This is a genomic window from Cupriavidus sp. FW305-26 (genome assembly GCF_058787975.1).
In genome coordinates this window covers 1-56,057 of record NZ_JBYTAH010000039.1, presented here as the reverse complement: position 1 = coordinate 56,057, position 56,057 = coordinate 1, and the positions used below count along the sequence as shown (strand labels likewise).

At 62.9% G+C, this 56,057-nt stretch carries 53 protein-coding genes and 7 pseudogenes (1 of these 60 running past the window's edge); 30 read left to right on the top strand and 30 right to left on the bottom strand.

The features are described from left to right. Window positions 1-273 carry the end of a tripartite tricarboxylate transporter substrate binding protein gene (locus tag AC3WQZ_RS20770; RefSeq protein ID WP_454750236.1) on the top strand. It extends 741 nt beyond the left edge of the window, so the window shows 273 of its 1,014 coding nt (coding positions 742-1,014); its start codon lies off the left edge, out of view; its stop codon occupies window positions 271-273. Window positions 274-936: 663 nt separating this feature from the next. After that, window positions 937-1,887 carry a Bug family tripartite tricarboxylate transporter substrate binding protein gene (locus tag AC3WQZ_RS20765; protein WP_454750240.1) on the top strand — a complete coding sequence of 317 codons (951 nt, stop codon included), beginning with the start codon at window positions 937-939 and terminating at the stop codon, window positions 1,885-1,887. A gap of 375 nt (window positions 1,888-2,262) precedes the next feature. On the opposite strand, the gene AC3WQZ_RS20760 is transcribed toward AC3WQZ_RS20765, so the two are convergent. Beyond that, entirely contained in the window at window positions 2,263-3,189 is a 927-nt protein-coding gene (locus AC3WQZ_RS20760; protein ID WP_153957004.1) for a LysR family transcriptional regulator, read from the bottom strand. A 124-nt stretch (window positions 3,190-3,313) separates the two neighbouring features. Here AC3WQZ_RS20760 and AC3WQZ_RS20755 point away from each other — a divergent pair, with 124 nt between their 5' ends. The 9 genes from AC3WQZ_RS20755 to AC3WQZ_RS20715 all read left to right on the top strand — a co-directional run bounded on the left by AC3WQZ_RS20755 (window position 3,314) and on the right by AC3WQZ_RS20715 (window position 12,746). Continuing rightward, the gene (locus tag AC3WQZ_RS20755; protein ID WP_454750235.1) at window positions 3,314-4,267 is read left to right on the top strand and encodes a Bug family tripartite tricarboxylate transporter substrate binding protein; all 954 of its coding nucleotides are present in this window, start codon (window positions 3,314-3,316) and stop codon (window positions 4,265-4,267) included. Between the two features lie 28 nt (window positions 4,268-4,295). Further along, a complete protein-coding gene (locus AC3WQZ_RS20750; protein WP_454750239.1) occupies window positions 4,296-5,831 on the top strand; it encodes an AMP-binding protein in 1,536 nt (511 codons plus the stop codon). A gap of 69 nt (window positions 5,832-5,900) precedes the next feature. Continuing rightward, window positions 5,901-7,508 carry an AMP-binding protein gene (locus tag AC3WQZ_RS20745; RefSeq protein ID WP_492301172.1) on the top strand — a complete coding sequence of 536 codons (1,608 nt, stop codon included), beginning with the start codon at window positions 5,901-5,903 and terminating at the stop codon, window positions 7,506-7,508. 20 nt (window positions 7,509-7,528) lie between these two features. After that, on the top strand, window positions 7,529-7,990 hold the full coding sequence (locus AC3WQZ_RS20740) for a MaoC family dehydratase (protein WP_454749199.1): 462 nt from the start codon (window positions 7,529-7,531) through the stop codon (window positions 7,988-7,990). 130 nt (window positions 7,991-8,120) lie between these two features. Then, window positions 8,121-9,098: a Bug family tripartite tricarboxylate transporter substrate binding protein gene (locus AC3WQZ_RS20735; protein WP_454749198.1), complete on the top strand. Its 978-nt coding sequence runs from the start codon at window positions 8,121-8,123 to the stop codon at window positions 9,096-9,098. A 33-nt stretch (window positions 9,099-9,131) separates the two neighbouring features. Further along, window positions 9,132-10,109, top strand: a complete 978-nt coding sequence (locus tag AC3WQZ_RS20730) for an NAD(P)H-dependent flavin oxidoreductase (protein WP_492301171.1) — start codon at window positions 9,132-9,134, stop codon at window positions 10,107-10,109. A gap of 142 nt (window positions 10,110-10,251) precedes the next feature. Continuing rightward, window positions 10,252-11,370: a muconate/chloromuconate family cycloisomerase gene (locus AC3WQZ_RS20725; protein ID WP_492301169.1), complete on the top strand. Its 1,119-nt coding sequence runs from the start codon at window positions 10,252-10,254 to the stop codon at window positions 11,368-11,370. Between the two features lie 115 nt (window positions 11,371-11,485). Beyond that, window positions 11,486-11,683 (top strand): muconolactone Delta-isomerase family protein, encoded by a 198-nt coding sequence (locus AC3WQZ_RS20720; protein ID WP_454750518.1) that lies wholly within the window; start codon window positions 11,486-11,488, stop codon window positions 11,681-11,683. Between the two features lie 55 nt (window positions 11,684-11,738). Next, window positions 11,739-12,746 (top strand): tripartite tricarboxylate transporter substrate binding protein, encoded by a 1,008-nt coding sequence (locus AC3WQZ_RS20715; protein WP_454750502.1) that lies wholly within the window; start codon window positions 11,739-11,741, stop codon window positions 12,744-12,746. A gap of 352 nt (window positions 12,747-13,098) precedes the next feature. Here AC3WQZ_RS20715 and AC3WQZ_RS20710 read toward each other — a convergent pair whose 3' ends face one another. Beyond that, on the bottom strand, window positions 13,099-13,455 hold the full coding sequence (locus AC3WQZ_RS20710) for a hypothetical protein (RefSeq protein ID WP_454750503.1): 357 nt from the start codon (window positions 13,453-13,455) through the stop codon (window positions 13,099-13,101). Between AC3WQZ_RS20710 and AC3WQZ_RS20705 the strand changes: the two genes are divergently transcribed. The 7 genes from AC3WQZ_RS20705 (at window position 13,454) to catC (ending at window position 19,127) form a co-directional block, all read left to right on the top strand. Beyond that, complete coding sequence (locus tag AC3WQZ_RS20705) at window positions 13,454-14,344, top strand: MBL fold metallo-hydrolase (RefSeq protein ID WP_454750504.1); 891 nt, start codon at window positions 13,454-13,456, stop codon at window positions 14,342-14,344. The genes AC3WQZ_RS20710 and AC3WQZ_RS20705 overlap by 2 nt on opposite strands. A gap of 95 nt (window positions 14,345-14,439) precedes the next feature. Beyond that, entirely contained in the window at window positions 14,440-15,354 is a 915-nt protein-coding gene (locus tag AC3WQZ_RS20700) for a LysR family transcriptional regulator (RefSeq protein WP_454750505.1), read from the top strand. Between the two features lie 253 nt (window positions 15,355-15,607). Continuing rightward, window positions 15,608-16,306, top strand: coding sequence for a 3-oxoacid CoA-transferase subunit A (locus AC3WQZ_RS20695; protein ID WP_454750506.1), 699 nt, complete (start codon window positions 15,608-15,610; stop codon window positions 16,304-16,306). A gap of 5 nt (window positions 16,307-16,311) precedes the next feature. After that, entirely contained in the window at window positions 16,312-16,974 is a 663-nt protein-coding gene (locus AC3WQZ_RS20690) for a 3-oxoacid CoA-transferase subunit B (protein WP_153956373.1), read from the top strand. An 88-nt stretch (window positions 16,975-17,062) separates the two neighbouring features. Continuing rightward, the gene (locus AC3WQZ_RS20685; protein WP_454750507.1) at window positions 17,063-18,346 is read left to right on the top strand and encodes an MFS transporter; all 1,284 of its coding nucleotides are present in this window, start codon (window positions 17,063-17,065) and stop codon (window positions 18,344-18,346) included. Window positions 18,347-18,416: 70 nt separating this feature from the next. Further along, on the top strand, window positions 18,417-18,758 hold the full coding sequence (gene mmlI, locus AC3WQZ_RS20680; RefSeq protein WP_153956375.1) for a 4-carboxymethyl-4-methylbutenolide mutase MmlI: 342 nt from the start codon (window positions 18,417-18,419) through the stop codon (window positions 18,756-18,758). 93 nt (window positions 18,759-18,851) lie between these two features. Beyond that, on the top strand, window positions 18,852-19,127 hold the full coding sequence (catC, locus tag AC3WQZ_RS20675) for a muconolactone Delta-isomerase (RefSeq protein WP_153956376.1): 276 nt from the start codon (window positions 18,852-18,854) through the stop codon (window positions 19,125-19,127). A 288-nt stretch (window positions 19,128-19,415) separates the two neighbouring features. Here catC and AC3WQZ_RS20670 read toward each other — a convergent pair. The 4 genes and pseudogenes from AC3WQZ_RS20670 to AC3WQZ_RS20655 form a co-directional block, all read right to left on the bottom strand. Further along, a pseudogene (locus AC3WQZ_RS20670) lies at window positions 19,416-19,697 on the bottom strand (sigma 54-interacting transcriptional regulator); the annotation flags it as partial. Between the two features lie 11 nt (window positions 19,698-19,708). Continuing rightward, entirely contained in the window at window positions 19,709-20,935 is a 1,227-nt protein-coding gene (locus AC3WQZ_RS20665; protein WP_454750508.1) for an ISL3 family transposase, read from the bottom strand. Beyond that, window positions 20,899-21,165 (bottom strand): sigma 54-interacting transcriptional regulator, encoded by a 267-nt coding sequence (locus AC3WQZ_RS20660; RefSeq protein ID WP_454750509.1) that lies wholly within the window; start codon window positions 21,163-21,165, stop codon window positions 20,899-20,901. Before AC3WQZ_RS20660 ends, AC3WQZ_RS20665 begins: the two co-directional genes overlap by 37 nt. A gap of 292 nt (window positions 21,166-21,457) precedes the next feature. Then, window positions 21,458-21,916 (bottom strand): annotated as a pseudogene (locus AC3WQZ_RS20655) (XylR N-terminal domain-containing protein); the annotation flags it as partial. A gap of 508 nt (window positions 21,917-22,424) precedes the next feature. Here AC3WQZ_RS20655 and AC3WQZ_RS20650 point away from each other — a divergent pair. Both AC3WQZ_RS20650 and AC3WQZ_RS20645 read left to right on the top strand, forming a co-directional pair. Continuing rightward, window positions 22,425-22,583 (top strand): NAD(P)-binding protein, encoded by a 159-nt coding sequence (locus tag AC3WQZ_RS20650; protein WP_454750510.1) that lies wholly within the window; start codon window positions 22,425-22,427, stop codon window positions 22,581-22,583. Then, a pseudogene (locus AC3WQZ_RS20645) lies at window positions 22,573-23,067 on the top strand (flavin-containing monooxygenase); the annotation flags it as partial. The gene AC3WQZ_RS20650 and the pseudogene AC3WQZ_RS20645, both read left to right, overlap by 11 nt. A 313-nt stretch (window positions 23,068-23,380) precedes the next feature. On the opposite strand, the gene AC3WQZ_RS20640 reads toward AC3WQZ_RS20645, so the two are convergent. The 4 genes from AC3WQZ_RS20640 to AC3WQZ_RS20625 all read right to left on the bottom strand — a co-directional run bounded on the left by AC3WQZ_RS20640 (window position 23,381) and on the right by AC3WQZ_RS20625 (window position 27,373). After that, window positions 23,381-23,851, bottom strand: a complete 471-nt coding sequence (locus AC3WQZ_RS20640) for a plasmid fertility inhibition factor family protein (RefSeq protein WP_454750519.1) — start codon at window positions 23,849-23,851, stop codon at window positions 23,381-23,383. A gap of 459 nt (window positions 23,852-24,310) precedes the next feature. Further along, entirely contained in the window at window positions 24,311-25,273 is a 963-nt protein-coding gene (locus tag AC3WQZ_RS20635; protein ID WP_454750511.1) for an IS5 family transposase, read from the bottom strand. Window positions 25,274-25,420: 147 nt separating this feature from the next. Next, window positions 25,421-26,488: a porin gene (locus tag AC3WQZ_RS20630; RefSeq protein ID WP_454750512.1), complete on the bottom strand. Its 1,068-nt coding sequence runs from the start codon at window positions 26,486-26,488 to the stop codon at window positions 25,421-25,423. A gap of 396 nt (window positions 26,489-26,884) precedes the next feature. Next, complete coding sequence (locus tag AC3WQZ_RS20625) at window positions 26,885-27,373, bottom strand: hypothetical protein (protein WP_454750513.1); 489 nt, start codon at window positions 27,371-27,373, stop codon at window positions 26,885-26,887. Between AC3WQZ_RS20625 and AC3WQZ_RS20620 the strand changes: the two genes are divergently transcribed. The 6 genes and pseudogenes from AC3WQZ_RS20620 to AC3WQZ_RS20595 all read left to right on the top strand — a co-directional run. After that, a complete protein-coding gene (locus tag AC3WQZ_RS20620) occupies window positions 27,367-28,092 on the top strand; it encodes a hypothetical protein (protein WP_454750514.1) in 726 nt (241 codons plus the stop codon). The genes AC3WQZ_RS20625 and AC3WQZ_RS20620 overlap by 7 nt on opposite strands. Next, the gene (locus tag AC3WQZ_RS20615) at window positions 28,017-28,487 is read left to right on the top strand and encodes an acetate--CoA ligase family protein (protein ID WP_454750515.1); all 471 of its coding nucleotides are present in this window, start codon (window positions 28,017-28,019) and stop codon (window positions 28,485-28,487) included. Before AC3WQZ_RS20620 ends, AC3WQZ_RS20615 begins: the two co-directional genes overlap by 76 nt. A 181-nt stretch (window positions 28,488-28,668) precedes the next feature. Then, a pseudogene (locus tag AC3WQZ_RS20610) lies at window positions 28,669-28,797 on the top strand (hydantoinase/oxoprolinase family protein); the annotation flags it as partial. Continuing rightward, window positions 28,748-28,912: a hypothetical protein gene (locus AC3WQZ_RS20605; RefSeq protein WP_454750516.1), complete on the top strand. Its 165-nt coding sequence runs from the start codon at window positions 28,748-28,750 to the stop codon at window positions 28,910-28,912. The pseudogene AC3WQZ_RS20610 and the gene AC3WQZ_RS20605, both read left to right, overlap by 50 nt. A gap of 333 nt (window positions 28,913-29,245) precedes the next feature. Then, a complete protein-coding gene (locus AC3WQZ_RS20600; protein WP_454750517.1) occupies window positions 29,246-31,486 on the top strand; it encodes a putative bifunctional diguanylate cyclase/phosphodiesterase in 2,241 nt (746 codons plus the stop codon). Window positions 31,487-32,237: 751 nt separating this feature from the next. Next, window positions 32,238-33,084 (top strand): annotated as a pseudogene (locus AC3WQZ_RS20595) (DUF2242 domain-containing protein); the annotation flags it as partial. On the opposite strand, the gene AC3WQZ_RS20590 reads toward AC3WQZ_RS20595, so the two are convergent. The 17 genes from AC3WQZ_RS20590 to AC3WQZ_RS20510 all read right to left on the bottom strand — a co-directional run bounded on the left by AC3WQZ_RS20590 (window position 33,081) and on the right by AC3WQZ_RS20510 (window position 48,176). After that, window positions 33,081-34,127, bottom strand: coding sequence for a formylglycine-generating enzyme family protein (locus AC3WQZ_RS20590; protein ID WP_454750450.1), 1,047 nt, complete (start codon window positions 34,125-34,127; stop codon window positions 33,081-33,083). The pseudogene AC3WQZ_RS20595 and the gene AC3WQZ_RS20590 overlap by 4 nt on opposite strands. A gap of 19 nt (window positions 34,128-34,146) precedes the next feature. Beyond that, complete coding sequence (locus AC3WQZ_RS20585) at window positions 34,147-35,862, bottom strand: arylsulfatase (protein ID WP_454750451.1); 1,716 nt, start codon at window positions 35,860-35,862, stop codon at window positions 34,147-34,149. Between the two features lie 120 nt (window positions 35,863-35,982). Next, complete coding sequence (locus tag AC3WQZ_RS20580) at window positions 35,983-36,804, bottom strand: alpha/beta fold hydrolase (RefSeq protein WP_454750452.1); 822 nt, start codon at window positions 36,802-36,804, stop codon at window positions 35,983-35,985. 37 nt (window positions 36,805-36,841) lie between these two features. Continuing rightward, on the bottom strand, window positions 36,842-37,033 hold the full coding sequence (gene thmT, locus AC3WQZ_RS20575) for a 2-hydroxymuconate tautomerase (RefSeq protein WP_042877611.1): 192 nt from the start codon (window positions 37,031-37,033) through the stop codon (window positions 36,842-36,844). Window positions 37,034-37,046: 13 nt separating this feature from the next. Next, window positions 37,047-37,835, bottom strand: a complete 789-nt coding sequence (gene dmpH, locus AC3WQZ_RS20570) for a 2-oxo-3-hexenedioate decarboxylase (protein ID WP_454750453.1) — start codon at window positions 37,833-37,835, stop codon at window positions 37,047-37,049. Then, window positions 37,832-38,881, bottom strand: coding sequence for a 4-hydroxy-2-oxovalerate aldolase (gene dmpG, locus AC3WQZ_RS20565; RefSeq protein WP_454750454.1), 1,050 nt, complete (start codon window positions 38,879-38,881; stop codon window positions 37,832-37,834). Before dmpG ends, dmpH begins: the two co-directional genes overlap by 4 nt. A gap of 47 nt (window positions 38,882-38,928) precedes the next feature. After that, window positions 38,929-39,852: an acetaldehyde dehydrogenase (acetylating) gene (locus AC3WQZ_RS20560; protein WP_454750455.1), complete on the bottom strand. Its 924-nt coding sequence runs from the start codon at window positions 39,850-39,852 to the stop codon at window positions 38,929-38,931. A gap of 46 nt (window positions 39,853-39,898) precedes the next feature. Beyond that, the gene (dmpE, locus tag AC3WQZ_RS20555) at window positions 39,899-40,681 is read right to left on the bottom strand and encodes a 2-oxopent-4-enoate hydratase (protein WP_454750456.1); all 783 of its coding nucleotides are present in this window, start codon (window positions 40,679-40,681) and stop codon (window positions 39,899-39,901) included. A 22-nt stretch (window positions 40,682-40,703) separates the two neighbouring features. Further along, window positions 40,704-42,215, bottom strand: coding sequence for a 2-hydroxymuconic semialdehyde dehydrogenase (locus AC3WQZ_RS20550; protein ID WP_454750457.1), 1,512 nt, complete (start codon window positions 42,213-42,215; stop codon window positions 40,704-40,706). 41 nt (window positions 42,216-42,256) lie between these two features. Next, the gene (locus AC3WQZ_RS20545; RefSeq protein ID WP_454750458.1) at window positions 42,257-43,201 is read right to left on the bottom strand and encodes a catechol 2,3-dioxygenase; all 945 of its coding nucleotides are present in this window, start codon (window positions 43,199-43,201) and stop codon (window positions 42,257-42,259) included. A gap of 33 nt (window positions 43,202-43,234) precedes the next feature. Next, window positions 43,235-43,570 (bottom strand): 2Fe-2S iron-sulfur cluster-binding protein, encoded by a 336-nt coding sequence (locus tag AC3WQZ_RS20540; protein WP_454750459.1) that lies wholly within the window; start codon window positions 43,568-43,570, stop codon window positions 43,235-43,237. Between the two features lies 1 nt (window position 43,571). Then, on the bottom strand, window positions 43,572-44,630 hold the full coding sequence (locus tag AC3WQZ_RS20535) for an NADH:ubiquinone reductase (Na(+)-transporting) subunit F (RefSeq protein ID WP_454750460.1): 1,059 nt from the start codon (window positions 44,628-44,630) through the stop codon (window positions 43,572-43,574). A gap of 38 nt (window positions 44,631-44,668) precedes the next feature. Then, entirely contained in the window at window positions 44,669-45,025 is a 357-nt protein-coding gene (locus tag AC3WQZ_RS20530) for a phenol hydroxylase subunit P4 (RefSeq protein ID WP_454750461.1), read from the bottom strand. Window positions 45,026-45,041: 16 nt separating this feature from the next. Then, the gene (locus tag AC3WQZ_RS20525) at window positions 45,042-46,589 is read right to left on the bottom strand and encodes an aromatic/alkene/methane monooxygenase hydroxylase/oxygenase subunit alpha (protein WP_454750462.1); all 1,548 of its coding nucleotides are present in this window, start codon (window positions 46,587-46,589) and stop codon (window positions 45,042-45,044) included. Between the two features lie 47 nt (window positions 46,590-46,636). Further along, entirely contained in the window at window positions 46,637-46,906 is a 270-nt protein-coding gene (locus AC3WQZ_RS20520; protein WP_042877601.1) for an MmoB/DmpM family protein, read from the bottom strand. 32 nt (window positions 46,907-46,938) lie between these two features. Then, on the bottom strand, window positions 46,939-47,934 hold the full coding sequence (locus AC3WQZ_RS20515) for an aromatic/alkene monooxygenase hydroxylase subunit beta (RefSeq protein WP_454750463.1): 996 nt from the start codon (window positions 47,932-47,934) through the stop codon (window positions 46,939-46,941). Next, complete coding sequence (locus AC3WQZ_RS20510; RefSeq protein WP_454750464.1) at window positions 47,931-48,176, bottom strand: phenol hydroxylase subunit; 246 nt, start codon at window positions 48,174-48,176, stop codon at window positions 47,931-47,933. Before AC3WQZ_RS20510 ends, AC3WQZ_RS20515 begins: the two co-directional genes overlap by 4 nt. A 332-nt stretch (window positions 48,177-48,508) precedes the next feature. Here AC3WQZ_RS20510 and AC3WQZ_RS20505 point away from each other — a divergent pair. From AC3WQZ_RS20505 to AC3WQZ_RS20490, 4 genes and pseudogenes are all read left to right on the top strand, one after another. Further along, a pseudogene (locus AC3WQZ_RS20505) lies at window positions 48,509-50,199 on the top strand (sigma 54-interacting transcriptional regulator). A 4-nt stretch (window positions 50,200-50,203) separates the two neighbouring features. Next, window positions 50,204-50,935 (top strand): GntR family transcriptional regulator, encoded by a 732-nt coding sequence (locus tag AC3WQZ_RS20500; protein WP_454750465.1) that lies wholly within the window; start codon window positions 50,204-50,206, stop codon window positions 50,933-50,935. Window positions 50,936-51,289: 354 nt separating this feature from the next. After that, complete coding sequence (locus AC3WQZ_RS20495; RefSeq protein WP_454750466.1) at window positions 51,290-52,528, top strand: adenylate/guanylate cyclase domain-containing protein; 1,239 nt, start codon at window positions 51,290-51,292, stop codon at window positions 52,526-52,528. Between the two features lie 109 nt (window positions 52,529-52,637). After that, window positions 52,638-52,829, top strand: a pseudogene (locus AC3WQZ_RS20490) (tyrosine-type recombinase/integrase); the annotation flags it as partial. Between the two features lie 346 nt (window positions 52,830-53,175). On the opposite strand, the gene AC3WQZ_RS20485 reads toward AC3WQZ_RS20490, so the two are convergent. The 3 genes from AC3WQZ_RS20485 to AC3WQZ_RS20475 all read right to left on the bottom strand — a co-directional run bounded on the left by AC3WQZ_RS20485 (window position 53,176) and on the right by AC3WQZ_RS20475 (window position 55,979). After that, window positions 53,176-53,637, bottom strand: coding sequence for a hypothetical protein (locus tag AC3WQZ_RS20485; RefSeq protein WP_492301162.1), 462 nt, complete (start codon window positions 53,635-53,637; stop codon window positions 53,176-53,178). Between the two features lie 807 nt (window positions 53,638-54,444). Next, window positions 54,445-55,506, bottom strand: coding sequence for an AAA family ATPase (locus AC3WQZ_RS20480; RefSeq protein ID WP_454750467.1), 1,062 nt, complete (start codon window positions 55,504-55,506; stop codon window positions 54,445-54,447). A 98-nt stretch (window positions 55,507-55,604) separates the two neighbouring features. After that, complete coding sequence (locus AC3WQZ_RS20475) at window positions 55,605-55,979, bottom strand: hypothetical protein (RefSeq protein ID WP_454750468.1); 375 nt, start codon at window positions 55,977-55,979, stop codon at window positions 55,605-55,607. Window positions 55,980-56,057: the final 78 nt, after the last annotated feature.

The window sequence follows — 56,057 nt, the reverse complement described above, 5'->3', positions numbered from 1 at the left end:
AATGTGCCTACCGTAGCCGAGTCCGGGTTGGCTGGCTATGAGCTATCGCCGTGGTTCGCCGCCTTTGTTCCGGCACGCACGCCTTCCGCCGCCATTGAGAAGCTGAACCAAGCCATGCTCGATGCGCTACGCAATCCTGCCGTGCAGAAACGGCTGGCGGCGATTGGCGCGGAGCCGATTGGCAGTACCCCGGCAGCACTACGCGACCACCTGGCGCGTGAGACCGCCAAGTGGGGCGAGCTGATCCGGGCGCGCGGGATCCGCGCCGATTGATCTCCAGTGCAGTCTGAGCCTAGTGCGATGATGCTCGGTAATGCGACCACGCAACGCTTCGCGCAATTTGGCAATGCCTCTGTCGGGCGTTGCCGAGGGCCAGGGCGGCAAGTCGCTCGGGGAAAACCATATCCATCGTCAGGAGCGCGACGGACGGGACACCGCCGTTCTGCTGAGGCGGGTCAGGTCGCACCCAACCGCTCTCGCATGCGACTGGGCACGTCGCGGGCCTCTCGATCGGGAGGCGCAGATTGTCGGTCTGCACGGCCTCCTCCGTAGCAGCCGGTGCGCTCGAAGATGCGACAAGGCGCACTTCATGAACTCAGCAATTGTTTTCCCGTTTTCAGCGATCGGTGCTGAGATCATCCATGCAAGTCTGCCTGGACGCCAGTATTGGGCTGACCTCGCTCGGGTCGGAACGGAAATGGGGCCGGCAGGTTCTTTGCTGTCGGGATCATGCGTTTCGTCAAGTCGAAGGCCTCGTTTGTGAATTGTGAATTCCAATGTCACCGCTGTCGCCCTACTGTATTTGGCACGCCTATGGTGCAAATCTAATAAAAGGCGGCGCACGCTTTGGCGTGATCAACTAGGGAGACGACGATGAAGCAAGGCCTTGAAATGCTGCGGGTGGCAATCGCCAGGCTGGTATTGGCGACAGCCGGGATGACGTGGGCTGTTGGTGTGGTGGCATTGGCCGAGCCCGGCGCTGCGCTGGCGGCATACCCTGACAAGCCGATCCGGCTGATCGTGCCTGCGGCAGCGGGTGGTACCACGGATATCGCGTCGCGTCTGGTTGGCAAACGCATGGCCGAACTCCTGGGCCAGCCGGTAGTGGTAGAAAACCGTGCCGGCGGCGCCGGCATCATTGGCGTGCAGGCGCTCAAGCAATCTGCTCCCGACGGCTACACCCTGATGATGGGCAATATCGGACCCAATGCGATCAACTATAGCTTGTACCGGCAACTGCCTTATCGTGCGGAGGACTTTGCGCCGGTCACCATGGTGGTGTCGGTCCCCAACGTTCTTGTGGTAAATGCGAATGTGCCGGCGCGTACGGTGGCCCAGCTGGTAGCGCTGGCCAAGGCCCAGCCCGGCAAGCTCTCCTTCGCCTCGTCGGGCACTGGCCAGTCGGTCCATTTGTCTGGCGAGCTGTTCCGCAAGCGCACCGGTATTGATATTATCCATGTGCCCTACAAGGGCGCGGCACCGGCCGTGGCCGACTTGGTTGCCGGCCAGGTAACCATGATGGTGGATAATCTCCCCAGCTCCCTGCCTCATATCCAGTCGGGCAAATTGCGGGCACTGGCCGTGACCAGCGCGAACCGCGTCCCCGAGCTGCCAGACGTGCCTACCATGAAGGAGGCCGGTTTGGAGGACTTCCAGGTGACTGCGTGGTTTGGCCTGATGGCTCCGGCAGGCACGCCGCCGGCCGTGATCGACAGGCTGCAGAGGACCGTGGCTATCATCCTCGCCGAGCCCGAGGTCAAATCACGCCTGGCTGATTTGGGCGGCGTGCCCGGCGGCGATACGCCCACGCATTTCGGAAATTTCATCAAGAGCGAGCGCGAGCGTTGGGCACGCGTGGTCAAGGACACCGGCATTCCGCTGGAATAAGCCTGCAATCGACTGCTGAGCCTCTTTTGAGAGAGAGACATAAGCGACAAAACTGCATACCTGGCTCACCGTGAGATCCGCAACAAGCCGGCAGCTTGCAACGCGAAGCTCGAACGTGACCAACGTCGAGTCGAAGCTGGCCGCCCCTTCAGCTGGCTAAACCTTTGCTCCAGTGATCGGGGGCTTAGCTCCTCCCGCTTGCTTTTGGGCTCGCGAGGCCCATTTGGGCAGCGTCTCGCCGCATCGGCACCTCCAACGCAGCTACAAACTCGCCGCGATGAACGAGCATGCTTCGCGCTGTTCAGGCTTCAGCTGCCCCTTTTTGCCCAGACTCGAAGCATAGCAGCTGCCAGCTGGGCCTTGCACTCGCGGGGGCTATGCGCCTGTTCGCATCAAGTCTTTCTCCCAAGGCAAGCCCTGCTCGAATCTGGATTTCAGAAAGTCAATAAATGCTCGCAATTGCGGCGGCGTGTAGCGGTTAGGGAGCGTGATCGCGTACAGTGTGCTGCCAGGCGAACGGGTTAGCCTGTATTCGTTTAGGACGGTTTCCAGCCTGCCGCTTTGCAGATGTTCTACTGCGACATACGAAGGCAGCAAGCCAATGCCGAGCTTTGCCGCAGCCATTTCGCCAAGGAAACCATAGTCCGAGCACTCCAAATGCGGTTGGATGGAAACCCGGTGCACGAGGTCACTGCCTTCTCGCACATATTCCAGCCCCACACGTGTGCGCACGCCAAGGCAGGTATGAGACGCCAAGTCCTCCGGCGTGACCGGTCGACCATGCCGCTCCAAATACGCGGGATTCGCGCATAGCATCCATTCGATCGGCCCGAGGGCACGCGCCACACAATGTTCGCCGGGGTCATTGGTGACCCGCAATGCCAGGTCGAGATCATTTTCCATCAGGTCCACGGCACCGCCCTTAAAGCTCACCGACAGCGATACCTTGGGATACAGATTGCAGAACTCGGCAAACATGGCGGTCAAGTACAGCCGACCGACCGCCGGTGGACAGCTCACACGCAATGGACCGCGGATGGAAGTGCCGAAGGTGTGCAGTAGTTCGTCCGCGCGCTCTACCTCGGCGCGGATGACGGCGCATTGCGCGTAAAACGCCTCGCCTATTTCCGTCAGACTCATGCGGCGCGTGCTCCGCCGTACTAGCTGCGCCTCCACATCGCGCTCCAGCTTACGGATACGTCGGCTGACATTGGAGCGGTCAATGCCAAGCTTGAGCGAAGCATTCATGAAGCTGCCAGATTCCACGACCGTGGCGAAAAACAAGTAAGCGTCGAGTTCCATGGTTTGAGCGGCAATTGGTGCGCTGCGCGCAACGCACCTGTGCGCAAGCGCAGGCTTACGTGCCTGAAATGTGGATGCAATACTCTCCCAAAGCCCAGTTTGCTGGTTAAAAGGCGGAGGAGACATGAAGCGGATCATACCCGCGCTACTGCTTTGTAGTGCGACAATCGCAACGAATGCGCAGGCCGAGTATCCCGTCAGACCCATCACGCTAGTGGTGCCGTTTCCCGCCGGCGCGACGACGGATACAGTGGCCCGCGTGGTCGGCCAGGCGGCATCAGCCCAGCTTGGCCAGCCCATCGTGATCGACAACAAGCCAGGCGCGGAAGGGCAAGTGGCCGCGCAGGAGGTAGCCCGGGCGACACCGGACGGCTACCGTTTGCTGCTCGCCACGTCGGGCAACCTGTCGTTGGTGCCGGCGCTGCGCAAGAAGCCGCCCTACGACGTGCTGACCGATTTCACGCCCATTACCGATGTCGGTCGCTTCGGCTTTTTCCTGTATGTGAACCCTGCCGTCCCGGCCAGCAACCTCAAAGAGTTCCTTGCCTACGCCAAGGCCAATCCCGGCAAGCTAAGTTACGGCACCGGCAACAACACTGGCGTGGTCGCGTTCTCGCACTTCAAGACACTCACTGGCATCGAGTTGACCCAGGTTCCCTACAAGGGCGAGCCGCCGGCCATGCTGGATCTGATCGCCGGCCGCACCCAGGCCATGATCGGTACGACCATCGGCGCGTCCTATCTGCGCGAGGGCAAACTGCGCGCACTGGTGTCCATCAATGCCCAGCGAAACAGCCTGCTTCCCGATGTGCCGACGCTGCGCGAGGCCGGCATGCAGGATTTGGAGATCATGCCGTGGGCGGGTCTGGTCGGGCCGGCGGGCATGCCCAAGGACGTCGTGGCTCGTCTGAACCAGGCATTCGTTGCCGCGATGAACGATCCGAAGGTACGCGAACAGATGGACCGGCTGGGCTTTCCTTTGACGCCCTCTTCACCTGAAGCGTTCGGTCGTCTGATCAAAAACCAACTGGCGGTCCATGGCCGCCTGGTGAAGGATGCCGGACTGCAGCCCGAATAACTGCACGTACCGCAAAAGGAGAGAGTTGATGGTTGCCTCACTGCAATATGGCGAAACCCGGTTCGACGGCGCCGAGATCGAACGCCGCGCCGCGCAGGTTGCCGGCGGCCTGGCAGCCCTGGGCGTGGGAGAGGACGATGTCGTGGCCATCGTGCTTCGCAACGCGCCCGCGCTGTTCGAGATCACGCTGGCATGCAACCGCGTCGGCGCATATCACTGTCCGGTGGACTGGCGGTTCACCGTGGATGAGCTGGGCTATATCCTGCAGGACAGCGGTGCCTGTGTGCTGTTCATCGAGGCGGACTTGTTAGCAACATTGCGTGCCGCGATCCCGGAAGGGGTGCGCGTACTGGCGGTCACGCCAGAACCGTTGGCCTTGCAGGCTTATCCCTCTTCGCGCGTTACCGGCGAAGTGCCGGCAGACATCCTTCGCTATGAAGCATGGCGCAGCGCACAGGTGGCGTACAGCGGTCCGTCGTGCCGGCCGCGCGGGCGCTTCGCCTATACCTCGGGTACTACTGGACGTCCCAAAGGCGTGCGGCGCCTCGAGCAGGGCCTGCATCCAGAGCAGCCGCGCCTGCTGCGCGATACCGTCAAGGCCGTGTTCGATTTTTCCGCAGAGGCACGCGTGTACCTGTCCGCGCCGCTCTATCACGGCGCGCCCAATCTTTACGGTGTGCAGGCCATGCTGGCAACCGGACTGGTCGTGCTGGATCCCCGCTTCGATGCCGAAGCCACCCTGAGCGCCATCGAGCGCCATCGCATCACGCACCTGTACCTGGTACCCACCATGTGCGTGCGGCTGCTGGCGTTGCCGGAACATGTGCGCAACCGTTACGACCTGTCGTCCGTGCGCTTCGTCGCCTGTACAGGCGCGCCCTTTGCCGTTGCCATCAAGCAGGCCATGATCGATTGGTGGGGGCCAGTCATCAATGAATCGTATGCGTCCAGCGAAATGGGTATGGTTACCGTGATTTCGTCCGCGGAGGCCATCCGCAAGCCCGGATCGGTCGGCCGGCCTGTGAGCGAGGCCGAGGTGCGCATCTACAGCGACGCGGGCTGCCGCCTCGGCACAGGAGAAGTTGGCAACATCCATGTGCGCCAGCCTGCCTATTCGGACTTTACCTACCACAATCGGCCTGAGGCGCGCGCCGCGATAGATTGCGAAGGACTGGCATGCGTGGGCGACATGGGCTACGTCGATACCGACGGCTTCCTGTTCATCTGCGATCGCAAGAGCGACATGGTGATCTCCGGCGGTGTGAACATTTACCCGGCTGAAATCGAAAACGCACTGTCCGGCATGCCGGGTGTGGCGGACTGCGCGGTGTTTGGCGTGCCCCATGAGGAGTTTGGCGAAATGGTCGTGGCAGTGGTACAGCCTGCCGACGGCGTGCAACTGGATCTGGAGGGAATGCGTGTGTGGCTGAAAGACCGGCTCGCCGCTTACAAGGTGCCGAAGGTGATCGAACTACGCACCGAACTGCCGCGCCAGGAAAGCGGAAAGATCCACAAGCGCAAGCTGCGCGATGGCTACTGGCAGTATGCCGGGCGCCGGATCTGAACAAGCGGCGGCAAGTGTAGCGATGAACAACAATCAACACGCTGCGAATGCAGCAATATGGGAGGCCGCATGAAGATGAATCTATGGAGCCTGATTGACGCGCACCTGGCAGAGCACCCGGATGCGGTCGCATTCATAGAGGGTGAGCGTGCCATCACCCATGCAGAATTCGATCTGCTGTGCCGTCGCACAGTCGCTTGGTTGGAGGCCCAAGGTATCGGCAAGGGAGACCGGGTCGGTGTGTGGCTCGTCAATCGCATCGAATGGCTGGCGCTGTTCTTTGCGCTGGCGCGCGTCGGCGCGACGCTGGTGTCGGTCAACACGCGCTATCGTAGTGAAGAGGTGAGCTACCTCATCGAAAAGAGCGGCGCCCGCCTGCTGGTGCTGCAACCGGGCTTCCGAAAGATCGACTTCGCCGGGATTCTCGATGCCATGGATCCCGCCTCGCTGCCCACGCTGCAAGCCATCGCGTTGGTGGATGCTGATCCGGCAACGCCCGCCCGTCTGGTGGGCCGCCCCGTGGTGCCTTTCGATTTGCATATGCGCGAGCCGGTGCAAGGGCTGGATGAATCCGATCCCAATGCCTGCGCCATTTTGTTCACGACCTCGGGTACCACCAAAGGCCCCAAACTGGTGATGCACCCCCAACGCACGCTCGTCGATCATGCCAGGCGTTGTGCACACGCTTATGGCATGGATGCGGATGGTGCGGTCATGCTGGCCATGCTGCCGTTCTGCGGCGTATTCGGGCTGAATGGCGTGCTGGCGGCGTTCGCGGGGGGCGCGCCCGTGGTACTGCTCGAGACGTTTGAGGGGCCTCAGGCCGCCAGGCTGCTCGCCGACCAGCGTGTCACGCACACGTTCGGCAGCGATGAGATGTATCGCCGCATCCTGGACGCGGCACCGGCGGACCGGCCATTTCCGGCCGCGCGGCTATTCGGCTTCGGTGCATTCACTTCGAGCTTCTCCGAATATGCCAGCGAGGCTTGCGCACGGGGCATTCCACTCGCAGGGCTGTATGGATCGAGCGAAGTCCTGGCATTGTTTTCCTGCCAGCCGATGACGCTGCCGGTGCAGGCGCGTCTCGAAGGAGGCGGCCTCCCGGTAGCTCGGGGCGATGCCACCGTGCGTATCCGTGATGTCCAGACGGGAGCGTTGCTGCCAGCAGGACAGTCCGGCGAGATTGAGATCAGCGCGCCGAGCTTGTTCCTGGGGTATGACCACGATCAGGACGCCACCGCTGAAGCGGTACGTCCCGACGGCTTTTTCCGAACCGGCGACCTTGGCCATCTACGCGCCGACGGCTCGTTCGTGTATGAAACGCGCATGGGCGATGCGATTCGTCTGGGCGGGTTCCTGGTCAACCCGGTCGAAATCGAGGCCGTGCTCAAGCGCTTCGATGGTGTCACCGACGCGCAGGTGGTCGCCGTGGAAATCGATGGGCAGACCCGCTTGGTCGCATTTCTGATCCTCACTGACGGTGCCCAGCTAGCCGACGCCGATGTCATCACCCAGATGCGCGCCCAAGTGGCGCCGTTCAAAGTGCCCGCGCGTGTCTGGTTCGTCGATGCCTATCCGGTCACGCTAAGCTCCAACGGCGTGAAGACCCAGCGCAACAAGCTGCGTGACCTGGCACTGGCGCGGCTGGCGGAACCTGTCGCCGCCGCAAGCGCGTGAACCCCGCCCCGAAAAATTTCATGCCAACTACGCTCTATTTCGAGGATTTCCTTCCCGGGCAGGTGTTCGAGAGCACTGGTCGCACCATCACCGAGACCGACCTGACGATGTTCTCAATGCTGTCTGGAGACTGGAATCCGATCCATGCCGACGCGGAATTCGCCAGGGACACGCGCTTCGGACAGCGTGTGGTCCACGGTGCACTAGGCATCGCACTGGCCACCGGCATGCTGCATCAACTCGGCGTCTTTGACAAATCAGCCGTGGCCATGATGTCGCTGCAGAACTGGACCTTCGCGGCTCCGATATTCGTTGGCCAGACGCTGCGGCTCAGGATGGAGATCCTGGAAACAGAGGCCGGCACCAGCAAACGCGTAGGACGCGTAAACCGGCGACTGCAGTTAATCGACCAGACCGGTGGCGTGATCCAGGACGGCACGACCGACGTGCTGGTGCTCAAGCGCGACGTCCAGGCCGCCTGAACGCGCGCCACATCGCCGCTCTTTCCCATTACCAACTTCAGCAGGATATCCGATCGCAGAATCGGGGCCGCTGACCGCGGCCGCCCCTGCGGTAGCGCATTGCAACCCCAGACGAACACCAGGAGACACCATGCAATCCCTGATCAGACTGACCGGCATGCTGGTCGCCCTAACCGTTGCCGGCACCGCAGCGGCACAGAGCTTCCCGAGCAAGCCGGTAACCATCGTCGTGCCGTACTCGGCCGGCGGTCCGGTGGACAGCTTCGTGCGAGGACTCACGCCACGGCTTGCCGATGCGTGGAAGCAGCCGGTGGTGGTGCTGAACAAGCCTGGCGCCAATGAAATCATCGGCGCCGAGTTCGTCGCCAAGAGCGCGCCGGATGGCTACACGCTGTTTGCTGGCACGGAAGCTGCGCTAACCATGAACCAATTTCTGTACAAAAAGCTGCCGTACAGCCCAGACAAGGACTTTGCCGAGGTATCGCGACTCGTGGCACTCCCGTTGGTGTTCTTCGTGCCAAAGACCTCGCCCGCCAATTCGCTCAAGGAGTTCATCGCGCTCGCGAAGAAAGTTTCAGCAAGCAAGCCAATGACCTACGGCTCCTCTGGCGCCGGCGGCATCGCGCACCTACCCATGGCGATGTTCACGCATAATGAAAACCTGACCATGGTACACGTCCCTTACAAGGGTGCCGCGCCACTGATCCCAGAAGTGATCTCAGGGCAGATCGACGCCGCCGTACTCGGCGTCTCGGTGATCGAGCAGCACGTCAAGTCCGGCGCGCTCAAGGCCCTCGCCGTCTCGGCGGACACGCGCTCGGCGGCGCTGCCCGATGTGCCCACCTTCAAGGAGCTAGGGATCAAGGAGATCAATGCGGTCTTCAATATCGGCCTTGTTGCGCCGCATGGCACGCCGCCCGCGCTAGTGGAGAAGATTTCCTCTGACGTCAGCCGCATCGTCCAGTCGCCAGACTTCCGCAGAAAGTATATCGATGCGTTCTCCTATGTCGCAGTGGGCTCCACACCAATGGCGTTCAAAGATTTTCTGACACAAGACCGAAAGATCCAGAGCGAACGCGTGAAACTTTCCGGTGTGTCGCTCGATTGAGCCGAACTTAATCAACTCAACGGAACCACCATCATGGCTACCGCCCCCCATCTGCCTCCAATCCTGCAGAACCTGGCCTTGCCAGTGATCTCGTCGCCAATGTTCACCGTGAGCTATCCGGAATTGGTGCTGGCCCAATGCAAGGCCGGCATCGTCGGTTCGTTTCCCGCATTGAATGCGCGTCAGCCGGAATTGCTCGATGAATGGCTGACGCTGATGAGGGCGGAACTCGACACCTTTCGGGCGGCCAATCCCGGTGCGATTGTCGGGCCGCTCGCGGTCAACCAGATCGCCCACACTTCCAATGTGCGGCTGGAACAAGACGTAGCAACGTGCGTGCGCCATCGCGTGCCAATCTTCATCACGTCACTGCGGGCGCCGGTGCGGGAGATCGTCGAAGCCGTCCATTCCTATGGCGGCATTATCTTCCATGATGTAGTCAATCTGCGCCATGCAGAGAAAGCATTGGAAGCTGGTGTTGATGGGCTGATTCTTGTCGCTGCCGGTGCCGGTGGACATGCTGGAACACTGTCGCCGATGGCATTAGTAGGTGAGGTCCGCCGTCGCTTCAACGGTCCCATCGCGCTGTCCGGCGCCATCGCCACCGGCGATGCAATTCTTGCGGCGCAGGCCATGGGCGCTGACTTTGCCTACATCGGTACGCGCTTCATCGCCAGCGAGGAAGCCAATGCGAGCCCGGAGTACAAGCAATCGCTGGTCAAGGCCGGCGCGTCTGACATCGTCTATAGCAATTTATTTTCCGGTGTGCACGGAAACTACGTCCGCGAAAGCATCGAGCGTATTGGGTTGGATCCCGATAATCTGAGAGAAGGCGAGAAATCCAAGATGAGCTTTGCGGATGGTCGCTCCAAGCCAAAAGCTTGGAAGGATATCTGGGGCGCCGGGCATGGCGTGGCGCAGATCCATGACATTCCTACCACCTCCGAGATTGTCGGACGACTTAGACATGAGTACGTTGCTGCGCGCGATCGCATGGCACGATTGCCCTGATCTCAAGACAAAAGAGCGTCGCGCAACACGAGTGCAATCACCGTGACTGCGGCATCCGCCTTTCTCGGAACCGTGGGATCTAGATGAACACGTGGTGGTGGCATTCGAACACTCCATTCCGGGCGATATACGCTGCACAGACATGAAGGCGACAATTCAATCGATAGAAGCCATTCTGGTCGACTTGCCCACCATCCGGGCACACCAGCTCGCCATGGCGACCATGCAGCAGCAGACGCTGGTTATCATGCGGCTGCAGTGCAGCGACGGCATTGAAGGTATCGGCGAGGCCACTACTATCGGTGGCCTGTCCTACGGCGACGAAAGTCCCGAAGGCATCAAACTCACCATCGACACCTACCTGGCCCCGGCGCTGGTCGGCCAGGACGCCGCCAACGTGCATGCGGCCATGGCGCGCCTGAACAAGGTGGCGCGCGGCAACCGCTTCGCCAAGTGCGCCCTTGAAACGGCATTGCTGGATGCGCAGGGCAAGCGCCTCGGCGTGCCGCTGGCCACGCTGCTGGGTGGCGCCGTGCGCGACACGCTGCCGGCGCTTTGGACCCTGGCCAGTGGCGATACCGGGCGGGATATCGCAGAGGCCGAGCAACTGCTGGAAGCCCGCCGCCACAACACCTTCAAGCTCAAAATCGGCCGCCGCGCCGTGCGCGACGACGTGGCCCACGTGGCCGCGATCAAGCGCGCGCTGGGCGAGCGTGCCCGCGTGACCGTTGACGTGAACCAGGCCTGGAACGAGGCCGAGGCCGCCACCGGCATCGCCATGCTGGAAGCCGCCGGCATCGACCTGATCGAACAACCCACGCCGCGCGAACAGCGTGCCGCGCTGGCCCGGCTGGCCGCCCGCTTTGTCGTGCCGATCATGGCCGACGAGGCGGTGTGCGGGCCGGAAGACGCGATGGAGCTGGCACGCATCGGCGGTGCCGACGTGTTTGCCCTGAAGATCGCTAAGTCCGGCGGCATCTTCGGCATGCTGCGCACCGCGGCCGTGGGCGATGCCGCCGGCATCGCGCTCTATGGCGGCACCATGCTGGAAGGCAGCGTGGGCACCATCGCCGCCGCGCATGGCTTCTGCACCCTGCCGCAACTGGCCTGGGGCACCGAGTTGTTGGGCCCGTTGCTGGTGAAAGACGATATCGTCGTGAAGCGCCCCGAGTACCGCGATTTTCGCCTGCACTTGCCCGAAGGCCCGGGCTTGGGCCTCACGATTGATGAAGCCAAACTGGCGCACTACCGCCGAGCCTGATCCCGCACAGTTTCTGAAAGAGGATTGCCATGCTCTATCAGGTCCGTATGGATGTGATCCTGCCGCACGGTCTGTTCGTCGCGCAGCCGGACGACCTCAAGGCGCCCGAAAACGTATAGGCCCAGTTGCTTCCGCAAAAAGGCAAGGAAGCACATGGAAGCAGCTCTATTGTGTCGTCGGCCAATACGCCAACTACAGCATCCTCGACGTGGAATCGAACGACGCCGTGCACACGCTGCAGTCGGGCCGGCCGTTCGTCCCGCACATGAAGATCCGCGCCACACCGCTAGCAAAGAACCCGTCGGTTCGATGAATGCCGCGCCATTGATTTAGTCCCTGTATTTGAACCTGAACCCTGAGAGGAGACTATGAAGACATTGTTCCAGCGGCGGGGTAGCACCTACCGCGCAGGCACCGTAGCACTCGCCACAGGCCTTTCGTTTGCACTGGCATTCGCAACAGCGGCCGCACAAGCCGCCTATCCCGACCGCGCCATCCGCTGGGTAGTGCCGTTTCCGGCGGGCGGAGCCATTGACAATATCGCCCGCACGCTGGGAGACGACATGTCGCGCACGCTCGGTCAACCGGTCGTCGTGGAGAATCGGCCTGGCGCCGGCGGCAATATCGGCGCGGAATTCGTCGCGCGCTCGCCCGCCGACGGCTACACAATGATTATCGTAGGCAATGGCATGTCCGTTAACTCCGCGCTATACGGCCAACTGACGTATGATCCTGTCAAGGACTTTGCGCCCGTTTCGCTGCTGGCCGTGGTACCCAATGTATTGGTCGTCAACAAGAACCGAAGGCAAGAAGGCACCGTCAAGGACGTGATCGCCCACGCCAAGGCTTCGCCCGGCAAGTACACGTATGCATCGGCTGGCAACGGTACTTCCATCCACCTCGCGGCTGCACTCTTCAACTCGATGGCCGGCATCGACATGCTGCACATCCCTTACAAGGGCAGCGGCCCTGCCATGTCCGACATGCTGGGTGGGCAGGTGGACTATATGTTTGACAGCATCACGTCGGCCAAGCCGCAAATTGACGCCGGCAGGCTACGGGCCATCGCTGTGACCACTGCCAAGCGCTCCAGTGCCTTGCTGAACGTGCCGACGGTGGCCGAAGCCGGACTTCCGGGCTATGAGCTATCGCCCTGGTTCGCCGCCTTCGTGCCGGCCAAGACCCCGCAGCCAGTGATCGAGTCGCTGAACCGAGCCATGCTCGAGGCACTGAAGAAGCCGGAGGTGCAGAAACGCCTGGCCTTTATCGGTGCCGAGCCGATCGGCAGCACGCCCTCCGCCCTGCGCGACCACCTGGCGAAAGAGAGCCAGAAGTGGGGCATGCTGATCCGCGAGCGTGGCATTCGCGCCGACTGACCGCATATCGCGCCTGGTCGACCAATTGGACATTGTTCGGCGACCAGCGCATTTGTTGAAGCTCGCATATACGCTGGTTCAGTACCTGATTGCTTGGCTTCAACCGCGAGCAACTCGCTAGTCGCCAGCTCCGGGATGTACTCGTCATCGGGTCTCGGCCCACGCTATGCTCGGCCATGCGCACAAATGTAAGTGGGAGGCCAATGCGCAATGATCTGCTACCACGTTAGGCCGCACTTCAGAGTCCGGCGACGCATCACAGTCGGGCAATGCAAATAGGAAACCGGTCTAGCGGCGCTGTTCCGTTGCGCGGCACCCCAAAATTACCGCACATGCCGGACCACCATCGCGCTCAGATACCTTGCTCCGCGATGGTCTGGTGCATGCGCCTGCGCAGTTGCTCTTTGACCGCCACCAGCTTGGGTTTCACGGCGTCTGTTGATTCGCCGCTGCGATACCCTGTAGATATCGAATCCAACATTTTCAGTCTTGGACACTGCAAGGCTTGTGACTCATACTCTGACACACATGCAAGTGTGAAATGCACCGCACGCATGAATCTGCCTGAAACCCCTCTTTTGGAATGCAAAATTGGCGGCAGGATGAAGATCACCGATGCTTGAGGCTTTCCAATGCGGGCCTCGGCCATGCCGCAAAGACAGGTCCCAAGGCGGGCCATCGCAACACCAGAAAAGGAGACACGGCACATGATGCAAACGCGCACCTTGGGCGACCTCAAGGTCACCCGCATCCTCGAATACGCGGGACCCACGCATGATCCCGCCTTCCTCTTCCCGGACATCGACCGCGCCGTGCTCGATGCCAACGCTGATCTGATGGCACCGCACCATTGGATACCACACATGAACAAGCTGATCGTGACGATCCAGTTCTGGGTAGTGCACGCCGGCGACAATATCATCGTGGTCGATACCGGCGTGGGCAACTTCAAGCCGCGCGCCGGCATTGCGCGTATGAATATGCTCAACACGCTGGTGCGCGAGTGGATGACCGCCGCCGGCGCGCCACCGGAGAAGGTCACGCATGTAGTGATGACGCACTTGCATGCGGACCATGTCGGCTGGAACACTACCTGGCAGGACAACCGCTGGGTACCAACCTTCCCCAATGCGCGCTACTACATCCCCAAGGATGACTTTGTCTTCTGCGACGAGGGTCGCAACAAGGAGCCGGGCGTGGTGGATGTATTCGGCGAGTCCTTTTTTGACAGTGTCATGCCAGTGGTCACGGAAGGCCTGGCAGAAATGATAAAGCCCGGGCAGGAGATCGCCGGCTGCCTGCAGGTCGAGCCCGCCTCGGGCCACAGCCCTGGCCAGGTGGTGTTCCGCGTCCGCTCGCGGGGTGAGGAAGCGATTTTCTGCGGCGACATCCTGCACAGTCCGCTGCAAATCATGCGCCCTGACGTCAATTCCGGCTATTGCATCCGCCCCGACTTGGCGCGCAGTACGCGCCTGGCCTTTCTCAACCAGGCCGCTGACCGCGAGGCACTGGTCTTGCCGGTGCATTTCGGCGAGCCCTACTGTGGCTACGTGCGCCGCCAGGGCGAAGGCTTTCGCTTCGAGCCCGCCACCTGGTGACCAATGGTGGCCATGTGGCCGCTTTCCCGCCGCGCGCCTCCCCGCCCTCGCGGGTATGATGGTGGCACAGCCAGTTTGTGCGCGAGAACTGCAGCATGGCCGTTCCCTTCGACATCACCGATTTCCGCCTCTTCGTCAATGTAGCGGAGACGCGTAGCTTGACCCGTGGTGCGGAGCGTTCCTTCCTCTCCGTGCCGGCAGTCAGCAACCGCATCAAGAATCTCGAAGACACGCTGGGTGTGCGCTTACTGGAGCGCTCGCCCCAAGGGGTAGCGTTGACGGCGGCCGGCGAAGTGTATCTCCAGCATGCCCGCGTGGTACTCGCCGAATTGGAACGGCTCACAGGCAACCTCCAGCCGTTCACCGCGGGCCTTTCGGGGCAGCTCAAGCTGGTGGCCAACACCACGGCCATCACGGAGTACCTGCCACCGGTGATCGGTGACTATCTCGCCAGCCACCCAGACGTGCGCATCGACGTACGTGAGCGCCTGAGCGACGACATCGTCCGCCTGGTGCGCGAAGGGGCCACCGATCTGGGCATCATCTCCGGCAATGTGCCCACTGCGGGCCTGCAGGCGGTGCCCTTCGTCAAAAGCGCGCTGATTCTGGTCGCACCACTCGGCCATCCGCTGCTTGCGCAGCGCGAGGTCTGGTTCGAGCAGTCGCTGGAATACGCCTTCGTCGCGCTGCTCGAAGGCAGTGCCTTCCAGATGTTCATGACGCGTGCTGCCGGCGCACTGCACAAGCCCATGACCATCCGAGTGCATGTGGCCAGTTACGACGCCATCTGCCGTATGGTTGCCGCCGGGGCTGGCATCGCCATCATGCCAAAGGCCGCGTTCGCGCGCCTGAAGGGCGAGCAGCCGATCGGCGCCTGCAACCTGCGCGATGACTGGGCCATCCGCACCTTCCAGGTTTGCGCGCGCGACCTGGAAGGCCTGTCGAGCTTCGCCCGCGAGTTCGCCAACCGGCTAATCGGCCGCTACGCACCGGGCGGCAGCGCTAGCTAGCTCCCTTCCCTGCTTGCACCTGCCCTGTGCCCGCTCGGTGTCAGCACCGAGGCCGGCTCGCGCGGGTACGTTGTCGCCCCCCTTCGCAGATATAGAGATTGACGAACATAGCGTTCCTGCCGCCGCAAGCAAGCGTGCTGTTGCCCGGCTTCACTACGCCTTAACCCAGCGCTAAGGCTGCTTGCAGAACCCGAAATTGTGAGGCCGCCGACTGCATGGCAACCTACTCTCGCAGACAACAAGGACGCGAGACATGATCGATAAGCTTTACAGAACGGCGCGCGAAGCCATGGACGATATCCCCGATGGCGCCACCATCGCGATTGGCGGATTCGGCGGCGCCGGCATGCCCGACGAACTGATCGACGCCCTGATCGAGCAGGGCGCCAAGAACCTCACGGTGGTCAGCAACAACGCCGGCAACGGTGACACCGGGCTAGCGGCGCTACTCAAGGCCCGCCGGGTACGCAAGCTGGTGTGTTCCTTCCCGCGCCAGCGCGATGCCCACGTATTTGAGGAACTATACCGCGCCGGCCAGATCGAGCTGGAAGTCGTGCCGCAAGGCACGCTGGCCGAGCGCCTGCGCGCCGCCGGAAGTGGCATCGGCGCCTTCTACACGCCCACCGGTTACGGCACGCTGCTGGCTGAGGGCAAGGAGACCCGCCAGATCGACGGTCGCGGCTACGTACTCGAGTACCCCCTCCCTGTCGATGTCGCGCTGATCAACGCCGCGGCCGCCGACCGCTGGGGCAACCTTATCTACAACAAGACCGCGCGCAACTTCGCGCCCGTCATGGCAATGGCGGCAAGCCAGACGATCGCGGCCGTAGCTCGCGTATGCGAACTAGGCGAGCTAGACCCCGAGGACGTCGTGACGCCCGGGATTTTCGTTAGCCGCGTCGTCCTTCGCGACGGCGCAGCCGCACAAGCTGAAGTCATGCAGGCAGGGTGAGAACGATGGATCAAGTGGCAAGAAACATGCTGGCCGCGCGCGTGGCGCGGGACATCCCCGACGGATCGTATGTCAACCTCGGCATCGGGTTGCCCACGCTGGTGGCCAACCACCTACCCCGGCACCGCGAGGTCATCCTGCACAGCGAAAACGGTGTGCTAGGTCAGTGGTCGGCGGCGGAGCCGGGGCAGGAAGACTGGGACCTGATCAACGCCGGCAAGGAAGCCATCCGCCTGGAGCAAGGCGCGGCATTCTTTCATCATGCAGATGCCTTCGGCATGATGCGCGGCGGCCATCTAGACATCTGCGTGCTTGGCGCGTTCCAGGTATCGGAGCATGGCGACCTGGCCAACTGGCACACCGGCGCGCCCGATGCCATCCCGGCCGTGGGCGGCGCGATGGATCTGGCCATCGGGGCCCGGCGGGTGTTCGTCATGATGGACCATCTCACTAGGGACGGGGCCAGCAAGCTGCGCCGTCAGTGCAGCTATCCCTTGACCGGCTTGCGCTGCGTCAGCCGCGTCTACACCGAACTCGGCACCTTCGCCATCGGCCCGCGCGGCGTGTCGGTCATCGAAACCGTCGGCGACATGTCGCCACAGGCGCTGCAGGCCGTGACCGACGTGGAACTCGACTTCACCACCCTGCTACGGCCCGAATACGCATGAAACCGGGCACCCGCGCCGGTGCCTGTTCAAACACAGGGTGCAACGCCGGCCGCCCATCCAGACAGATCGACACAGAGAGGAGACAAACATGCTGACTTGGTACAAGACTGGGACACCCCAGCAAAAGAAGACATTCTGGGCCTGCTATTCCGGCTGGGCCCTGGATTCGTTCGACATGCAGATGTTCAGCTTTCTGCTACCCGCGCTGACGCTCACGTGGGGGTTGAACAAGGCGGAGGTCGGCGTGCTCGGCACCGTGGCGCTGATCGTTACGGCGATCGGCGGCTGGGGCGCCGGCATCCTCAGCGATCGCTACGGCCGTGCCCGCATCCTGGTCTTTGCCATCGTCTGGTTCACGTTCTTCGGTGTGCTGGCCGGCTTCGCCCAGACGTATCACCAGTTGCTGGTGGCACGCACACTGCAGGGCCTCGGCTTCGGCGGAGAATGGGCCGTCGGCGCCGCGCTGATGGCTGAAGTCATCGACCCGAAGCACCGCGGCAAGGCCATGGGCTATGTGCAATCCGGCTTTGCTCTCGGCTGGGCACTGGCGGCAGTGATCGCAACGCTGCTGCTGGCCTGGTTGCCACAGGACATGGCATGGCGGGCGGCGTTCTGGATCGGCATCATCCCGGCCTCAATCGTGCTGTTTATCCGTCGCCATATCAAAGACGCTCCCATGTTCGAGCGTGCTCGGCAGAGCAGCGCGCCGCGCGCGTCGCTCGCTTCGGTGTTCAATCGCAGGTACGCGCGTTCGCTGATCCTGTCGAGCGTGCTGGTGATCGGGCTTCAGGCCGGCTGCTACGCCATCCTGGTCTGGCTGCCGTCCCTGCAGAGCCAGCGTGAGGTCGCCGCCACCTCGCGGATCGTCACCGTCTTCATCATGGCCTTCGGCTCGTTCTGCGGCTTCGCAGTGGCGGCGGACCTGTGCGATCGCATCGGGCGCCGCCCCACGCTGATCATGCTGTCGATCTGTGCCTGGATCGTCACTGTCAGCTATATGCTGCTGCCGCTGAACCCGACGCTAACCGCCATGCTGGGGTTCCTGGTGGGCTTCTCGGCCATCGGCATGTTCGCCGCGCTGGGACCGTTCCTTAGCGAACTGTTTCCCACCAACGTGCGCACGACCTGCATGGGCTTCGCCTACAACGTGGGCAAGTCAGTCGGCGCCGGCTCCGTCGTCGGCGTGGGCGTGCTGTCCACCCATATCGGCTTGGCCAATGCCATGGGCGCCTTCTGCCTCGCGGCCTATGCGTTCGCGGTATTCGGCATGCTGCTGCTGCCCGAGACCCGAGGTATTGCCATCGAGAACATCGGCACCGAGGACGACAGCGACACGGTCACGCTCGCCAACCCGGCGCGCGCACCTTCCTGAAGGGCGTCGCACGATTACCAGGCCCACTCGGCCATTGACCATGGTTAATCCAACAACAAGGGGAATCCACATGATTCGCATGCTGTACCTGCTGGTCAAGCCAGAAGGCATGACTGACGAAGCCTTCCGCGCTGAATGCCTGCGCCACTACGAGATGTCGCACGATGTGCCTGGCCTGCATCGGTATGAGGTCCGCCTCGTCGCCGGGCAGCCGACCGACACCCATGTGCCTTTTTTCGACATCGGGCATGTGGACGCCATCGGCGAATGCTGGTTCGAGAACGAGGCTGACTACGACCGCTACATGGCTTCCGACGTCCGCAAGGCGTGGTTCGAACACGGCAAGACCTTTATCGGCCGGCTCAAGCCATTTCGCACCGCATCTGTCGCCGGCGAGAGGAGCGCTGGCTAAGCACCGCCTTACCCGATTTAGCGCATAGGCTGAAGCCGGACCGGAGGCGACCCGGTTCCAGCCCCGCTTACCTAGAACAGACAAGGAGACACCATGCTTTACTGCGTTCAGATGGACGTGAAGATTCCCGACTCAGTCCCCGCAGACCGTGCCGAAGCCATCAAGGCGGCGGAAAAGGCGCGGGCGATCGAAATCCAGCGGGCCGGAAAATGGCCACACCTCTGGCGCGTGGCGGGGCGCTACGCCAATATCAGCATCTTCGATGTAGAAAGCCATGACGAGTTGCATGAGCTGCTGTCATCACTGCCCTTGTTCCCCTACATGACCATCAAGGTCACGCCGTTGGCACGACATCCGTCTGCGATCTGAGCAGCGTCACCACTGCATCGAAATGCCTCGTCTGCGGCGCAGGAAGGTTCGCGCCGGCAAGGCGATACCCGCTGGCGGTGACAGGTATGGCGTTGTCACGCTGGCGGACCCCTTGGATCCGACGTGGCAGGACGACGCAGGCCAAGGCTCATACGTCCTGCAAATCAGCGTTCCTGAGAAAGGAGCCCCAAGACCTGCGTTCGCAGCCATTTCACCGCCGGGTCTTCATGGTTTCAAGGATGCCATCCGATCGTGAGCTTGTAGTGCTCGGTCGGAAACGGCAGCTCAAAAATGGGCGACCAGGATCGGGATGTCCTCGGGGCGTTCGCGGAGCGCAGGAATCTGAACCGGGTAGACATTCAGACGGTAGAACAGATCCGAGCGGAACCTCCCGCGCTTGACTGCCTCCGCCAGTTCCTCGTGGCTCGCGGCAACCAGGCGCACATCGACCCGCCGGGTCTGCGTTCCACCGACGCGCTCGAATTCCCCTTCCTGCAGCACACGAAGCAGAGCTGCCTGCGCGCGCGGACTCAGTTTCACCACCTCATCAAGAAAAAGGGCTCTTTTGAAAAATGAGTGGGTTATGCGGCATGCGGGTTGATCGAGGAGAAGTCGAGCTTTCCGGCGATCAGGAAGATCACGGTGCGCATGGTTTTGAAGCTCACATAACCGCGGGCCTTGCGTTTGGCGGCTTGGAACAGGCCGTTGAGCGCCTCCAGGAAGCCATTGGTCTGGCGCGTCTGGGCCCATGCAACGATTCCGTCGAAATGCTTGCGGATCATGCGCGCGACCTCCTTCATTGGCTCGACCTTGGATCGCATGACGTTGGTGCACCACTGCTCGAGCATTGCGGAAACCACGTTGATCTGCTTGCGCTCAAGGATGTCGCGCAACTGCTCGCGATACAGCCAGGCACGGGCAGTGCGTTTGGTCGTGACGTTGGCGATCAACGCGTCGAGATCGGCACGCTGTGCGGCTGGCAAGCCGTCGCGGTCCTTGAGCAGCGTCCAGCGCAGGCCTTTGAGGCTTGGATCGGTCTTCTGTTCGATACGCCGGGTCTTGTCCACGGCTGCCGAAGCGTGAGCCACGACATGGAACTTGTCGAAGGTGATGCGCGCGTTGGGCAAATGCTCACTGACGCCCTTGATGAATGCCGGCGACATGTCGATACTGACCGCCCCGATCTGCTCAGGCGCAGCGTTGTGCTCGTGCAGATATTCAGCGAACTTTCCAACCGTGGCAGCATCCTTGCCTTCGGTCACAAACACGACCTTACGCGCGTCGGCATCAGCGACAAGCGTCAGGTAGTTGTGACCGCGCCTGTAGGACGTTTCGTCAACGGCGGCAGCGGTCATGCCGGCCAGATCGAGTTCGGCCACCGCGAGGTCGACATAGCGCTCGCAGATAGCGTACACGCGATGCCACGACTCACCCACCGTTCTGGCTACAGCAGAAAACGGCATCTGCTGCGCAAGCGCCACCACCATGGCTTCAAACAGCAACGTGAAGCCAGAGAGCTTGCCCGCCCAGTCCGGCTCGACCAACGCCACGCGACCGTCGGGAAGCTTCACGCGTGGCGTGCGGACTTCGAGATAGCAGTCGTGCTCGAAGAAGTTCAGGTGCCGATAGCGTTTGGTCACTGTGTCGTGAACCGGGTGCCCACCCGCGACCTCCGGGTGGGAAAAGCGGCTGCCGGCGACAAAGTCAATCTGGATCGTCAACGTCTTGGTTTTCGCGTTGAAGTCGACTTCCCGGACGAACCACGGATCGCTTACGCCAAGGGCTGCTTCAAACAGTTTGCTATGCATCGCTCGTGTTGCTCTTTACCTGAAACCCGCCACGATACCACCCACTTGAAATTCAAAAGAGGCAGAAAAAGTGTCCCGCCATTTGCCCGTTCGAACTTGCCCTCCCGGCTCGTCACCGCCCCCGTGAATGCCCCTTTCTCGACACCGAACAGTTCCGCCTCGATCAGGTCCGGTGGAATGCAGGCGCAGTTGACGGCGACAAAAGGCTGATCCGAGCGCGGGGAGCTCATATGCAAACCGCGCGCAAAGATCTCCTTTGCCGACGCCCGTCTCGCTTTGCAGGAGAACGGTGACTGACACCGATGTCGCTTTTTTCAACATGCGGGTGGCCTGTCGGAATCGTTCGGAACGACCCGCCGAATTGGCCAAGACTTCGCCTTGTGAAGAGGCGTCGCCAATCGACTCCTTAAGCCGGCTGAGCTGATGCTGTACTGACAGCAGCTCATCTGCCATGAGATCGGGCTGGAGCAGGCGCTCCAGTTCTTCACAGTCTTCCCATTCGCCCGCCGGACGGCCGACGATCTTGCAGAATTCACGGCCACACCCCGCGCATTGCATCTCCTTGAAGATGATGCTGCGACCTATATAGAAGGTAGTAAAGCCGCTGGCATAGCCGACCAGCAGCCAGCAAACCGGTGCGGATGCCGGCCCATGCTCCAGAAGTTGCAGCTCCGCTTCGAAGGCGTCTTGCCACTGGAACTCGGCATGGAAGTCGCCAGTTGCGACATCGAAATCCAGCTTTAGTGGCTGGACGTTCACCATACCTTTGATCAGTGCCAGCTGGGGGCCAGCAAAAAAAGCGTCGGCGGTGGATAGATCGGGACGAATCTTTCGAGCCAGAACGGCGTCGCGCCAGCCGGAATGAAACCCCAGACGCATCAGCAGGCCCCGCGCGCGCGGGGCCCTCAGTGTCGTCTCCAGTTCGGTACGCAAATTCGCAAACAGGCTGCTGTGTGTCAGCAGCATGCGTTGCTCCTGCACCAGATTTTTCCGTGCTGTACGTCGAACGTGACCTGCGAGATGAGATCGCGGCTGTGCGGGAACTTCGGGCTCGATGCATCGGGAATCTTTCTCACCTTTGTCGACGGTGCGTCACGTGTGGCCGGCGTGTCTCCTGGCTCGGAGCCAATGACCATGTACTCCGGCGAGTGTAGACACGGACCCATGGCAACGTCATCAGTGTCCACCCTAGCGGCCATGCGATAGTGCGCGGTGCTGCGGCCATCGCGGAGCAGAGTTCATGATTTGCGCAATCGATGTGCGGGAAATCAGCAACTACCAGAACCGTGCCAGATGCGTTGTGGCATTACACGCCACCACAACGCAACGCGTCCACGCGGGCACACCGCGCTGGCACAACGATTGCAAACACGCCTCTCGCCAAGCATCAGCAATATCCGCTTGTCAGCCGACCCGGAAGAGGCCGGCAGAAGACGGCTCAAGCTCGAGCCGCGCAAAGACCTTCACCACCATCGACAAGGAGACACCAATGTCTGAGAACCGCCTGCAAGACGCTTCCGTGAGCGAAGTCGACGCCGTTGTCGACGGCGCGGGATTCGCCGGGCTCTATATGCTTCACCTTCTTCGCGACAAGCTGAATCTGAAAGTGCGAGTGATTGAAGCCGCCGACGGCGTGGGTGGGACATGATACTGGAACCGCTATCCCGGCGCGCGCCCGCGACATCCCCAGCCATCACTACTCTTACTCGTTCTCCGAAGCACTGCAGCAGGAATGGACTTGGTCCGAAAAGTATGCCGCACAGCCAGAGATCCTGGCGTACCTGAACTTCGTTGCGGACAAGTTCGATCTTACGCGCGACATCCAGTTTGAGACGGCTGTAATCAGTGCGCATTTCAATGAAGGCAGCCGCAGGTGGGAGGTTCGGACAAGCGCCGGGGAACTGCTGATCGCCAGGTTCTTCATTCCCGCCGTTGGCACACTGTCACATGCCAACATCCCGAAGTTCCCCGGTGCGTCTTCCTTCCAAGGTGAGGTCTATTTCACTGGACAATGGCCTAAGGATGGCGTGGACTTCCGGGGCAAGCGCGTCGGGATCATTGGCACCGGAGCCACCGCGATGCAGGCAATTCCACTGATCGCACAGGAGGCCGACCACCTGACTGTTTTTCAGCGCACGCCAAACTTTGCCGCGCCGCTCATGAATGAGCCGATGCGCGCAGAGGTTGACCGTGAAGCGAAGCAGCGCTACACGTTTCTGCGCCGGGGCGCATGGGAAAGCTTCGCAGGCGTACCGTTCGAGCGCTTGCGGCCATCAGCACTGGCGGATACCCCGGCGGAGAGGCAGGCACACTATGAGGCGTGCTGGCAGGGAACCCCTTCGACCAGGACAGCCGCTGATTTCATGCAGCGCCGGTCGCCGTGTTCGATCGGCAACCAGGCAGAGACTCTTCCCTTTCCGCGCCCGTCAAGCGTTCAGACGTACGCTAACGACCCCAACCGCAAAAACGCTCGAGCAGATCCGCCTCAGTTTCATGGACCTCGACCGGCAGGCCGCCCGCGCCCGCAAAGGCCAGATAGCGGGCGCGATGCTGGCCGTTTCGAAACGACGCCACACCCTCGCGGGCAAAGCCAATCAATCCGGCTAACGTACGGCAGCGCCGAATTGTGAACGTTACGTAGGGAATTTCCGGAATCCGCTCCTGCCCGGGTGCCAGGAACTCGCGAATGCCGCGCACCTTGCCCGCATGCCAGTACTGCGCAGCCTGTAGGACATAGTCCGTTTTATCGCGATCTGCGCAAGCAAGCAGCTTCTTCAGGTCGATCAAGACCACCTTATGACGCGAGTCGGGGGCGGCGAAGCCGCATTTCATGCGGGTGAATGAATAGGGACTATGACCGGGGATAGGAACGATCCAGTTCCCATCAGAACTGCGCTGCACCTGATCTGTTGGCAAGGCGACTCCGATTTCTTGTTCTCTCCGAAGCCTCGTCGGGTCCGGATTCGATGCGGCGCTGTTGGAACAGCGCTGCAATGAAATTCGTATGACCAAGCATTATGCGTTAGCGCCGTGCCTGTGTGAACTCGCCAATCACTAAAGCGGATCGCTTCGCCGCGCGGCATGAGTTGCCACCGTCGAAGCTCCGTCGCTGCCCGGCTGCCCAGTTCCGCCGCGTGGGAAACCCATCTGGACCGGTTGACAGCGAGCGAGCCACGAAAAAAATGGCCGACACTTGTGCCGGCCAAACGCCCTTAAGGATGCTCTGCACAAACACGAATCGAGTGTGCTTGGCCGTTTAATAGGAAGCTGAATGCGCCACGACGCCAACCTATCAGCCAGGAGCGAAGCTGCCTGGGACGCGTGGAGCAGCTTCGCGGGCTGTGCGCGAGGCATTGGCGTGAGCCAGAAGCGCGCTCATGCCCCAGCAGCCAGGAGTTTGCCGCGCGCCATCCACAAGTTGGACAGCGCGAACAAGGTCATGAGTTGCGCGGTGTTCTTCCTCAGCCCGCGATAGCGGACCTTGGTGTAGCCGAACTGCCGCTTGATGACCCGGAACGGATGCTCGACCTTGGCCCTGATGCCCGCCTTGATTCGCTCGACCTGATCAACGAGCGCGTCAAGCGGTTTGCTTTGGTCCAGGACGCGACGTTTGCCTGGCTTCATCGCCACGTGCCAGTTCACGCCCGCCCGCGCATCCGGACGCTTCTCCACGCCCTGATAGCCCGCATCGCCAAACGCGTCAGTTTCCTCACCGTGCAGCAGGCTGTTGGCCTCAACCACGTCGTTGACGTTGCCCGCCGTGCCCCGCACCGTGTGCACCAGCCCGCTTTCGGCGTCCACGCCAATGTGCGCTTTCATGCCGAAATACCACTGGTTTCCTTTCTTGCTCTGGTGCATCTCCGGATCGCGTTCGCCCGACGCATTCTTGGTCGAGCTCGGTGCGCTGATCAGTGTCGCGTCCACCACCGTGCCCGCGCGCAGCATCAATCCCTTGTCACGAAGGATGTCGTTGACCAGCGCGAGAATCTGAGCGGCCAGCTTGTGCTTCTCCAGCAGGTGACGGAACCGCAGAATGGTGCTCTCATCGGGCAGCCTCACCGTCCAGTTGTCCAGACCGGCGAACTCCCGATACAGCGGCACATCGTGCAGCGCTTCTTCCATCGCCGGGTCCGACAGGCCGAACCATTGCTGAAGGAAATGGATGCGCAGCATTGCCTCGACCGCGAACGGGGGACGGCCGCGCTTGCCTTCCGGGGCGTACGGAGCGATCAGCATCACCAGATCGGCCCACGGCACCACACGGCTCATCTCGTCCAGGAATTCGCGCCTGCGGGTGCGTTTGGTCGACAAGTTCAGGCCAAGGTCAGTTTGTTTCATGCGCTACATGCTCGCTGGCTCGACGATTCATTGCAAGCACATCCGGCAGCTAATTGTGCAGAGCATCCTTAACAGTGAAAGCCAAGGTCGATATGAAACTGTCGTGGGCACGCCCAGAAGAGCGCGCCACGGCGTGAGGGTGGAGAATTAGAAGCGATGGCGCATGCCAAGCATTGCGCCGGTCTGGTTTTGGCCTGGCATCGTATTGGGCGTACCGGTCACACCGTAGGTGGCATTGCCCTTGTTGTTCACATAGCCAAGCAGCAGGTAAGCGTCAGTGCGCTTGGACAAAGCGTAGTCGGCATTCAGCACGAACATCCACGAATCCTTGCTGTCGGTGCGGGCGTCGGTGTAGTAAGCCGCGCCGGTCAGGGTAAAGGCGGGAGTGAACTTGTAGTTCGCGCCGAGCCAGTACAGGTTGTCGTGACGGGCCATACCAGTCGTGACTTCGTCACGCATCCAGCGGTAGCCGCCAAACACCTTGGCAGCACCGAAGGCATACGACGTACCAATCGCAGCACGTTTTGCGGCGAGGTCCGCGGAAGCCAGGGTGCTCCCCTGGAACTGGTCGTACGCGACGCCCACCGAGAACGGCCCGTTCGCGTAGGCCAAACCACCACCAAAGTTCTTGCCGACCTGGAAGTGGCCCGGCACTTCGCCGCCCAGGCCAGAGTTCACGTCGCGGCCGAAGCTATAGAAGCCGGTTGCCGTCAAGCCGCCGAACTTACCGGCGTACTTGATGGCGTTGTCGGCGCGGCCATTAAATTGATTGTCGACCGAATTCAGTGAGTAGATGGGGCCTACCGACATCGGATCGTAGGCGCCGAACAGGTCATAAAGCGAGTTTTGCTGTCGGCCGAGGGTGACGGCACCGAAATTTCCCTGCAGGCCAACATAGGCCTGGCGACCGAAGAGCCGGCCACCCTGCGCGGATTTACCGCTATCGATATCGAAGCCGCTTTCCAGCACGAAGACGCCCTTCAGATTACTGCCGAGGTCCTCGACCCCGCGCAGACCCCAGCGTGAACCTGAGAGCCCGCCGGAAGTCACGCCAACGACTGAGCCACTGCCGTTTGCGCCACCATTGACGTGGTTTTGGAAATTTATGCCGGCATCAGCGATGCCATAGAGCGTCACATTGGACGACGATTGGGCAAAGGCAGAGCCGGACATGGCGCAAGCTGCGGCTGCTACTGCGAAGAGAGCTTTTTTCACTGTCAATTCCAGGTTCTTATTTGGCGGAGGGTCCAGCCGGTGGCGTCACGGCTTGCATGCGAGCCGAAAACCACCCACCGACGCGGCCGCCAGATAGTGCGACAGGAATGTGACAGTAATGAGTCAACAATTATGCATATATTCGCACAATCATTTCAAAATAAAGAACAATATGTGCGAGTCCGGCAGCTACACTCCATCGCCGGGGCGCGCCGATATCTCTCCGACGTGAGTGACAGATTTTTGACGAAAATTGTGTCGGTCTGCCCCAATCCTCCCCGATTTCCCGGTTATGAACGCTTGGCAGTGGCATTACCGATGAGACCGTCTGGCATGCCGGGGCACGATTGCGCCTGACCGTCGATGAAGACCGACGGCCCTGCCACCGACCCCGCGTCAACCGGGTTCCAGGACCAAGTCACCGGACCAACTCACCGTACCGACTCGGCCGATCACGGCAGCCTGTTCCACGCATACATAGAAGCGTTCAAAGAAGGCGGTATCATGGCGCTCGCGCGATACAAAGCCATACCTGCCATGTTGGCCCTTGCCTTGCGAGACCTCCATCGATGCTCGCATCAGACGCTGCTCGCAAACCAGGCTTGCCAGTGCTGCCCCCTCTCTGAGCATCCACGCACTGAGGTCTCGCAGTGAAAGATCAAGCATTTTTGCGGCATGCGCCCGACTCCAAGACGCATTCGGTTCTCCAAAGACTGCCCGCGCAAGTTTCAAGGTAAGGGGTTTCGCCGGATCATGCGCCCAGTTGCGCAGTGAGTGATCACCGCTCTCGTCCCGGATGGGGCGTCTTCCCACATCCACTGGCAGATTCACCCCGGTGATGGCCGTTGCCCAGTCGGAGGCCAGGAACAAGACAGCCTTTGCCACTTCTTCTGCCCCGACCAGCCGTCCTGGCTCAGTTGCGCGGCGCGCAGCGCAGCGACATAGCCACCACCGCCGCCCACGATCCAGTGCATCCGGTAAATCCGCTCGACATCACAGGCAACGTCCTCCAGGACACGCCGATGATCGGCCAGGCCATGCAATGCCTCGCCGCGGACAAGGACACGCACGCCATCGTGCTCATCATCGGCATGATGCACAGCATTGCCGATGCATTCGTCCAGGCACTATCGCAAGCGCGCAAGGAGGTGCACTGTCCCATCGTCGTCATCTGGGTGGGCGCGCTGGAAAGCAGCATCCAGGCACTGGAAGCCGCGGGCATTCCCGTATTCCTGGACATCCCCCAGGCGACGACCGCCATGTCGCGTTGCCTGTGGGCCACCACCGCGCAGAAGGCCATTGCGACACGCCCCCAAGCCCCCGCGCCTGGCGCACACAGGGACGCCGGCGGCACGGCTGCCACGCTTTCGGAATGGGATGGCAAGCAACTGCTTTCCAGCCAGAAGGCAGTGGCTATTCCCAAGGGCTGGCTGCTACAGGAAGGCGCTCCGCTGCCCGCCGATCTGCCATTTCCGCTGGTTGCCAAGCTGCAGTCCCCCGAACTGCTGCACAAGAGCGATGCGGAGGCGTGGTCCTGCGCATACAGAACGAGGAAGCGTTGCACGCTGCCACGCAACGACTGTTCAAGCTGGGCCGTGAATTGAAGGTGCCCGTGCAAGGCGTGCTGGTGGAGCAGATGCTGCCCTTTGACCACGAACTACTGCTGGGATTGCGGCGCGACGCCCGTTTCGGCCCTGTGCTGACGATCGCGCGCGGGGGGGGGGTAGAGGCGGAACTCGATCCGGACGTCGTCAACCTGCTGTTGCCGGCATCTCAGCCCGACATCGTCCAGGCCATCGAGCATTTGCGCTGCGCAAAGCTGTTGCACGGCTTCCGAGGCAAGGCAGGCGCCGACATCGGAAAGCTGAGTGCGCGCATCGCCGAACTCTGCAGCTGGTTCACTGCGCAATCGCTGCAAGAGGTGGAGATCAACCCGTTCGCCATCCGCGGCGACGATGCCTGGGCCCTGGACGCACTGATCACGCCCCAGGCGGCATAACGACTCAGGGCGCGCGCAGCAAAGGCATGCGCGCCCACCATTGCTAGAATATGGAACTCGTTGATGCGCGCACAAGCGGAAAGCCAGGCACCGACGAACGGGCCAGCCCATCGCCAGGACATTCAAGCCCGCCATTTTCACGAAAGGCGACCTCCATGACAGCCGCTGTATCTCATCCACTCGGGCGGGCCCGGAGAGCGCGGGTTCCGAACCTGGCCCTGCCAGCTACGGCCGCGGCGGCATGCGTCCCACGGTGACCGATGCCGATCTGCTGCTGGGCAAGCTCGACCCCGCGCGCTTCGCAGGCGGCAGGCATCGGCACCATCGTGCGCATCAACCAGAAGACCGCCTCCATCGAGTGCGACCCGAACGAAGGCCACTGGCGCGTCTCCTTCGCACTACTGCGCAAGGTCGTCGACCTGTAGCTCCAACAGCTTACCGTCGCAGCCAGACGGGTTCCGCTAATGGTTACGTCGTCAAGATACGACATCGGCGGCCGAGCCTATTCGCTCACTGGGTTCTGGTGCAAAACGGCGGGCAATAGGAGCCGGATGAATCGAGAGGTTCACGTCCGGTTCTGCGAGGGCCTGCGGTGGGATTCCCGTGGGCTACTCACCTATTCGGGCTAGTCAGGCAGGCGTTGACCTGGTACAGGGATTCTTTTATGGGCGAACCATGACCCTCAGCCTTCTGCTTACGTTTCTGGAGGCTGGCGGGGTATCCTTACGGATGAGAAAGAAAGGGCGCTGGAAATAACAGTGACGCTGCTGCTGTCGCATTCGGAAACGGGAGGAACGGTTATGAAATGTCCGCCAGAACTGGCGATGGAGGCGGAACGGCTGAAGGCCCTGTCCGCGTATGGGCTCGGACCTGAGCAGCCGTTACCCAGCCTCGACCCAGTCGTCAGGATCGCCGCGCGTATGTTCAACATGCCGGTCGCGGCCGTGAACATGATCGGCAGCGACCGTGTTTTCTTCGCTGCAAGTGCTGGCCTGGAAAGTGGCAAAGTCGACATGAGCCGCGACGTCTCCTTTTGCGCCCATGTGATTGGGCAGGGCCGGGAGATGGTGGTGCCCGACGCTAGGCTCGACGAGCGGTTTCACGACAACCCACTGGTCACGGGGCCGGCCAATGTGCGCTTTTATGCAGGCGTCCCCCTGTGGTCGCCTGATGGTCACCCGCTCGGCGCGCTCTGCGTGATCGACAGCAAGCCGCATCACGATTTCTCTCCGGACGACCGTGAGCGTCTCGGCGAACTGGCGAAGATGGCCGCCGACAGGCTGGAGTTGCGTCGCGTGGAAATTGCGATGCAACAGACCGCAGAGCCCTTCCGGGAAATTGACCGCAACCGGTCCGGCGCCCTGGTACAGTTCGATGAGAAGCACGCCGTGATTGCCTGGAACGATGCAGCTGCTGCCCTGTTTGGATACCGACCAGAGGAAGGGTTTGCCCAATCCTTCGATGCTCTCGTTCCCGAGCGCGAGAGGGACGCTGTGCGCGACCTCGTTGCGGGTTCCGCGGCCGGCCTGGCCGACGACAGACTGTCCATGGCGGCAAACCTGCACGGGTTGCGCAAGGACGGCACGGAATTCGGGATCCGACTGTGCGTGAGTCGTGGGCGCCGGAATGGCAGCCCGATATTCAACGCATTCCTGACTGATCGGGCTGCACTTCGACGCGAACAGGAGGAGCTGCAGCGTCTGGCCAACACTGACAGTCTCACCGGGCTGGTCAACCGGGGTGGCTTTTATCGACGTGTAGAAGAGACGCTCAAGAATACGTCGTCCTCGGCCCTGTTAATGATCGACCTCGATGCCTTCAAGCACATCAATGCCACATTAGGCCACGCGATTGGCGACGGCATCCTTTGCGAAGTAGCCCAGCGTCTGGCGATGGCCGCACGGCAAAACGCTATCGTTGCGCGCATCGGCGGAGATGAGTTCACGATGCTGCTGGAAGACGCCGACGCCGCACAGGCGAACGAGACGGCCAGCGCCGTCATGAGCAGTGTTTCCGAACCGATCATCATCGCCGGACAGGAGATGCGCTTGACGGCCTGCTGCGGCATAGCGACGGCGCCGCTTCACGCATTGGAAGCGGTGCAGCTCATCGGTAATGCAGGCCTGGCGCTTTCGAGGGCAAAAAGCCTCGGCCGTGGCAAATCGGTATCGTTTGTCAGCGAACTGAGGGAAACAGCGGTGGCAAATCAACTCTACAACATGGAGTTACACCGGGCCGTCAATGATGGCGAATTCGTGCTCTTCTATCAACCGCAGATCCGGCTGGCAGACGGTACCCTTGCCGGAGCGGAGGCGCTCATACGCTGGCTGCATCCGCAGCATGGTCTTCTTTCGCCCGCAGCTTTTCTTCCCGCACTGGAAAGTGGTCCACTGGCAGCGGCGGTGGGATGGTGGGTCCTTGATGAAGCCTGTGCGCAAGCGGCACTCTGGCGTAGGAGCGGCGCGAAGGACTTCCGGATTGGCGTCAACCTGTTCGCCGCGCAGATTGTCACGAATGGCGACCTTGATTCCCAGGTTTTTTCGATCCTGGAACGGCACGACCTGCCGCCGTCGGCGCTCGAACTGGAAGTCACCGAAAACATCGTGCTCGACCGCGACGACGCGGTGCTGGAATCACTTGAGAAACTAAGGAAGCATGGCGTCGGGATTGCCCTTGACGATTTCGGAACCGGCTATGCGTCGCCAAGTCTGCTTAAACGCTGTCCGGTCACCCGGATCAAGATTGACCGGTCTTTCGTGCAAGGCATGCTCGAATCGGAACGTGATGCCTCGGTGATCCGTGCCATTCTACACGTGGCGCGCAGTTTCAGGATGGAGACGATTGCCGAAGGTGTCGAAAGCGAGCAGCAACGTGAGGTCCTGAAAAGCCTGGGCTGCCATGAGGGACAAGGATTTCTGTTCGGCCGTCCTGCCCCCGCCCCCCGATTCGCGGCCGCTTTCGGGATTGAGCTGCCCACCCGGCTCTTGACACACGCATAAACGTGCGCAACCGAGGTCCAGTCGGGATGAGGGAGTACAAAATCTGCAGTGCGAAAGGGGCGAAGCGCTTTATGGCCCGATTCGGTTTTTCGGAGGCTGACTGCCCTTCCCCTACCGCCGTGAAGGAGAGCGTGCAAATGCTGGGGAGGCGAATTTTGTCAGGCACCCTGACTTGCGGTGAGGGTGTTACGGTTAATCCGAGAGCGTGCAAATGTTGGGGAGGCCGATTTCGTCAGGCGCCCGGACTTTCCGCGAGCATGTCACGGCCTGTTTTGTTTGGCGACCAGTGAGAGTTCGACCATGCTGTCCTGGTGGATTGGCTGTGACGCGAAGCAGCGAGCTCGAGCGCCGCTATGCGGTTGGGTGAGAGTTCCCCGTTCAAAACCGCGACCCTGACCTGCATCAGGCAATGCGCTCCTTGGTCCGTCCAGCGCATCTGTTGCTTCTTAGCCATGCGATGGCTCACGACTTTTAGTTCACCGCGGACTCCGCGATGCTACTGCTGATTGGCAGGCCCTTTCGATACCGTCCGCCGTAGTTGACCAACGTAGGTGAGTGGCCCTGTCAGTTTCAACCGCACCTACGCCATCACTGCCCTCAAACTTGTCCTGTCAGCGGCGCTGCTCGGCTTGCGCTGGGCCAAGGTCGCTCTGATTGAGACCTTGACCCTGATCGCAACACGTACCCATCGCGTGCGCCCGGATCGCACCAAGCCTCGTCCGCCTCGCCACAAGCCCCATCGACACGCTGCTTCGACGCGGCGACGAGCCCATACGCGCGCACGTTCCAGGCGAATTCCGACGCGACTTGCGAGGCCGCGCGCCGGGCGCTGCTGAGCCAGGGTTATGTGTCGAGTTCGGCCCATCCCGATACGATCGATGGCAGCAAGAATTTCCAGCCGACCAACGACACGCACGTCGTGATCGCCTTTCATGTCGTCTGCGCGGACGCGAACGCAGACGGTACGCACCGCCTATGTGAACGCGGTACAGGACCGCTACGCGATGAAGAAGACCAGCACGTCGGCCAGCGTCGGCCTGAGCGTGCTCGGCTCGCTGTCGTTGCCGATCGGCTCGGGCAGCGACTCGATGGTCAAGATCGCGAGCGAGACGATTCCCGCCGGTGTGTTCTACGAGCGCTTCTTCAATCTGGTTGACCATTTTCTGAAGGTCGATCCGGGGCGGCGCGACCGCGCGACAGTGAAGGCCGCGAAGAAGGAGCACGTTGCGCCGCTGCCCGAGCCCGCGCCGACGCATGCGGGCGAGCCGATGAAGATGACGGCGCCCACCGTGCCGACGCCGCCCGCCTCGCCAGTTCCGGTTCAGCCGGCCGCACCTGCACCGGCTCCAGCAATCCCGTCGCCTTCGCCGACATCGAAGGCGCCTGACGGATCAACGGCCACTACGTATCTGCCCTCGGAGGGCTTGGTCGCCGGTGTCTGTTCCCCGTCCTTTATAGTGGCCTGGACCAAACTGGCGACGCTGCCGTCGAGACCCTTCTACCGAAGGACTTTCACCCTGCTTTTGGCCTCTCCCCAAGCCGCAATGGGCCGACATGGGGCGGCTGCGCGAGACGCAATTGTCACGAAGCGCTCTTAGCGATTCAATACCGTGCGGAATCCTACATGGATGGTGGAAACGGTGGCTTCTTGTGGCTGCCGGGACGCGGGCCGGTAACGTACGCAGAAGTCCGGCGCGCAAAGGAACGAACCTCCCTTTATGACCCTTGCCATGTCAGCTGCATTGCCGTCGCCAGTAACGGCGTCGGGCTCACGAGTTGCGATCAGGGGGTTGACCGCTTGATCCGGGGCGTGGCCGGGTCGATAGACGTCGGCGGTCCATTCCCAAATATTGCCTATGGTGTCATACAGGCCATAGCCGTTGGCCGGAAAGCAGCCAACCGGCGCGGTGCCGGCATGGCCGTCAGCTTTGCTGTTAAATTGGGGAAAGCGGCCTTGCCAGGTATTGGCCATCTCTCGGCCGTTAGGGCGTGGCACATTGCCCCAAGCATAGGCCGCCCCATCCAGACCGCCCCGGGCAGCATACTCCCACTGGGCCTCCGTGGGCAGCGAACGGCCCAACCAGTCTGCATAGGCCCTGGCATCCTCATAGGCGATATGGACGACCGGGTGATTGTCTTTGCCCGCTATGGAGCTGCCTGGCCCCGAGGGGTGGCGCCAGTCGGCGCCCGGCACCCAAACCCACCAGCGATAGGCGGCGTCGGCTGGCGCGCCAGACTTGGGCGGCACGAATACGGCGGAACCGGCAGGCCCGGCGGCGCTTCGCCGCTCCGCGACGGTCACATGGCCGGTCGCGCGCACGAATGCAGCGAACTGCGCGTTGGTGACCTCATGGCGGTCGATGGAGAAGGCAGCCACGCTGACGCGATGGACTTCACGCTCTTCTCGATAGCCCTGGTCGGAGCCCATCAGGAAGGTGCCGCCGGCAATGTGGACCAGGCCGGCGCGGTTGGGCTGGCCGGCACGGCCCGGGCCGAAGCCGTCGGGCAAGCCGCGATAGGATTCGCATAGGGCGGCCGGCAGCGAGCCGCGGACTGCGGCGGACGGACCTACAGCCGCCTCGCCGGCGATGCCCGCCACCGGCTCGGCCGCGATCGCCCCCGCGAGCAGCAGCGCCAGCATCCCGGCCGCGCCCGCGCGACTACTGGCCCAGGCCACGGATGTCCTGATAATAGGAAATGCCATTGCTGTAGCCCTTGCGCTTATCCAGTCCATCGAACTCTACCACGCCGTTCTCGCGCCGGTAATCCTCATAGGCTGCAACCAGTTCCTTGAGCTTGTCGGGCCGGCTAGCGGCGAGGTCGTTCAGTTCCGCACGGTCTTTCGACAGGTCGAACAGCTCCCAGCGGTCCTTGCCCCAGGGCGCATTGGCCTGCACGATCTTCCAGTTGTCCTGGCGCATGGCCTTGCGTCCGTTCAGCTCCCAGCCCATGCGGAATTCTTCGTGCACGGCGGCACGCTGCCCGGTCAGGAAAGGCAGCATGGAATTACCGCGCATCGGCGCGATCGGCCGTCCGCGATAGGTCTGCGTGGGGGCCTGCACGCCCGCCAGAGCCAGCAGGGTCGGCGCGATGTCGGTCACGTGGGCAGGTACGCTTGAAGTCTGCCCTCGACGCACGCCCGCAGGCATGACTACGATGCCGGGCACGCTGATGCCGCCCTCGTACATAAAGGCCTTGTACAGGTTGAACGGCGTCGAGCCCACCTGCGCCCAGCCGGGGCCATACTCGGCGAACGAGCCTGGCCGGCCCACGTTCCTCAGGCTGTTGTCCCGGTGCTTCTCGGCCCAGGCGCGGGTGGCGCCCTCATCCAGCACGGTATTGCCGTCGGCGCCGTTGTCGGACAGGAAGATCACAACGGTGTTGTCGACCTGCTTCTGCTGTTCCAGGTAGGCCAGCACCCGGCCGATCTCCGCGTCCATCGCTTCGACCATGGCGGCGTAGACCGCCATGCGCCGGGATTCCTGGCGCCGCTGCTCTTCGCTCAAGGCATTCCACTTCGGCCACACGCTGTTGCCCTGGTAGGCCTGCATGTCTGCGGGCACGATGCCCAGCGCCTTCATCCGTTCCAGCCGCCGGGCGCGGATCACGTCATAGCCGACGTCGTACTTGCCCTCGTACTTGCGGATCAGTTCGTCCGGCGCCTGCAAGGGCCAGTGCGGCGCGGTAAAGGCCAGGTAGCCGAAGAAGGGCTGCTTGCTGTCCCGGTCCGCGTCAATGTACTCGACTAGCCTCGAGGCAAAGAAGGTGCTGGAGTAGAAATTGGCCGGAATCTTCACCGGCTTGCCGTCTTCGCGGTACGTGGCTTCCGGCGTCTTGTTCTCGTCGAAGGTGATGATTCCGGTCTGGTCAAAGTGGCTGGCGCCGCCATTGACCATGGCATAGCTGCGGTCGAAGCCACGTGCCCGTGGGCTGTGCTCCTCCTTGACGCCGAGATGCCATTTGCCGGTCATGTAGGTGCGATAGCCGGCGTCCTTCAGCAATTGCGGAAAAGCCAGCGCTCGTTCGTTCAGGAATCCTTCGTAGCCGGGCTGGCTGCGCTGCTGCGGTGTCATCAGCTCGGCCATGCCGCCGAAGCCGACCAGATGGTTATCGGTACCCGACATCAGCATGGCGCGCGTCGGCGAGCAGAACGGCGAGGCGTACAAGCTCGTCATCTTCAGGCCCCGGGCGGCCAGGCGGTCCAGGTTGGGCGTGGCAATCTCGCCACCGAAGGCGCCGATATCCGAATACCCGAGATCGTCGGCGACGATCAGCAGGATATTGGGGCGCGCGTCGCTGGCCTGCGCCGTCGTGTGCGGCGCTACAGCCGCAGCCAGCGCGAGTGCGCCGGCAAGTTTCCACAGTGTGATTTTCATGTCTCCACCATTGTTGTGTGCCGGACGCTCTTTTGTCGCCCGTCGGCGCCACCTCCGAACAGCAGCACCGGCTTCGCCCAGATCGCCTCCGGTGTGTCTACCCGGATATCAGCCGGCCGGCTACTCGCTGAAATGCCTGATCACCAGTTGGTTGAATCGCTCGGCGTGCTCGATCTGCGTCCAGTGGCCGCACTTGCCGAACACGTGCAACTGCGACTTCGGGATCAGTTCCAGCAGCTTCAGCGAGCTGGCGAGCGGGATCACCCGGTCATCCCGGCCATGGACGATCAGCGTGTCGTGCGGCAGCGCGCGGATGCGGGCCTCGTCGCTCGCCAGCGCATCGACCCAGCGCTGGCGAGGCGCGGGGAACATGCTGGAAAACGCTTCCTGATAGCCGGGCCGGATGCTGGCTTCATAGCGCAGCTTCGCCAGGTCGTCATTCACCAGCGTGCGGTCGGACGCGAAGATGTCGAGCAGCGTGCGCATGTTCCTGATAGACGGGGTGTAGCCCCAGGCCGCGTCGAGTCCTTCCGTCAGCGGGAATTTCGTGCCGGCGCTGCCCATCAACACCAGCCGGCCGACGCGCTCGGAGGCCCGGATGGCCAGCGCCAGGGCCAGTGCGCCGCCGAACGAGTTGCCCACCACGTGGGCGCGCCCAATATCGAGCGCATCCAGCAACCCGAGCGCATGCGCTACCCAGTTGTCCATCGAATAGCGATAGCCGGCCGGGCGCTCGGTCTCGCCGAAGCCCGCCATGTCCGGCGCGATCACGCGGAAGTGCTTTGCCAGCGCCGGCATGGTCAGCCTCCAGTTGGCATACGCGGTGACGCCCGGGCCCGAGCCGTGAATCAGCAGCACGGGCTGGCCCTCGCCCAGGTCATGATAGTTAGTCTCGATACCGTTGGCCGCGATGCGACGGCCGATTTCCGGATTGGATTGCATTGGAACTACCCTTTGTAAGCTTAACTCAGGCTGAGCTTCAGCGCCCGCGCTGCTTTGCGCTCTGCCCGCCGATGCCAAAATGCGCCTTCGGCATCTCGGTGATAATCACGCGCACCGATTCGACGGGTGCGTCAAGCGTGCGATGGATGGCTTCGGTGACCTCGGCGATCAGCCGCTCTTTCTTGTCGTCGTCGCGGCCCTCAAGGATGTACAGATGTGCGATCGGCATGATGGCCTCCTCGTCAGATAAAGCGCAGGCTGACCGAGCCCATGCCTTGCACGCGCAGCGTCACGTTGTCGCCGGGCTCGACGGCCACGGCCTCGGTGATGCCGCCCGACAGGATCAGGCTGCCGGCCGGGATGGATTCACCGCGCGCACCAAGGTGGTTGGCCAGCGCCGCGACCGCGCCGGCCGGGTGCCCCAGCACCGCCGCACCGGCCCCGAACGCCGCCGCCCGGCCGTTCTTCTCGAGCACGATGCCGAGCGTGCGCAGGTCCACGCCCTCCACCGCCAGCGGCTGGCCGCCGACGACGAAGCGTGCCGCCGAGGTGTTGTCGGCCACCACGCTCTTCAGGTCGAACTTGAAGTCCCGGTAGCGGCTGTCGATGACCTCGATGCCGGCCACGATGAAATCGGTGGCTGCGAGCACGGCGCCGATATGGCAGCCGGGTCCCTTCAGTTCGGTCTTGGTCACAAAGGCGATTTCGGGCTCGACCTTGGGGTGGATCAGTTCTGCGGTGCGGCACTCACCGCCGTCAGGCAGGCCGTAGGTATCCACCAGGAAGCCGAACACCGGCGTATCCACGTTCATCTGCCGCATCTTGGCGTGCGACGTCAGCCCCGCCTTGTAGCCGACGATGCGCGCGCCGCGCTCCAGCAGGCGGTCGCGGACCGCGTCCTGGATCGCGTAGGCGTCCTCCCAGTCCATCCCAGGATGGTCGTCCGTGATCTTGGGCGTATCGCGCGCCTCGCGCACGCAATCGTCGAGGTGCGCGGCCAGCGCCGCGATGGTATCGGTCGACAGGTTCATGCTGCCTCCTTCTGTGCCGTGGCCGCCTGGCGCTGCCTGGCGAGCGTCAGCGCGGTGTCTTCAATCATGTCTTCCTGGCCGCCCACCATGCCGCGCCGGCCGAGTTCGACCAGAATGTCGCGTGCCGGCACGCCGTATTTCTCGCCGGCGCGCTTGGCGAACAGCAGGAACGAGCCGTAGACGCCGGCGTAGCCCAGCGTCAGCGCATCGCGATCGACGCGGATCGGGAAATCCATCATCGGCACGACCAGGTCCTCGGCGACGTCCTGGATCTTCCACAGGTCGACGCCAGTCTCGATGCCCATCCGGTCGCAGACCGCGACGAAGACCTCAAGCGGCGTATTGCCCGCGCCGGCGCCCAGCCCAGCCGCCGCGCCGTCGATGCGATTGGCGCCGGCTTCGACGGCCGCGAGGGAATTGGCGATGCCCATCGCCAAGTTATGGTGGCCGTGGAAGCCCAGTTCGGTCTCGGACCGCAGCGCCGCGCGTACGGCGCTGATGCGCCCCTTCACGTCGTCGGGCAGCATATAGCCGGCCGAGTCGGTGATGTAGAGGCAGTTGGCGCCATAGCCTTCCATCAGCTTCGCCTGCGCGACTAGTCCTTCCGGGCTGCTCATGTGGCTCATCATCAGGAAGCCTACGGTATCCATGCCGAGCTTGCGCGCCAGCGTGATGTGCTGCTCCGATACGTCCGCCTCGGTACAGTGGGTCGCCACGCGAATGGTGTGGACGCCCAGCTCGTGCGCCTGTCGCAGGTGGTCGACGGTGCCGATGCCCGGCAGCAACAGCGCCGAGACCTTGGCATGCTTCAGCAGCGGGATGACCGCGCCGAGGTACTCGGCATCGGTGTGCGCCGGGAAGCCGTAGTTGACCGACGAGCCGCCAAGGCCGTCGCCGTGGGTCACTTCGATCAGCGGCACGCCGGCCGCGTCCAGCCCGGTCGCGATGGATCGCATCTGGTCCAGCGTCATCTGGTGGCGCTTGGGGTGCATGCCGTCACGCAGCGTCATGTCGTGGACGGTAATTCGCTTACCTTGGAGAGTCATTGCCATTCCTTGTTGGTGCGATCGTTGGAGTAAGGCGCTCTGGCCAATCAGGCGGGGGTTCCCTCTGCCGGGGCCAGCGCAATGCGGCCCGCCAGCAGTTCCTCGGCGAACATCTCGGCGGTGCGCGCGGCGGCGGCCGTCATGATGTCCAGGTTCCCCGCATAGCGCGGCAGGTAATCGCCCAGCCCTTCCACCTCCAGGTAGATCGACACGCGCTTGCCGTCGAACACCGGCCCGTTAACCAGCTTGTAGCCGGGCACGTAGCGCTGCACGTCGGCGATCATCGCATTCACGGAAGTGACGATGCGCTGCTGGTCGGGTTCGTCTTCGGTCAGGCAGTGCACCGTGTCGCGCATGATCAGCGGCGGCTCGGCCGGGTTGATCACGATGATGGCCTTGCCCTCCTTCGCGCCGCCCACCGCCTTCACCGCCGCTGCCGTGGTGCGCGTGAACTCGTCGATGTTCTTGCGCGTGCCGGGGCCGACCGAGCGCGACGACACCGTCGCCACGATCTCCCCGTACGCCACCGGCTGCACGCGCGAGATCGCGTGGACCATCGGGATCGTTGCCTGGCCGCCGCAGGTGACCAGGTTGACGTTCATCTCGCGCGAGCCGAGGTGTTCCTTCAGGTTCACCGGCGGCACGCAATACGGCCCGATGGCGGCCGGCGTCAGGTCGATCATCATCACGCTCAGGGCGTTCAGCTTGCGGCTGTTCTCGGCATGGGCGTAGGCGCTGGTCGCGTCGAAGGCGATCTGCACGTTGTCGGCGATGACGTGCGGCACCAGGCCATCCACGCCGTCGGCGGTGGCCTTCAGGCCGAGCTCGCGAGCCCGCTTCAGGCCGTCGGATTCCGGGTCGATGCCGACCATCCAGACGGGTTCTAGCACGGGGCTGCGCATCAGCTTGGCGAGCAGGTCGGTGCCGATATTGCCGGGACCGATCAGCGCGCAACGGATCTTCTTGGTCATGGGAATGTCCTTGTGTCTTTTGTCTGTCAATGAACCCGCCGGCGCTTCAGGCGAAGCGCACCGAGCACGCACCGATCCCGCCGATCGAGACGCGGAAGCTGTCGCCCGCCGCGACCGGCGCCATCGCCGCCAGCGCGCCCGACAGGATCGCCTCGCCCGCCTTCAGCGGGATACCGAGCCGGCCGAGCGTGTTGGCCAGCCATGCCACTGCGTTCACCGGCGAGCCCAGCGCGGCCGCGCCGGCGCCGGTGCCGATCACCTCGCCGTTCTTCTCGAAGACCATGCCGCACGTGGCGAGGTCGACATTGCGCGCACTGACCGCCTTGTCGCCGAGCACGAAGACGCCGCACGAGGCGTTGTCCGCGACGGTGTCGCCGATCTTGATCTTCCAGTCGCGGATGCGCGAATCGACAATCTCGAAGCACGGCATCACGCATTCCGTGGCGGCCAGCACCATGGCGTTAGTGACGCCGGGGCCGATCAGGTCACGTTTGAGGATGAATGCGATCTCGCCCTCGGCCTTGGGCTGGATCAGCGTGTCCAGCGGGATGCATTCGCCTTCCCCGTAGACCATGCCGGACAGCAGGTAGCCAAAGTCGGGCTGGTAGACGCCGAGCATGTCCATCACGGCCTTGGAGGTGACGCCGATCTTCTTGCCGATGACGGTCTCGCCCGCGTCGAGGCGGCGCTGCACGAAGCGCTGTTGGATGCGGTAGGCGTCGTCGACCGACAGGTTCTCGAACTGCGAGGTCAGCGGCGCGACCGTCTGGCGCGTAGCCATGGCGTCGTAGAGCCGATCGCCCAGCGCTTGAATCAGGGTAGAGTTCATTTCCAATTTCCGATGAAGTGAATCAGAGCTTGATGCAGACGTTGCGCAGCTCCGTGTAGAACTCGAGCGAATGCACGCCGCCCTCGCGCCCGATGCCAGACTGCTTGGCGCCGCCGAACGCGGTGCGCAGGTCACGCAGGAACCACGAGTTGACCCAGGCGATGCCGACCTCGATGGCACCGGCGACACGATGGGCGCGCGCCAGGTTGGTGGTCCAGATCGCGGTGGCAAGACCGTACTCGTTGGCGTTGGCGCGGCCGATGACCTCGGCCTCGGTGTCGAACGGCATCACCAGTGCGCAGGGGCCGAAGATTTCCTCGCGGGCGATGGGCGAGTCGTCGCCCAGCCCGGTCCAGATGGTCGGCTGGACCCAGGCGCCTTCGCGCAGTTCGCCCGGCATGTCCGGCACGCCGCCGCCGGTGACGACCGTCGCGCCCAGCTCGGCGGCCTTGTGGTAGTAGGACAGCACCTTGTTGCGATGCTCCTGGCTGATCAGCGGGCCCATGCCGGTGTCTTCCGCTTCGGGCCGCCCCGGGCGCAGGCGCTCGGCACCTTCTTTGAGCGCGGCGACGAAGCGGTCGAACAGCGGGCGCTCGACGTAGACGCGCTCGGTGCCCAGGCACACCTGTCCGGCGTTGGCGAAGCACGAGCGCAGCGTGCCTTCCACCGCAGCGTCGAAATCGCAGTCGGCGAAGACGATGGCGGCGTTCTTGCCCCCCATCTCCAGGCTGACCGGCCGCGCACCGTCGGCGGCGGCTTTCATGATGGCAGCGCCGGTGCGGGTTTCGCCGGTAAAGGTGATGGCATTGACGCCGGGACTGGTAGTCAGGAATTCACCCGCCGACTGCGGGCCGAAGCCATGGACGACGTTGTAGACGCCGCGCGGCACGCCGGCGGCATTCATTACCTCGCCCAGCAGCGCCGCCGTCTGCGGCGTCTCCTCGGACGGCTTGACCACGACGGTGTTGCCGCACGCCAGCGCCGGCCCGACCTTCCACGTCATCAGCAGCAGCGGCAGGTTCCACGGGCAGATCACGCCGACCACGCCGACCGGGCGGCGGATCGCGTAGTTGATCGCGCCCGCGCCATCCTGCGTCGGCATCTCGAAGCTTTCGCCGGGCACGTTCTTGACGACGTCGGCGAACACCTTGAAGTTGGCCGCGCCGCGCGGGATATCGATATGCCGGGCGAGGCTGACCGGCTTGCCGGTGTCGGCGACTTCCGCTTCCAGGAAATCGTCGAAGCGACGCTCGATGCCGTCGGCCACGGCATAGAGGATCTCGACACGCTGCGCGACCGTCAGGCCGCCCCACGGGCCGGACAACGCCGCCCGCGCGGCCTGCACGGCGGCGTCGACTTCGGCGCAGCCGGCCTCGGCGACGCGGGCGATCAGCCGGTTGTCGAGTGGCGAGCGCTTGTCGAACCAGTTGCCGGTGCCCCGGTACTTGCCGTCGATGAAGTTGAGGATCTGCCGCACGGCGGGCTGGGTAGCGGACTGGCCGCTACTGGCAGCGATTGGTTGTGTGTCGTACATGTTGGTCTCCACGATTTTCTGATTGGAAAAACGTTGCGCGATCAAGTGTAGACCGTGGTAAAGGCCTCGTTCAGCTCCCCCGAGTGGAAGAAGATCGCCCGCCCGATCTCGTCCTCGGTCCACGTCGTGACCGGGCGGTCAGGCTGGGCCAGGTAGCCAAGCCCGGCAAAAGTCTCATTGCGGTTGCCGCTCGGGTCGAAGAAGTAGATGGTGGTGCCGCGCGTGATGCCGTGGCGCGTCGGCGCGACGTCGATCTTGACCTTGTTCTTGGCCATCACGTCGGCGGACCTGAGCACGTCGGCCCAGTCGTCGAGGAAGAAGGCGATGTGGTGCAGGCCGTTGCTGGGGCCACCGACAAAGGCGATGTCGTGCGGCGTGGAGCTGCGGAACATGAAGGCTGCCGCCTGGATCGAGTGGTCCGGGCCGACCATGACCTGCTCGCCGAGATGGAAGTCCAGGCATTCCTTCATGAAGCGGACGTTCTCCGCCACGCGGTTGACGCCGATCTCCGGGTTCAGCTCGCACATCAGCAGGCAGTGGTCAAGCCAGTGGACGCCTGATCCCTGCTTGTCGTCCGGCCAGGGATCCGGGTTAAGCGAGCCGACGTCGGTGCCGACCTGTTCCTTCTGCGCATAGAGCCGCATCTCGTGCCCGCTCGGCAAGGCGAACAGCAACTGGCGGCCGACGGCGGGCAAAGCGCCTGCCGGCAGCATCTCGGTGGAGATGCCGTAGGCGACGATGCGCGCGCGCAGCGTGTCCAGGTCGGCATCGTGCTCGACCTTGTAGGCGACGTGCCTAAGCCCGGCCTCATCGGACGGGGTCAGGATCAGCGAGTACTTGTCCCACTCGTCCCAGCACTTGAGGTAGACGTTGCCGTCCGCGTCGCGCATCACCTCTTTCATGCCCAGCACCCGCACGTAGTGGCGCAGGGCCGCTTCCATGTCCATGACCTTCAGGTTGGCATGGCCTATCCGCATCACACCCATGATGTGTCTCCTGTTGATGTTTTCTTGCTGCCTTTACTTCCTGGCCTGGGCGCAGCAGAGGAACGGCTTCTGCATCTTCCCGGCCACCTCCAGCTCGACGTCGCCCTGCGGCGCCACGCGGCAGGCCAGCGTGTAGCCCAGCCCCTCTTCGTCAGCGCTGACATGCGCGCGGCTGACCGGGCCCAGCTTGCGCACGTCGCCGCACAGCACCCGCACCTTGCAGACCCCGCAGCCGCCGTTCAGGCAGCCAACCGGAATGCCGCGCCGGCCCAGCTTTGCCATGCCGGCGAGCAGCGATTCGCCGGCGGTGCACGAGAAGGACTCACTCGTCTGCGCGACCCGCACCGTGGCCTTGATGCACGTGTCCACGTCACACCTTGCGGAACAGCGGGCTGCGGGTCTGCTGCGCATCCGCCGCCGAAATGAACTTCTCGTGGTAGATGTCGCGCTCGAACAGCCGGCCCTGCATCAGCGCCGTGATGCAGGCGTCGATCATCGCGGGCGGTCCGCACAGGTAAGCCTGGTGGCCCGAGAAGTCGTTGTCGAAGTGCACCTTGGCGACGTCGTGGACGAAGCCCTGCGCGACCTCGCCGTCCCCCGCCCCCTCCGACAGCGCCGGCACGTAGGTGAAGTTGGGATAGCGCTCGCTCAGCGCGCGGAACTCGTCGTGGTAGTACAGCTCCTTCGCGTTGCGCTGGCCGTAGACCAGCGTGATCGGCGCGGTGACGCCGCCCTCCAGCAGGTCGCAGATCATGGAGCGCGGGCTCGACAGCCCCGAGCCGCCCGCCATGAAAATCATCGGCAGCCCGGCCGAGCGGCGTACGAAGAAGCGGCCATAAGGCCCGGACAAGCGCACGCGGTCGCCGGCAGCGAGCTGCTCGTGCAGGTAACCGGTGCCGAGACCGCCCGGCACCTGCCGCACGTTCAGCTCGATCTCGCCGGTTGCGGCAACGTCCGCCGGCGCGTTGGCGATCGAGAAGGCGCGGCTCTGGCCCAGACCCGGGATCTCGAGCTGGACGTACTGGCCCGCCTGGAAACGCATCGGCTCCGAGAGCCGCACGCGGATCGACTTGATGGTCGGGGTGAGCTGGTCGATGCGCGTGACCTCGGCCTCGAAATCCCGCACCGGGATGATCTCGCCATCCGGGTCCTCGTCGACATCGGCCTCGATGGTGGTGTCGGCCTGCAGCGTCGCGCAGCAGGCGAGCGCCTTGCCTTCCTCGCGCTCGAAATCCATCAGCGCGAACGGGTTGGCCTCGCCCAGGTCGGCCTCGCCGTCGAGGACCGAGACCTTACAGGTCCCGCACAGGCCGTGGCAACACGCATGCGGGATATAGATGCCCTGGCGCAGCGCCGCATCGAGGATGGTCTGCCCTTCCTCGACCTCGATCGTCGCGCCGAGCGGCTCGATGGTAAGTTGGTGGCTCATGATGAATACCTTGTCATTGCTGCAGCACCGGCCGGCGCTCAGATCGATGCCCCGCCGATGCCGTCCAGCCCCAGCGTGCGGAAACTGATCAGGTCCTTGTGCCCCAGCCCGTTCTCGCCGAGGCTCTTCGACGTGTCCGGCGTCCACGGTTGGCCGGAGCGGAACCACTGCACGCGATCCCATTCGATGCGGGCGAAGTCCGGGTGATAGCCGTAGACGGGCGGCAGGATCTGTTCGGCGAGCGCGCTGAAGGGGGTGTCAGGCGGCAGCGGCAGGCAGAACGGCGCCGGGAACATCAGGTGGTTTTCCCAGTTCACGTACAGCAAGGGCGCGGGGAACTTCTCCACCGTGTCCATCAGCGGGAAGTCGTAGGGCTTGAGCGCTTTGACGGTCATGGCTGTCTCCTGCCGGTCAGTTGCTGGTGGCCTGGCCGCGCCATGCCGCAAAGTTCTTCTGGTCTTCCGAGCCTTCGAAGTCCATCGTGTCGCGGGGCTCCACCTCGTAGTAGTCGAGTACGGCAGCCAGCGGATCGAAGCCTTCGGCGCTCGGATCCACGCCCGGCTTGAAGCAGTTGCCCTGGTAGATCTGGTGCACCGGCAGCCACGCTTGCACGTATTTCTCCGGCTCGTGGTCGAAGATCTCCTTGCAGTGGTCGCTGCAGAAGTGGAACTTGTTGCCGAAGTAGTTCGATTCGCGCGCGCAGAGTTTGGTGGGATCGCCCGGCTCGGTGAACAGCATCGGGATCTGGCAGGTCTGGCACAGCATCGGCAGCGTCTTGATGTAGAACCGGTTGCCTGACTTGGCCTGTTCGTCCCAGTGCTCCAGGCGCGGACGGTAGTGCTGATCGAACGTGTCCGGATACTTGGCGGACAGCCACGCCATCTCGTCCTGCTGCGGCACCCAGGTATGGAACGGCGCGGCCGTGTTGAAGCCGTAGAAGATCGCCCAGGCCTGGTGGCTGATGTGGTCCTTGCCTTCGCAGGCGTCCTGCCAGCCTTTGGGCTCGCGGATGCCGTAGCGGGCCAGGTCCTTGAACAGCGCGCCGCCGTTCTGCTCGGCATACATCTCCCACGACTCGCGCCAGCTCATCACGCGCTTGGGCTGCATGTAGTCCATCATCATCGCCACCAGCGTCAGCAGCCGGTAGCCGCGCCAGAACCACTTGTCGATCCAGCGCTGCACGATGGGCACGTTGTCGGGATCCTGTTCCAGCAGGAACTTAATGCACTCGATGCCCAGCGTCATGTGGCGAGACTCGTCGGATTGGGCCGAAAAGCCGAAGGTGACCGTCGACATATCGCCGTTGTAGGCCGCGCCCGACATGAACGGCACGAACAGCAGGTTGGTCAGCACATACTCGAAGGAGAAGCTGACCGCCGTCAGAAACTCGAATGGTCCTGCCGAATAGGCATCCTCGAAGAACGATTTCGGCACCGACAGGTACCAGACCCGGTCGAACCAGTGGTTGGAGTGGTGCAAGCCGTTAAAAAACTTGTTGTAAGTGGAGAGCGCGTGGGTCTCGGTCTGGTAGTGGCGCAGTTCGTCGATCGATTGCATCTGGCAAGCAATGCGCGCGCCCTCGCCGGTGAAGTGGCGGCCGACGTGTGCAAAGCCGCGGTGGGCCAGGTATTCCAGCGGCGTCACGCCCTGCACGAACAGCTTGAGCGCATTGATGTAGCGCGCATCGGTCACGCCGAGGAAGGCATTGTTCTGCGTGAAGGCGTCGATCACCGCGTAGAGCTTCTTCTCCTTCTCGCCCTGGTACTTCCAGTATGCGTCCATCGTCAGGCGGAACGGGTCGACCCACTTGTCCCAGTCGTGGATCTTGATGCCCTCGTAGCGGTCGTAGGGGAAGACCTTGTCCATCGGCTGGTAGGTGGTGTCCCAGCCCAGGCCGCGGGTCATGGCGGCGTAGCGTTCCTTCAGGCCGAGCTTCTTCTTCAGCGTCGGGGTGTCCATGTTCGTGTCTCCTTCTTTATGTGGGCAACTGCGGCGGCGCAGGGCGTTCAGTGTTTCCAGCTCAGCGTGAAGGCGTCGTCGTCTTCTTCGATATGGCCGGACAGCGTGATCAGGTTGACCTGGATCTGCTGCAGGTCGAAGCGCGTGCCGGTCAGTTCCTCGATGGTCTGGCGGCGGATGGTCAGGTGGCCGGGCGCGTCGATCTTGACCATCCCGGGGGACTCGACCAGCACCGCGTCCGGGTTGTCGGCGAGGATGGCCTCGACCACCGGACGGGACTCCTCGTTGGCCTGGAATGCGATGAATACGTTGGACATGGGATTTCCTTGTGAGCGAGTGAGGGGAGCGATCAAAGCACGATGCCGAGTTTCGAGATCCGGGCATGGAACTGCTCGCGCACCGCGGCGAGCACTTCGGGCGCATGGGTCGGGAAGGCCAGCTCGGCCACCGGCTGCAGCGCGGCGAACGCGCGCCCGGCCCAGTCGCGGGTCCAGCGCGCCAGCAGCGCCTTGTTCTCTTCCGACTCGGCCGCCATGGTCTTCACCACGGCATCGACCCAGCGCTTCGACTCGTCGTGCCACTCGGGCATGAAGGCCGTCAGCATCGCGATCGCGGAGCCACCGCCCAGCGCGATCCGTTCGTCGACGAACCTGTCGTAGACCAGCGGGTAAAGCAGGCCGTCGAGCGCCAGGTTCTGGGCGATGAACAGCTCGACGGGGTCGTCGACGACGAAGGTGTCCTCGACGTAGTGGCGCAGCGGCTGCCACGCCGGATGTTCGAGCCAGGCGTGCCGGCCCGCGTCGAGCACCTCCGGGCCGGCCACGGCCAGCGCCAGGCGCGTCAGGTATTGCGCGACGCCGAGGTTGTCCATCGCGTGGAACATCGCCGCCGCGGTGAAGGCGGTGCCGTAGCCCAGCGCGCAGACCTGCGCGTTGTTCATGTTCGCGCCCCATGCGGCATGGCGCAGCGGCACCAGCACGTCGAGCGCGTGCTTCGCCACGTCCGCCGGCATGCGGTCGATCATCCGGCGCGACTCGACGAACTCGAAGTTCGATTCCATCGTGTCCTGCTGGCGCGCGCGGGCCGTGGCCCAGGAGGCGTAGTAGTACTGGCGCGGGTCCTTCAGCACATACCAGCTCGCCATGTGGATCGCCGAGCGCGAGGCATCGAAGATCTGGTGCGCCGGGTCCCAGGTCGGGCGGTAGTGGAAGTTGGTCTCCGGCTGCGCGCCCATCATGCCTTCCTGGTAGCGCGAGGCCGTCTTGTCGCCGCCAATGTGCCGCGCCACGTGCGCGTAGGTCTGCCGTAGCGGCTTGATGTCGACGGTTTTCAGCTCGATTGTCACGGGTTGCTCCTGAGGGTCGTGGGGTCGCGGTGGAAGTCGCTGCCGGAGTCATCCAGCCGGACGACGTTCTGCGTGGTGCAGAACGCGTCGAATGCGTCAATGGGCAAGGTCAGTTCGACGAACATCTCCGGCCCGCCGACCGCGAACTCGAATTCGACGAATCCGCGTGGATTGAGGCCGGTGACCCGGACGAACTTGCGGCAGGGATCGAATGGTTGGTTGGCTGGGGTCTGCAGGGTCATGGTCGATGGGTCGATGTCGCCTCCGTACCCCTTTCATTGCAGGGGGCGTGCCAGCGGTGCCAGCCCATGACCAGAAATCTCGATAATTCAGGGAAAGTACTGAGTCAAAGTTGGCTGCGCGCCTGCAAAATGCTGGTTAACCAGCACGCTCCCGGATCTGGTACCGCTCTTATGCGGACGCTTCAAATCGTTGATCCCGCCCGGTTTTTTATCTTTTGATCAAGTGCGGAAAGGCCGTTTTGATGAAATGGTGAAGCCGGCGAGCGCTGCGGCGTTACCGCGACGCATCCACCACAATCCGCAGAAACATAGAAAATCTCGATGGAGACGACATGACGCAGCCTCGCCTGCCCCCGCTGCCCACCGACGCCGATCTGCGGCGATCGATCCACTTTTCTGCCGCCGATGGCCGCATCTGGCTCGCCGGCCAGCGGATGGTGCTGGTCCACGCTGCCGCCCTCGGCACGCTGCGGCAGGAACTGATGGAGAGTGTGGGCCCGGCCCAGACCCGGCGGCTTTTCACGCGCGTGGGCTTTGCCTCGGGCGAGCGTGACGCCGCGCTGGCCCGCGTTATTCGCAGAAACGGATCACTGCAGGACATGTTCAATGTGGGCCCGCAGCTGCACATGCTGGAGGGCTCGGTGCAGGTCACGCCGATCTGTTTCGAGGCGGATCCCGCTACTGGCAAGTTCTACGGCGAATACCGCTGGGAACACTCCTGGGAGGCCGAGGTGCACAAGCGCACGTTCGGCCCTCAGGCGGAGCCGGTGTGCTGGATGCTGATCGGCTACGCCACCGGATACACCAGCGCCTTCATGGGCCGCACCATCCTGTTCAAGGAGACCATGTGTGCCGGCATGCATGACGAGCACTGCATGATCGTGGGCAAGCCCGTGGAAGAATGGCCGGATGGAGAAGAAATGGCGTCGTGGTTCAACGCCAGTTCGCTGCTCAGCACCATCCGCGACCTGCAGACCGAGGTCGAATCGCTGCGCCTGGAAATTGCCCCCGACGCTGACCGCACCCGGCTGGTGGGCCGGTCCAACGCCTTTCGCCACGCCTACACCTTGCTGGAGGCCGCGGCCCCCACCCGCGTCACCGTGCTACTGACCGGCGAGACCGGTGTCGGCAAGGAACGCTTTGCGCGCGCCCTCCATAGCCTGAGCCCGCGCGCCGAGCGGCCTTTCGTCGCCATCAACTGCGCCCCGCCATCCCGCATGCGCTGATCGAGTCCGAACTGTTCGGCGCGGAGAAAGGCGCCTTCACTGGCTTGCAGGCCACGCGCCCGGGCCGTTTTGAGCGCGCCGACGGCGGTACTTTGTTCCTCGACGAGATCGGCGAGTTGCCGCTCGATGTCCAGGCCAAGCTGCTGCGTGTGCTGCAGGAAGGTGAAGTTGAGCGGCTCGGCGCCACGCAAAGCCGTAAGGTCGACGTGCGCCTGATCGCCGCGACCAACCGCGACCTCGCGCAGGCTGTCAAAGAAGGCCGCTTCCGCGCCGATCTCTTCTACCGGCTCAATGTCTACCCGGTTTTGATCCCTCCGCTGCGCGAGCGTGCCGAGGACATCGAACCGCTGGCGCAGACCATGCTGGAGCGGTTTGCTTCGATCCACGGCAAGCCGGTGCCGACGCTGACCGACTACGCCTGCGAGTCGCTGCGCCGGTATCAATGGCCGGGCAACGTGCGCGAACTGGAGAACCTGATCGAACGGGCGGTCATCCTCGCACGGCCCAATCGCGCCGTCGATGCCACGGACCTGTTCCCCGGCCTGAGCATGCCGGCGGGCGCAACCGTCGACCATGCTGGGCAGATCCACCAGCCGACCGCCAAGGGGATCGATTGCCAGGCCCTACTCGACCAGCTGAAGGGGTGCAGTGAGGGGATCGAGGGGCTGGAGCGCGCGCTGCTGCATGAAGCGGTAGAGCGTGCCAACGGCAACCTTTCCGCCGCCGCAAGACTGCTCGGACTATCCCGCGCGCGGCTCAGCTATCGTCTCAACCGCAAGCAAGACATGGAGGGCTAGCGAGATGACTACCGTTCTGCCTCCTCCTGCTCTCAACGCTCCCGCCCCCGCTCCGCCAGATGAGCCCGACGGTCCGCAAGCGCGCACGCTCAGCGAGCATGCCTATTACCAGTTGCGGCAGCACATCATCGAAGGCCACTATCCACCGGGCACCAAGCTGCGCGTCGAGCGACTGAAGGATGTCTACGGCGTGGGCGCGGGCACGCTGCGTGAAGCGCTGACGCGGCTGGTCAGCGACGCCTTGGTGATCGCCGAGGGGCAACGGGGCTTCCGCGTCACGCCTATGTCCGTGGCCGACCTGGAAGCGATCACGCGGCTGCGCATCCATATCGAGGTCGATGCGCTGCGCGAATCCGTACGCTGCGGCGATGCCGCGTGGGAGCAGCGCGTCAGAGCGAGCTATGAGGCGCTGTCCACTTGGGAGCAGCCGGTGTCTATGGCCAATCGCGCTGCCTGGGAGACTTGCAACCGGCGCTTCCACGAAGCGCTGATTTCGGCGGCTGCGTCACCGTGGACCTATCTGGTGCTGCGCATGCTGTCACAGCAGGGGGAACGTTACCGGCGTGTGTGCATCGGGTTGGAGACGCCGCCGCGCGATGTGCATGTGGAACACCAGTGCATTTTCGATGCGGCGCTGCAGCGAGCCGATGCGCGCGCGGCACTGGCCCTGGAGGACCATCTCAGTACGACGTTGATGATGGTGCGGAATGCACCGGCGGGAACCTTACCGTTTTGAAGGGCAATGGGAGCCAACTAGCCATGCGGAATTTGAGAACATACGTCCCAAACAGGGGCATACGTCAACACGGCAGAAATCGCCTACGAATTATGGTTGGACCAATGTGGTTGTTAGCGGATATAGGGGTCGCTGTGAGCGGATTTGGCGATCACCCAATGGCAGCACGAGGCGTATGCAAAGAAACCGGTTTGGCCCGGTTTGGCGGCGACAAGCTATGGTTCAAGGGGTCATGGCCGTCTAATGGAATGGGCCAACCTTGGGCGGGAAGCCCGCAATGGGACGCGAGCTGTGCCCGCATAGCTGTCACAGACGGCCCCTGTGGCGCTGCGACGAGACACCAGGAGGTGAAGCATGGCTTCCATTAGCCTCTTGTTCCCTGATGCCCGGCAACTCCGGGTGCGCGATGTCACACTTCGCGCGAGCGACGATTTCCAGGCCCAGCGCGATAAGCTCGCGCGCATCATGCTGGACGCGATGTACCAGTTCGTGGGCCTGCTGGATGTGCACGGGACGATGCTCGAGATCAACCGTGCCGCGCTCGAGGCGATTGGCATTCGGATGGACGACATCAGGGGAAAGCCGTTCTGGGAGGCCCGCTGGTGGGTGGTCTCGCCGGAGACCCAGGCGCTGCTGCGGGAACTGATTCAGCGTGCAAGCCAGGGCGAATTTGTCCGTTGCGACTTCGAAAACTACGGCCAAGCCGAGGGCGAGGAGAAGATCATTGTCGACTTCTCCCTCCTGCCGATCAGGGATTCTCACGGGAACGTCGTATTCCTGCTCCCGGAAGGCCGCAATATTACGGAGAAGAAGCGCGCCGAGGCCGCATTAGCGCGGAAGAACGAAGAACTGCAGGCAAGCTGGGAATTGATCCGCCGCCAGCGCGACGAGCTCCAGAGCCTCTATGACAGGATTCTGGTCGAACAGAAATTGTCGGAGCGGCTGCTGCTCAATCTCCTGCCCTACCCGATCGCTAAACGGCTGAAAGCGCGTCCAGATCTCATGGCGACAGGCGTTCCGGAGCTTATCGCCGACAGCTTTCCAGAAGTGACGGTCCTGTTCGCTGACATCGTGGCCTTCACACGGTTTTCAACAGGCATGAGTCCCGAGCAGCTGGTTGCCATTCTCAATGAGATCTTCACCGAATTCGACACCATTGCCGAAGATCGCGGCCTCGAGAAGATCAAGACTATCGGCGATGCCTACATGGCAGCCGCGGGGCTGCCGGAGCCGACGCCTGATCACGCTGTGCGGGCAGCGCATATGGCGTTAGACATGAGCGACGCGATCATGCGTTTCAACCGCCGCACCGGCTTCCAGCTGCAAATGCGCATTGGGATCAACAGTGGGGCGGTGGTCGCCGGCGTCATCGGCAAGCGCAAGTTCATCTATGACTTGTGGGGTGCGGCCGTCAACACCGCGAGCCGGATGGAATCCCACGGCGTGGCCGGACGGGTGCAGGTCACCGATGCCACCAGGCGCCTGCTGGGCGAGTCGTTCCAGTTCGAAGAGCGCGGCTCAATCGAGGCAAAGGGCATAGGCAGGCTACACACTTGGTTCCTGACAGGCCGAAACGATGCAGTATTCGCATAGCGTTTGCCGCAGAACAAAAGGAAAGCTGTTGCTATGGGCTTTTGCGCGACAGTTCGTTAGCCAAGCCGATGCTGCCGATGCAGGAAGGCGTTGAAGGCGAAGACACGAACGGCTGGTGCCGGCCACCGACGAGCTGATCGCCGAACTGGCGCGCTACCGCCGCGCCCACGACCTGCCCCCGACGCCGCAGCCCGGCGAGGCCCCGCCGCTGGTGCTGCCGGTGATCGGACGCGCGCAACGCGCGGGGCGCGGGAATCGTGACCCGGGCCTGTCACGCGGCGCGCTGCACCTGATGTTGCAGATCATTATTTCCGCCAATGGCAGTCACAATTTCCGCCAATGTGGCAATCTGAACGCTTTTTTCCACCCTTGCGCTGACGCTTGCCATCCGCATGGAGCACCGCAGTGAGGTTGCTGCAGAGGCGTAACGTCGATACCGGGAGCGTATTCAGACTATGGCCAGAGACTCGGCAGACAGCCGTGTACGGATCTAGCCAATCCCGCTTCCAGCGCGGGGAATAAACGTCCACGGGATTCAGCACCAGGCATTCGAAGCAGTATGCGTGAAGTGTAATAAAGATGCTCCGTTTGGGTAGTAAAGTTGCAACCTCTGACGAAAGTATCGATTGCGCCGCCTGGGAAAGCCTTCACTCCAGCAATTCAGGCAGTAATGCGACAACTCGTCGTTTGGCCTTCATCACTGCGACAAGCTGGCGGCTTTGCCCTTCGACCCACCCCACCCTTTCCGCCAGCTTCGTCAAGATCTCGCGCGAATGCTCATGCTGTTCGACAACGTCAAAGCCGCTGAGCCAACGCACGACGCCGGTCAGTGGATGCAGAGGCTTGCACCAGAGGGCGTTGGGATGCCGACAGCCGTTCCAATGCATCGCCGCGAGCAGCCACGCCGCAGCGTTGATCTGCGCGGCAGCCACCTTGATAGCAGGCTTCTCCGGATCGAAAGATAGAACAGCGCGACGAATCATCCGCCGTTGGCGGCGCGGCACGTTTGCCCATGCCCGGCGCAGCAATAATCTCGTCAAATGCTCGCTGTCGTGCAGCAGCTCACGCGAGTCGCCGCCGGCCATCACCTCGGAGGTTTGGGCGCTCAAGGCATGCGATGGACGGCGCCCGCTATTTGCGATTGCCGCTGGGAGGCCCAGGAGTTGACGCCAGTGGTAGACGAGTTCGTCGCGCCCATTCGTTGGCAGCGACATAGAAGCTGCCGCGCGCCGTCTTCGCGGTATTCGGACGTACGTCGGAATGAGCTCGAGCGGCTCCAGCACAAGGATCGGCAAGACCATGGTCTATACCTCCAGTCGTACTGTCTGTTGTGCGGCAACGTATCCGGTCTCTAGCACTGCTCGCAGCCTCCGTTTCCGATGGGTGGCCCAGCGTCGCGAAATGGTAGATCTGCTTGGTGGTTTAACACTTGCCCCAGCGCATCGCTTCCGTATTTCGACGACTAGTTCGAACAGCGGGTAAGCGAAACGAGGCTGTCGCGGCAGCCAATCGGTAAGCACCTCACTCACAATTTTCTCGACCGTCGCTGCTAGACGCGGATTTCCTACCTTGGGACCTCGGTCATGAGGTATCAACGCGCTCGCAACAGGATTCGCGAGGAAGCGCCGGCGCAAGCGATAAACTGTAGACCAATGGATCCCAAGCAATGCGCCAGCCCTTTCAGCTTGCTTACGCGAGAGGGGGGCCTTTCCAAGCGGACGCAAGACCCTCACAATCGCTCGCTCGCGCTCCGTTGCAATCTTCACCGCCATGTTCAAGTCTGCGGTCTTACGCACCCGAGGCGATTTACTGGGCGGAGGAACCGGGTTGGCGGAATCAGTGGACGAGCGCGGTATCCGCACGTTCGCTGGGGCGGGCTCGGTCATCTCCGGCACAAGGATCGGCAAGACCATGGCCTATACCTCCGGTCGTACGGTCTGTTGCGCGGCGACGTACCCGGACTCCCGCACTGCTCGCTCCCAATGAGCAGAATCTAGCACCAACCCTGCACTGTCCCACTGGGGACCGTTCAGTAACACCGATTCGACGGCACGAGTAAAATAATCCATCGGCAAATCTACCGGTCCAGCCAGTTGCGCGACCGCGTGGGCGTTCACGAAGCCATTCCACAGCGCCGCAGCCGATTGCTCCAGTCTTAAGCCGGCGGCGTACGCGTCGGGATAGAAGAAGGCAGTGAAGGAGCTCCCGGTGTCCTCTGGATAGCGAGTCAGATCGTAACTAGCCAGGCAGGTTGCTGCTTCGACGGCGCCGGTAATGCCTCGGAAGTGCATTTGCTCAATCATGAAGCGAGCGACGATTTGCTCGTCACCGGAGAGCTGATATTGCGCCCTCTGCTCCATCAGCTGCGGCTGCCCTACCAGAAAGGTGATGAGCCGCACGCCGTGATGGGCAAGCTGATCATGGACGTCGCGCAGCCACTCCAGCGCATGCTTGGACAGCCGCTGCGCTTCGTCGCAAAAGAGCACCACAATGTGACCCGAGCGCATTTGCAACTGCTCGTTAAGTCGACGCATCAAAGCGAAGCGCTTGTCGGCAACGGTCCTGCGCTGTGGATCCCTGACACCAGCGGCGCTCAACAATGCACTGAAGAAGGCGCCCTCATAGTCGCTGCGATGATATTCGCAAGACATCCTCAGCACGAGAATGTCACCGCGATTCCTGGCAAGGTGCAATGCCAAATAATCAATTGCATGAGTCTTGCCCATGCGAGGACGGGCGTAGATCAGCGCGCCCGGGATCAATACGCGCACGCAGTGATCCACGAGGTCGACAAAGCCTTCAATAGCTGCGGTCGCCACGCGGTAGTGACGGCGAGCGAGCGGGTGATTGTGCACTGTCAGGTCTGCCGGATTCACGGCCGTTGCATTAGGCGCGCGGCTGGCTGCGCGGACTCGGGTCGCGCTGACACGTGACGCACGCGGTGCGCCTTTTGGGGCCGTGGTGGTCTTCTCGTTCATGTCTGCTCCTTGCCGGCGAGATCGGTTCCTCTTCGCCCTTCACAGCCGGCAATGGTCGGGCCCGGCCAGCGCCCGTTGGCGTGAGCGCGCCCCTACCACTAGCGGGAGTACCCCCGCGCAATGCGCAATGCCTTGCCTTTAACTGGACCCTTGGCCAGTGGCGAAAGCGGCTGTACGGGTGTCACGGTTTCACTTGCGGGATCGGAGGGAGGGGGCTTTGCTGTCTGGCGCTCGCGCTTCACCTGCGCGATGTCGCTGGCCGCGCGCCGACGCTTGCCAGCCTGTTTGCGTCTGAGCGCGAGAAAGGCCTCAATCGGATTGTCGCCCGGGCCGAAGTCGAACTCGCGCGCCCGCTTGGCCTTGAAGATTTGCTGGCGCAGCCGCAATGAATGCGGCTCGTTGCGCCACAGACCGCTAGCAAACAGGTCGTCCAGTATGTATCCATCTTCGGTGCAGGCCCATAGCGTTCGCACGGAGATAACGTCAAGAGTGGTGTACGGGCAGCTTGATGGTCGGCGACGTCAAGCGGCGAGTTTCTGCTGAACCGGTCG

Coding starts and splice junctions, on each gene's coding strand:
- AC3WQZ_RS20765 (WP_454750240.1), top strand. CDS start 937: ATGACGTGGGCTGTTGGTGTGGTGGCATTGGCCGAGCCCGGCGCTGCG.
- AC3WQZ_RS20760 (WP_153957004.1), bottom strand. CDS start 3,189: ATGGAACTCGACGCTTACTTGTTTTTCGCCACGGTCGTGGAATCTGGC.
- AC3WQZ_RS20755 (WP_454750235.1), top strand. CDS start 3,314: ATGAAGCGGATCATACCCGCGCTACTGCTTTGTAGTGCGACAATCGCA.
- AC3WQZ_RS20750 (WP_454750239.1), top strand. CDS start 4,296: ATGGTTGCCTCACTGCAATATGGCGAAACCCGGTTCGACGGCGCCGAG.
- AC3WQZ_RS20745 (WP_492301172.1), top strand. CDS start 5,901: ATGAAGATGAATCTATGGAGCCTGATTGACGCGCACCTGGCAGAGCAC.
- AC3WQZ_RS20740 (WP_454749199.1), top strand. CDS start 7,529: ATGCCAACTACGCTCTATTTCGAGGATTTCCTTCCCGGGCAGGTGTTC.
- AC3WQZ_RS20735 (WP_454749198.1), top strand. CDS start 8,121: ATGCAATCCCTGATCAGACTGACCGGCATGCTGGTCGCCCTAACCGTT.
- AC3WQZ_RS20730 (WP_492301171.1), top strand. CDS start 9,132: ATGGCTACCGCCCCCCATCTGCCTCCAATCCTGCAGAACCTGGCCTTG.
- AC3WQZ_RS20725 (WP_492301169.1), top strand. CDS start 10,252: ATGAAGGCGACAATTCAATCGATAGAAGCCATTCTGGTCGACTTGCCC.
- AC3WQZ_RS20715 (WP_454750502.1), top strand. CDS start 11,739: ATGAAGACATTGTTCCAGCGGCGGGGTAGCACCTACCGCGCAGGCACC.
- AC3WQZ_RS20705 (WP_454750504.1), top strand. CDS start 13,454: ATGATGCAAACGCGCACCTTGGGCGACCTCAAGGTCACCCGCATCCTC.
- AC3WQZ_RS20710 (WP_454750503.1), bottom strand. CDS start 13,455: ATGTGCCGTGTCTCCTTTTCTGGTGTTGCGATGGCCCGCCTTGGGACC.
- AC3WQZ_RS20700 (WP_454750505.1), top strand. CDS start 14,440: ATGGCCGTTCCCTTCGACATCACCGATTTCCGCCTCTTCGTCAATGTA.
- AC3WQZ_RS20695 (WP_454750506.1), top strand. CDS start 15,608: ATGATCGATAAGCTTTACAGAACGGCGCGCGAAGCCATGGACGATATC.
- AC3WQZ_RS20690 (WP_153956373.1), top strand. CDS start 16,312: ATGGATCAAGTGGCAAGAAACATGCTGGCCGCGCGCGTGGCGCGGGAC.
- AC3WQZ_RS20685 (WP_454750507.1), top strand. CDS start 17,063: ATGCTGACTTGGTACAAGACTGGGACACCCCAGCAAAAGAAGACATTC.
- mmlI (WP_153956375.1), top strand. CDS start 18,417: ATGATTCGCATGCTGTACCTGCTGGTCAAGCCAGAAGGCATGACTGAC.
- catC (WP_153956376.1), top strand. CDS start 18,852: ATGCTTTACTGCGTTCAGATGGACGTGAAGATTCCCGACTCAGTCCCC.
- AC3WQZ_RS20665 (WP_454750508.1), bottom strand. CDS start 20,935: ATGCATAGCAAACTGTTTGAAGCAGCCCTTGGCGTAAGCGATCCGTGG.
- AC3WQZ_RS20660 (WP_454750509.1), bottom strand. CDS start 21,165: ATGAGCTCCCCGCGCTCGGATCAGCCTTTTGTCGCCGTCAACTGCGCC.
- AC3WQZ_RS20650 (WP_454750510.1), top strand. CDS start 22,425: ATGTCTGAGAACCGCCTGCAAGACGCTTCCGTGAGCGAAGTCGACGCC.
- AC3WQZ_RS20635 (WP_454750511.1), bottom strand. CDS start 25,273: ATGAAACAAACTGACCTTGGCCTGAACTTGTCGACCAAACGCACCCGC.
- AC3WQZ_RS20605 (WP_454750516.1), top strand. CDS start 28,748: ATGCCGATCTGCTGCTGGGCAAGCTCGACCCCGCGCGCTTCGCAGGCG.
- AC3WQZ_RS20590 (WP_454750450.1), bottom strand. CDS start 34,127: ATGCTGGCGCTGCTGCTCGCGGGGGCGATCGCGGCCGAGCCGGTGGCG.
- AC3WQZ_RS20585 (WP_454750451.1), bottom strand. CDS start 35,862: ATGAAAATCACACTGTGGAAACTTGCCGGCGCACTCGCGCTGGCTGCG.
- AC3WQZ_RS20580 (WP_454750452.1), bottom strand. CDS start 36,804: ATGCAATCCAATCCGGAAATCGGCCGTCGCATCGCGGCCAACGGTATC.
- thmT (WP_042877611.1), bottom strand. CDS start 37,033: ATGCCGATCGCACATCTGTACATCCTTGAGGGCCGCGACGACGACAAG.
- dmpH (WP_454750453.1), bottom strand. CDS start 37,835: ATGAACCTGTCGACCGATACCATCGCGGCGCTGGCCGCGCACCTCGAC.
- dmpG (WP_454750454.1), bottom strand. CDS start 38,881: ATGACTCTCCAAGGTAAGCGAATTACCGTCCACGACATGACGCTGCGT.
- AC3WQZ_RS20560 (WP_454750455.1), bottom strand. CDS start 39,852: ATGACCAAGAAGATCCGTTGCGCGCTGATCGGTCCCGGCAATATCGGC.
- dmpE (WP_454750456.1), bottom strand. CDS start 40,681: ATGAACTCTACCCTGATTCAAGCGCTGGGCGATCGGCTCTACGACGCC.
- AC3WQZ_RS20550 (WP_454750457.1), bottom strand. CDS start 42,215: ATGTACGACACACAACCAATCGCTGCCAGTAGCGGCCAGTCCGCTACC.
- AC3WQZ_RS20545 (WP_454750458.1), bottom strand. CDS start 43,201: ATGGGTGTGATGCGGATAGGCCATGCCAACCTGAAGGTCATGGACATG.
- AC3WQZ_RS20535 (WP_454750460.1), bottom strand. CDS start 44,630: ATGAGCCACCAACTTACCATCGAGCCGCTCGGCGCGACGATCGAGGTC.
- AC3WQZ_RS20530 (WP_454750461.1), bottom strand. CDS start 45,025: ATGACCGTCAAAGCGCTCAAGCCCTACGACTTCCCGCTGATGGACACG.
- AC3WQZ_RS20525 (WP_454750462.1), bottom strand. CDS start 46,589: ATGGACACCCCGACGCTGAAGAAGAAGCTCGGCCTGAAGGAACGCTAC.
- AC3WQZ_RS20520 (WP_042877601.1), bottom strand. CDS start 46,906: ATGTCCAACGTATTCATCGCATTCCAGGCCAACGAGGAGTCCCGTCCG.
- AC3WQZ_RS20510 (WP_454750464.1), bottom strand. CDS start 48,176: ATGACCCTGCAGACCCCAGCCAACCAACCATTCGATCCCTGCCGCAAG.
- AC3WQZ_RS20500 (WP_454750465.1), top strand. CDS start 50,204: ATGACTACCGTTCTGCCTCCTCCTGCTCTCAACGCTCCCGCCCCCGCT.
- AC3WQZ_RS20495 (WP_454750466.1), top strand. CDS start 51,290: ATGGCTTCCATTAGCCTCTTGTTCCCTGATGCCCGGCAACTCCGGGTG.
- AC3WQZ_RS20480 (WP_454750467.1), bottom strand. CDS start 55,506: ATGAACGAGAAGACCACCACGGCCCCAAAAGGCGCACCGCGTGCGTCA.